The following is a 57671-nucleotide window of genomic DNA, read 5'->3' as shown; positions in this document are numbered from 1 at the left end:
ACCCGCCCTGGTCGATCGCGATGTCGACCAGCACCGAGCCCGGCTTCATCCGCGACACCAGCTCGTTGGTGATCAGCTTCGGCGCCTTCGCGCCCGGAATCAGCACCGCGCCGATGACCAGGTCCGCGTCCAGCACGGCCTTCTCGATCTCGTACGTGTTCGACGCGACCGTCTGCAGATGCCCCTGGTAGATCCGGTCCGCGTCGCGCAGCGCCTGGATGTTCCGGTCGAGCAGCAGCACCTCGGCCTGCATGCCGAGCGCGATCGCCGCGGCGTTCATCCCCGAGACACCGGCGCCGATCACGACGACCTTCGCAGCGTAGACGCCGGAGACGCCACCCATGAGGGTGCCGCGACCGCCGCCCTGCGCCATCAGGTGGTACGAGCCGACCTGCGGCGCGAGCCGACCGGCCACCTCGGACATCGGCGCGAGCAGCGGCAGCGCGCCGTTGGGCAGCTGCACCGTCTCGTAGGCGATGGACGTGGTCCCGGCGTTGAGCAGGGCCTCGGTGCACTCCTTGCCCGCGGCGAGGTGCAGGTAGGTGAACAGCGTCTGGTCCTTGCGGAGCCGGCCGAACTCGGAGGCGATCGGCTCCTTGACCTTCAGGATCAGCTCGCCGGTCGCCCAGACCTCGTCCGCCGTACCGAGGATGGTCGCCCCCGCGGCCACGTACTCCTCGTTGGGGATGGACGAGCCGACGCCGGCGTCGTGCTCGATGAAGACCTCGTGACCGTTGCGCACGAGCTCGTGCACGCCGGCGGGCGTGATCGCCACGCGGTACTCGTGGTTCTTGACCTCGCGGGGGATACCGACCTTCACGGCTATCAAGTCCTGTCGACAGAGGGTTGGGCACCAGCGAGCCCGAGCATGCGAAAGCACGCTGTACCTCGTGGTGTCCCTAGCTTAGTGCGGTTGGAACCCCCCGCCAACCTTACAAAGTGGCAGTGAGGACTGGACCGCTTGTCTATTTCGTAGGTTGCGCCCAAAACTTTGGACAGCAGCGAGTACCCACAAGGGGTCTACTCGTCACCCAGGAAGCGGCGAACCTCGTCGGCCTCGGGCGCGCCCGCGTCCACGAGCAGGGCCAATGCCTGCCGGCGGCGCGATCGAGCGTCCCGGGCATCGCCCGAGTCGAGCGCCAGTTCGGCGCTCTGCAACAGCGCCAGCGCCTCCAGCCGCTCGTCGCCGGCCGCACGGAACGCCTCCATCGCGTCGCGGTACACCGTCAGCGCCTCCGGCACCCGACCCGCCTCGCCCAGCACGGCGGCGATGTCGGCCAGCACCCGGCCGATGTCGGCGGGGTCGCCGATTCGCCGACGCACCCCGAGCGCCGCCCGGTGGTCGCGCACCGACTGTTCGAAGCGGCCCATCCGCGCGTGCAGCCGGCCCAGGTGGGAGAGCACCCGCGCCTGGCCGGCCGCGTCGCCGATGGTGCGGCGCAGCAGCAGCGACCGGTCGTACCAGTCGGCGGCCCGTTGCAGGTCGCCCAGGTCGGCGTAGGCATTGCCGAGGTTGACCATCGCCCGGCCCTCGCCGGCCGGGTCACCCAGTCCGCGGGAGACCTCCAGCGCCGCGCGGTAGCAGGACAGTGCCTCCTCCAGCTCCGCGCGCGCGACGTGCAGGTTGCCCAGGTTGAGCAGGGCCACCGCCTCCTGCCGGCCGGAGCCGGCCCGGCGCGCGGTGGTCAGCGCGAGTTCGTGCAGTTCGCGGACGTCGCTCCAGTGCGCGCGGCGGTCCAGGAGCCGGGTGAGCACCGAGACCAGCCGGCGCGTCGCCGCGTCCAGTCCGGCCGCGGCGGCCACCCGGGCGGCGGCCAGCAGTTCGGGCCGCTCGTCGCGCAACCACGCGCGGGCGTCGTCGGCGCTGTCGAAGCGCACGTCGGCGGCCGGGTCCGGACCGCCCGTGCCGATGATGATCCGCTCCGCCGAGCGGGCCAGGCGCACATACCGGTCGAGCAGCCGCACCCGGGCGTTGCGCCGCTCGCCGGGCCGCTCCTCCGCGTCCAGGCGCTCTTGTACATAGCCGCGCACCAGGTCGTGGAAGCGGAAGCGGCCCGGTACCGAGCCCTGCTCCAACAGGTGCAGCTCGCGCAGTTCGATCAACGACCGCGTCGCCGCGTCCGGCCCGCAGTCGGCCAGCGCCGCGGCGGCGTCCGCGCCGAACTCGCGCCCCGGCACCAGCGCGAGCAGCCGCAACAGCCGGGCGGCCGACGGCACCAGTTCACGATGGATCAGCGAGAAGCACGCCCGCACCGCCAGGTCGTCCCCGGCCTGCTCGTGCAGCCGCAACCGCTCGGCCCGCAACCGCCGCCCGACGTCGGCCATCGCGTAGCGCGGCCGGGCCCGCAACCACGCGCCCGCCATCCGCAGCGCCGCCGGGTGGTGGTCGCACAGCGCGGCCAACTCGTCCGCGGCCCGCGGATCGCACGCGACCCGGGTGTGCCCGGCCAGGTTCCCGAGCAGTTCGGCCGCGGCGCGCGGGTCGAGCATGTCCAGCGCACAACTGCGCACCGCCGCCGCCCGCCCCAGGCCGGTGAGCGGGGCCACCGAGGTGACGACGACGAGCGCGGTCGGGCTCTCCGGCAGCAGCGGCCGCAACTGCGGCGTCCCGGTCACGTCCTCAAGCAGGATCAGGAACCGTTTGCCGTCCAGGTGCTCGCGAAAGAGCCGGATGCGCTCCTCGTGCGCGGAGGGGATGTTCGCCGTGCCGAGCGCGTACAACATCGATTCCAGCACGTCGCCCGGCGGGATCAGTTCACCGCGCGGCCCGGTGAGCCGGGCGTAGAGCCGCCCGTCGGGGAAGTGCGGGGCCAGCCGATGGGCGAGCCGTACCGCGAACTCGGTCCGCCCCACGCCCACCGGTCCGGTGATCGCGACCACCCGGTCCCGGGGCAACCACACCGTGCGGGTGGTGCCGGGGTGTTCCGGGTCGGTCGGCGCGAGTTGCGCGGGGATTGCCGCGCCGGGTCCGGTCACCCAGGTATAGAGGGTGTCGAGTTCGTCGGTACGCCCGACGAAGTCGGGTCCGCCGGGCGGCAGTTGATCCACGATCGCGGGCAACGCCGGGACCGGCGCGCGCATTCCGGGAACCAGCCCCTCGGTCGACGCGCACGCCACCTCGGACTCCCCGGTCACACCCACCGCAGACGCCCCCTGTCTCACCCACACCCATCGCGCAGATTACGACCACGCACGGGCCCACAGGGCCCGACTCGCCAACCCCGGGTCACGAAATCCGCAGCCTTTCGCCCCCGAGGCGACGGGTGAGCGGGCGGGCACGAATATCCCGGGTCCCCGGGACCCGAGCGCGGTCGGTCAGAACGGCCGAGCAGGCCAGGGCGCGTCCGCGGGCCGCAGCGCGTCCAACCCGTCCCCCGCCCGCGCGGCCGCGAGCGCCAAGGCTCCCGAAACCAGCGTCGGATTGTGCAGCTCGCCCGCCAGGATCAGCTCGATCGCCTCGTCCACCGGCAGCCAGGCGAGCTCCATCCCGACCTCCTCGTGCTCCACCGCGAACCGCTCGGCGGTGGACTCGGACAACCCGCGCGCGAGGAACACCCGGATCGCCTCGTCCGAGGAGCCGGGTGTGGTGTAGGTGTCCACCAGCACGTTCCAGACGGCGGCCTCGTGATGCGCCTCCTCGAACAACTCCCGCCGGGCCGCCTGCAGCGGATGTTCGCCGGCCACGTCCAGCAACCCGGCCGGGATCTCCCACAACTTGTGCCGCACGGGATGCCGGTACTGCCGCAGCACCAGGATGCGCCCCTGCTCGTCCAGCGCCACCACGCCCACCGCGCCGGGGTGGTCCAGGTAGTCGCGCCGCGCGCTGCTGCCGTCCGGCATCTCGACCACGTCGCTGCGCATCGACCAGACCCGCCCCCGAAACGGCGTCTCACTCGCCGAAACCGGCCACGACTCGGGGGTGTCGCCGATCCTCGCCCGAATCCGCGGGTCGTTCACGATGCGCTCCCTCTCACCCGGCCGCCGGCCGAATACCGCCGCCCCGATCGGCCAGCCTAATGGTCTTCGGCCGTGCGCCGGCCACGAGCGGGCCCGTGATCGCACCGACGCCGCCGAGCGTCGATCGGGGCGGCCGGCGAAACGCGGGAAGCCACCCGCCCGCGTGTGCGGGCGGGTGGCTTCCCGGGTCGTCGAGCGCTCGGGCGGGTCGAGCGGTCGGGCGCGTCGAGCGATGCTACGGCGGGCGATCGGTCAGGAGGTCGTCTCCACGACCCGGTCCTCGCCCTTGATCCGACGGACCGCCGCCGCGACCAGGCCCGCGAACAGCGGGTGGGGGCGCGTCGGGCGCGACTTCAGCTCCGGGTGGGCCTGGGTCGCGATGAAGTACGGGTGCCGCTCGCGCGGCAGTTCGACGTACTCCACCAGTCGGCCGTCGGGGGAGAGCCCGGAGAAGACCAGGCCGGTCTCCTCCAGCCGGGTCCGGTAGGCGTTGTTGACCTCGTAGCGGTGCCGGTGGCGCTCCTCGGAGCGGGGCGCGCCGTACACCTCGCGCGCGATCGAACCCTCGGCCAGGTCCGCGGTGTACAGCCCGAGCCGCATCGTGCCGCCCAGGTCGCCCTGGCCCGCCACGATGTCGAGCTGGTCGGCCATGGTGGCTACCACCGGGTGCGCGGCCTCGGAGTCGAACTCCAGCGAGTTGGCCCCGTCGAGCCCGGCCAGGTTGCGCGCGGCCTCGATCACCATGCACTGCAGGCCCAGACAGATGCCCAGGGTCGGGATCCGGTGCTCGCGGGCGTACGCGATCGCCTGCACCTTGCCCTCGACGCCCCGGTCGCCGAAGCCGCCGGGGATCAGCACCGCGTCGCAGTCGCCGAGCTCGCGCGCGGCGCCCTCGGGCGTGGCGGTGTTGTCCGAGGTCACCCACTTGATCCGGGTGCGCACATTGTTCGCGAAGCCGCCCGCGCGGATCGCCTCGGTAACCGAGAGGTAGGCGTCGGGCAGGTCGATGTACTTGCCGACCAGCGCGACGGTGACCTCGCGCTCGGGCTGGTGCACCCGGCGCAGCAGGTCGTCCCACTCGGTCCAGTCCACGTCCCGGAAGTTCAGCCCGAGCCGGCGCACCACGTACGCGTCCAGGCCCTCCGAGTGCAGCACCTTGGGGATGTCGTAGATGGACGGGGCGTCGATGGCCGCGACCACGGCCTCCTCGTCCACGTCGCACATCAGCGAGATCTTGCGCTTGATGTCCTGCGGCACCGCGCGGTCGGCGCGCAGCACGATCGCGTCGGGCTGGATGCCGATGCTGCGCAGCGCGGCGACCGAGTGCTGGGTCGGCTTGGTCTTCAGTTCGCCCGAAGGGCCGATGTACGGGAGCAGCGAGACGTGCAGGAAGAAGACGTTGTCCCGGCCGACCTCGTGCCGGACCTGGCGGATCGACTCCAGGAAGGGCAGCGACTCGATGTCGCCGACGGTCCCGCCGACTTCGGTGATCACGATGTCGACGTCGGCGGCGGCCATCGCCCGGATCCGCGACTTGATCTCGTTCGTGATGTGCGGGATGACCTGGACGGTGTCGCCCAGGTATTCGCCGCGACGCTCCTTGGCGATCACCGTCGAGTAGACCTGACCGGTCGTCACATTGGCCGAACCGTGCAGGTCGACGTCGAGGAAGCGCTCGTAGTGGCCGACGTCCAGGTCGGTCTCGGCGCCGTCGTTGGTGACGAACACCTCGCCGTGTTGGAACGGGTTCATCGTGCCGGGGTCGACGTTGAGGTAGGGGTCGAGCTTCTGCATGGTGACCCGCAGGCCGCGCGCCTTGAGGAGCGCTCCGAGGCTCGACGCGGTGAGCCCCTTGCCAAGCGAGGAGGCGACGCCTCCGGTGACGAAGAGGTGCTTCGCCTGCCGGGTGCGACTGGGCGTCTGAGGCACTGCCAAGGAAGGGCTCCCGTGGTTGCGATGGGGGGGATGTCCTGGGGACATCCGAGGGGTATCGAAGGGGACGCTGCTGGGCCGACGCGGGCCCGGAACAGTCCCACCAAGTCCACGGGATACCAGCCTAACAGCGTCGGGGGTCGAGGTCCCGCACACGGGGCGGAACAACTGCGACACCACCCGGCGATTGCCCAGAGTGACGACGCACGGGAGAATCCGGACGCATGCCGACGGAACGGCCGAGTCGGATTCCACGCAGAGTCAACGAGCGCGTCGGCGAAAGCAGGCACGTTTCAGCGCCGACGGCGCACTATGCTACGCAGGCGGCGCGCGAGCCTCTCTCCGTTCGCCGACACCCGCGCGCAGCGGAACCCACGCGCGCGACGGGTGCACGTCCCCCGGATCCCGACGGGACGACATTTCGGGAGTACCGGTCGATCCGACCACCCTTGCGGCGGTCGATCACGCGTGCGTGGTGCACCCTGGAATGAATCGATCAAGGCAACCGAGGCAACGAATCGATCGATCGCCGATCAGAACACGACCACCGGCGCGCAGGGTACGTACCACCCTCAGCACGACCCACCGGTACCGGAACGCAACACGACCCACCGGCACCGAACACAGCAACCCGTACGAGCCGACCCCTCGTACGCGCCCAGCCCCCCGGCCGATTCCCGCCGCGCACGACGGGACCACCGGCCTCACCAGGACGACCAGGAACGGAAAGCGCTGCCCGTGACCAGCCGCATCGAGGACTACGCCCTCATCGGGGACATGCAGACCGCCGCTCTCGTGGGCCGCGACGGTTCCATGGATTGGCTCTGCCTCCCCCGCTTCGATTCGCCCGCCGTGTTCGCCGGCCTGCTCGGCAGCGAGGAACACGGCTCGTGGCGGGTCGCGCCGCTCTCCGGCGGCCCCGCGACACGCCGCCGGTATCGCGGCGACTCGCTGATCCTCGAATCGGAGTGGGAGACCCCCCGGGGCACCGTTCGGGTGATCGATTTCATGCCGCCGGCCGACGCCCTGGTCGGCGCGCCCGTGGTGGTGCGGATCGTGGAGGGCGTGTCCGGTCAGGTGCCGGTGCGCTCGGAGCTGCGCATGCGCTTCCACTACGGCAAGGTCGTGCCCTGGGTGCGCCGCGAGGCGGACGGCCGCACGGTCGCGGTCGCCGGGCCCGACGCGGTGTGGTTCGACAGCGACACCGAGACCTACGGACGCGGTCTGACCACCTATTCGGACGTCACCCTCGGGGAGGGCGACCGGGTCACGTTCACCCTCACGTGGCATCCCTCACACGTCGACGGCCCGCTGCGCACCGACGCGCTCGCCGCGCTCGCGGACACCGAGACGTTCTGGACCGACTGGATGACCCGCTGCACCTACCAGGGCCCGTGGCGCGAGCCGGTGGTGCGCTCGCTGATCACGCTCAAGGCGCTGACGTACGCCCCCACCGGCGGCATCGTCGCCGCACCGACCACCTCGCTGCCCGAGGACGTGGGCGGCGTGCGCAACTGGGACTACCGCTACACGTGGCTGCGGGATGCGGCGATGACACTGGGCGCGCTGCTCAAGACCGGCTTCGTGGACGAGGCCAAGGCGTGGCGCGAGTGGCTGCTGCGGGCGGTGGCGGGCGACCCGGAGAACCTGCAGATCATGTACGGCGTGGGCGGCGAGCGCCGGCTCACCGAGTACGAGGCGACCTGGCTGCCCGGCTACGAGGGCTCGCACCCGGTACGGATCGGCAACGCCGCCGCCGAGCAGTTCCAGCTCGACGTCTACGGCGAGGTCGTCGACGCGCTGCACCTGGGCCGCGTCGCCGGCATGGAGGGCCACGACCACGCGCACGCGCTCCAGCTCAAGCTGATGGACTACATGGAGCAGCACTGGCGCGACCCGGACGAGGGCATCTGGGAGGTGCGCGGGCCACGCCGGCACTTCGTGCACTCCAAGGTGATGGCGTGGGTCGCGGTGGACCGCACCATCAAGATGCTGGTCGACCAGCCCGAGGACTCCGACACCGGGAAGATGCTGGAGCACCTGAAGGGTGTGCGCGAGGAGATCCACCGCGAGGTGTGCGCGTACGGCTACGACGCCGAGCGCAACACCTTCACCCAGTACTACGGCTCCACCGAGCTGGACGCCTCGCTGCTGCTGATCCCGCAGGTGGGCTTCCTGCCGCCGGAGGACAAGCGGGTGATCGGCACGATCGAGGCGATCCAGCGCGAGCTGACCGAGGACGGCTTCGTGCGCCGCTACCCCACCAACGGCACCAGCGTCGGCCTGGACGGCCTGCCCGGCGACGAAGGCGCCTTCCTGGCCTGCTCGTTCTGGCTCGCCGACGACCTGGCCTTGATCGGCCGGGTCGAGGAGGCGCGCGAGCTGTTCGAACGCCTGCTGGCGCTGCGCAACGACCTGGGCCTGCTCGCCGAGGAGTGGGACCCGCGTCTCCAGCGCCAGGTGGGCAACTTCCCGCAGGCGTTCAGCCACGTGCCGCTGATCGACACGGCGCTGCGGCTGACCGCGACGATGCGCGCGGGGGCGGTCGTGGCGGCGGAATAGGGGCCGGGTCGCACGGGGTCGTGTCCGGCCCGACCGGGTGTGACGTTGGGGGCCGGTGGGCGCGCTGTGCAGGTGTGCGTACCGGTTCCGGGTGGTACCTCCGGACACCGTGACCCCCGCCCGACCCGCCGACGCGGGCGACGAGCCGACCGGTTCGTCGCCCGCGTCGGCGTTGCCGTTCCCGCCGGCGGCGCGGCGGCGCTGCTGCCGTGCCACGAACACCTGCGCGACTTCCTGCGGTTCGCGCCGCTGGTCGGGCCAGCGCCCGGGCGGGTGCCCGGCCACGCCGATGCCGGCCCTCGAGCGGTGGATCCCTGCTTCGGGTACAGAAGGATGAAGGCGGACCGACAGGGGATCGGCCGAGGGGGCGCGGCCGGGGCCGGCTACACCGGGCCGAGTTCCTCGTAGATGCTGAGGACCTGGGCGATGGTTTCGCGTTCGCCGGGCCACGTGGCGGCCTGGACCGGGCCCGCGGCCGCGAGTTCGCTGCGGCGGTCCGGGTCGGCGAGCAGCGCGGTGACGGAGGCTGCCAGGGCCTCGGCGTCGCCGTACGGAACCAGCACCGCCGCCTCGCCGACGAGTTCCGGCACGCCCCCGACCGCCGTCGCCACCAGCGGCACCCCGCTGCGCAGCGCCTCCTGGGCGACCAGCGCCCGCGCCTCCCACCGGCTGGGCAGCACCACCACGTCCGCCGCGCCCAACAGGTCGGCCACATCCGACCGATGCCCCAGCAACCGAACCGGCAACGACTCGGCGTCGATACGTTCCTGAAGCGTCTCGCGCAACGGCCCGTCCCCGGCGACCACCACCAACGGCGCCGGCCGGACCTCGCCCCACTCCCGCGCCGCGTCCAGCAACACCGGATACGCCTTCTGCGCCGCCAACCGGCCCACCGCGACCACCAACGGCCGATCCCCCGCCGCGAATTCGTCCCGCACCGCGCCCCGGTCCCGCGACGCCGGCGGCAACGGCGGCGCCGACACGGGGCCGAGCCGCGCGTCCCGCGCCCCCAACTGCCGCGCCCGGTCCACCAGATCGCCCGACGCGCCCAGGACCACGTCGGCGGCCCGTACCGCGCGCCCCTCCAGCACCCGGGTCAGCGCACCCTTCGCGCCGCCCGCCAACACCGCGTTGTGCAGCGTCAACACCAACGGCGTCCGCCGCACCCGATGCCGACCGAGCGCGTTGCCCGCCACCAACCCGGCGCGCAGCCCGTGCGCGTGCACCACGTGCGCGTGCGCGCACGCCGCCCGCAGCTCGCGCGCCGCGCCCCGGTCCGAGGGCCGCGGCGCGGCCGGGATCTCCACCGCCCGAAACCGCGCGCCGGTGCCCGCGAAGTCGAAGTGCTCCTCGGTCGAGGCCGGCCCGCAGACCGTCACCGCGACCCCGCGCCCGACCAGCCCGGCCGCCAGCGAGCGCACGTGCGCGCCGATCCCGCCGGTGGACGTGGCCAGCACCAGGACGGCCCGCAGCCGGGCCGGCTCGGTACGCTCCCGCGACTCAGTCGTCGTGTCCACGTCGCTGCTCCCCTTCCGTTTCGGCCGTCCGCCGCCCGGGCAACGCCGCCTTCACGGCCTCGCCGACGGTGGCGAGGACGACTCCCGCGAACACCAGGGTGCCCACGATGGCGGCAACCGTCGCGATGATCAACGTAAAGACGATGCCCCCGGTGCCCAATGCCCGCGACACCCCGAATCCGACCAGGCCACCGGCCGCCGCACCGACCACCGAGGCGATCGCCGCCCGGCCCAGCGCCCGAACCGGCAGCGCCCGGGGCCCGGCCGTCCTGGCGACGGGATACGCCAGCAGCACGCCCGCCACGGTCATCCCGATCGAGTTGCCGAGCCCGAGCGCTGCCACCGTCCAGCGCGCGGGCAACACGTACGCGAGGATCACGTCGGCGACCACCACCACACACCAGCCGACCACCACACACCCGGCGGCGGCCCGCCCGTGCCCGGACGCGTTCAGCACCCGGCTCAGGTGCGCGACCAGCGCGTACCCGATCAGCCCCGGGGCGAACGCGGCCAGCGCCCACGCCATCTGGTCCGCCTCGGTGGATCCGGCCATGAACAGCGCGAAGAACCGCCCCACCGGCGCCGCGGCGGCCAGGAGCAGCGTGGTGCCCGCCGCGCCGACCAGCAGCACGGTCCGGGTGGTCGCGGCCACGGCGTCGGCGAACGCGTCCCGGTCGCCGTCGTGCGCGTGCGCGCTCAGGCGCGGGAAGGCGGCGGTGGCGATCGGCACGGCCAGGACCGCGTACGGCAGCAGATACACCATCCAGGTCGTCTGGTACACCACGAGCGACCCGTGCGTCCCGCGCCCGTTGGCGAGCAGGATCACCGCGATCGTCGCGGCCTGCTGGGCGACCAGCGTGGCGACGCCCGCCAGCGCGAGGGTGCGTACCCGGCGGCCCACCCCGTCCGGAAAGCGCAACGTCGGACGCAGCCGCAGCCCGGTCGAGCGCAGCGGCACGACGGTGACGAGCGCCAGCGCCAGCACACCCGCCGTCGTCCCCAGGGACAGCGTCAACTCGGCGCCGCGGGGCAGGTGCGCGAGGTCGTCGAGGTCGACGTCGTACCGGTTCGCGAAGAGCAGATAGGTGCCGGCCACCACCAGGCTGGACACCAGCGGCGCGAGGGTGCCGGCCAGGAAGCGTCGATGCGCCTGGAGGATGCCGCCGGCGACCACGGCGACCCCGTACAGCAGCACCTGGGGGACGAACACGAGCAACATCCGCGAGGCCACGTCCACCACTCCGGGCCCGTCGGCCTTGCCGGCCAGCAGCACCTCGGCGATCGGCCGCGCCAGCAGCGCCCCGAGCAGCACGATCGGCGTCAGGACCAGCACGACCCAGGTCAGCAGCGCGGACGCGATCCGCCCGGCGTCCTCGCGGGCGCCCCGGGCCACGGGTCCGGCCAGCACCGGCACGACGACGCTCGCGAGCGCCCCGCCGGCGACGATCTCGAAGACGATGTTGGGAACGGAGTTGACGGTGCTGTAGGCGGTCCCGAGAGCGGTGTCGCCCACGGTCCCGGAAAACACCAACTGCCGCCCGAACCCGGCCAACCGCGCGAACACGGTGACCAGCCCCATCAACACGGCAGCCCCCGCCAACCCCCGAACGGCCCGAGTGGCACCGGAGCCGCCCACGACCGGAACGCCGTCGCGAGGGGCGCTCACCGGCGACCGACCGAGCCGGTCGGGGGGCGATGGTGGGGGCAGCCGATCGTCATGCCGACGCGACAGACCCCTCGACACTCGACCGCCCGGGCACGACGCGATCGTCGCCGGCCGCGCCGGCGTCCGTGGTGGACCCCGACCCTGCGCCCGCGCCCGATTCCGCGGCCAAACCCGGCTCCGCGCCGGCCTCCGTGTCCGCGCTCGGCTCCGCGCCCGCGCCGGCGTCCGTGGCCGGCACCGACCCTGCACCCGCAGCCGAACCCGAGGCCGACCCCGACCCCGCGTCCGGGTCCACCTCCGCGCCCGCGCCCGCGCCCATGGTGGACGCCGACCCGGTGCCCGCGACGGACCCGGGCACCGACGCCTGCGTGGCCGAACCCAACCCTGCGTCCGCATGCGCGTCCGCACCGGCCTCTGTGGCCGCGCCCGAACCGGCCTCCGTGACCGACCCCGCGCCTGCCTCCGTGGCCGACCCGGACCCGGCGCCCGCCTCTGTGGCCGAAGCCGATCCCGCGTCCGACCTCGATCCCGCGTCCGCGTACGCGTCCGCGCCTGCCCCCGTGGCCGACCCGGACCCGGCGCCCGCAGCCGACCCCAAGACCGTCTCCGTGGCCGAACCCGACCCCGTGTCGGCGCCCACGTCGGACCTCGACCCCGTGTCCGCGCCGGCTTCCGTGGGCGACCCCGCGCCGGCCTGCGCATGCGCGTCCGGCGCCGCGACCGAGCCGGCGTCCTTGGCCAACCCCAGCCCCGGCCCCGCGCTCGCGGCCGGGGCCGGGCGGCGGCCCAGCATGTCGAGCGTGTTGAGGGCACGGTTGGCCGCGATGACCTTCGTGAAGCTGACGCGCTCGCTCGCCGCCGTCAGGCCGACCAGCACAGCCGCCTTCGTGAGCAGACCCGTCCGGGACGCGCCCGCCGCCAGGGCCACCCCGAGCGCCGCGCCCAGCGCGTTCGCGCCCGCGTCGCCGAGCATCGCCTGCTCGCCCAGGTCCTCGGGCAGCAGCGCCGCCGCCGCGCCCACCGGCGCCGCCGCCAGAGCCGCCGCCGCGCCGCCCCGTACCAGCCCGGGCGCACCCGCGATCAGCACCGCCTTGGCCGCCCGTCCCGGACGCAGGTCGAACAGGTTGATCAGATTCGCCGTCCCGGCCACCACCACCGCGGCCAGCACCCGGTCCACCGGATGCCGCTGCACCAGCACGCCCGCCGCCAGCCCCGCCGCGCCCAGCCCCACGATCTTGACGCCCCCGCTGGTCATTTCGCCCTTGGCGAGCGCCCCGAGGTGGCCCTTGAAGCCGCGCCGATCGGTCGACCCGGCCAGGTCGTCGTACGTCCCGAACCCGGCCCCCGCCACCGCCGCCAGCGCACCCGCCGCCCGCCATCGCCCCGGCACGCCCGGAGCGCACGCGGCGGCCACGGTCGCGCCGATCGCCGCGGCCGGCCCCTCCAGCAGGGTCAGCGCCTCGCCCCGGTGGTTGCGCCGCTCCCAGAGGGCGGCGCCGCCCGGGGCGTGGCGGGTCAGCGCGGCATACGCGGTCCGGGCCGCGCCGGTCGCGGCCAGGCCGGTCGCCAGCCGACCGGCTCGACCCCGACGGGACACGGCGCCCCCCGTACCAGCGCCCGGCGTCACGGCGGCCTTCGTCACGGCGTCTCCTTCTTCGGCAGCTCCGGCAGCGGACCGTCGGTGGTGCCCGTCGTCCCGTACTGACCCGAAGTGCCCTGCTTGTCCTCGACCACCAGGGACCACACGACCGCGACCTGACCCACGGGCGTGTCGGCGGTGTCCACGGTGGAAACGGCCTTGGCGGTTTGATCGTTACGGCGCAGCGCCCAGATCACGCCGTTCTCCTGCGCGGCGGACGCGGTGCCGGCCATGACCGTACCGTTGTCGCCGCCGTCCAGCGCCCGGGCGAGCGCGAGGTAGGCGTTGTTCGTGCGCCCCGGGTCGTCGCCGGAGGTGGCACCCGAGGGCGCGATCACCACGACCATGTCGGCGCCGACGGCCGGATTGTCCTTGACGTCGATGAAGCCGGCTTCCTTGAGCCGAGTCAGCGCCTCGGTCGCGGCCTGCGCGTTGTGCGTGCCGGGCGTGGCGGTGCCCGTCCCGGGCGGCTGGCCCGCGTTCGCCCCGCCGGCGGGCGGCGCCGAGGTGGTCCCGGTCCCGGAGGGCGCGCCCGACCCGGGCGTCCCCGTCGCGGGCGTCCCGGAGGCCGGCGCCCCCGTGGCCGGCGCCCCGGACGCGGGCGGCGTGGTCGAGCCGCCCGGCGTACTCCCCCCGCTCTGTATCGGCGGCATCTTCTCGGTGATCGCCCCCGCCAACACCTTCGCGGCCCGCTCTGTCGCCGACCCGGTCGGGAACGTGAGCGCGTTCGCACCCAGCGCCGTGACCAGTTCGTTCTCCCGCTTGGGGTCGGTCCACTGCCCCTTCACCGACACCTGGCCGGTGACCGTCGCGGACGCCCCATCGAGCAGCTTGACCGTGCTGTCCGCCAGCTTGGTGTCCGCGCCCGGCAGCGCGACCACGACCGCCTTGTGCCCGGCGAGCCGGCCCTTGGTCAGCTCGGGGCCGACGGTGCCCATGATGCCGTTGAGGTAGCGCTGACCGGCGTTCGCCCGGTCGACTTCGCGACGCAGCCCTTCGTTGTTCCGGGCGAGGTCCTGAACCGACTGGTCGAGCCCGGAGACGGCGGCCTCCTTGAGGAAGGACGCGCCGAGGACGAGCCCGACCGACAGGGCCAGGAAGACCGCGATGATGGAGACGACGTGGTATCTGAAGTCGATCAACTGAACAGTCCCTGGAGCCAGTAGACGAAGGCGTCCCACTGTGCCCCGAACACGTGGAAGTACGCGCGCCCGAGCGGGGTCACCCGCACGGTCACCGCGATCGTGATCAGCGCGGCGAGGCACAACATGAGCAGCGAAGTCGTGGAGATGCGGCTGCGGTACAGACGGCTGACGCCCTTGGCGTCCACGAGCTTGCCGCCGACCCGCAACCGGGTGAGGAAGGTGCTCGCCATGCCGGCCCGGCCCTTGTCCAGGAACTCGACGAGCGTGAGGTGCGTACCGACCGCGACGATCAGGCTGGCGCCGCCGTCGTCGGCGAGCAACATCGCGATGTCCTCGCTGGTCCCGGTGGCGGGGAAGGCGATGCCCTCCACGCCCAGTTCGTCGAGGCGTTCCATCCCGGGGGCGCGGCCGTCCCGGTACGCGTGCACGATGATCTCCGCGCCGCAGCGCAGCGCCTGGTCGGAGACCGAGTCCATGTCGCCGACGATCATGTCCGGCTTGTAGCCGGCCTGGAGCAGCGCGTCGGCGCCGCCGTCGACGCCGATCATCACCGGGCGGTACTCGCGGATGTAGGGGCGCAGCGCGGCGATGTCCTCGCGGTAGTGGTAGCCGCGCACCACGATGAGCACCTGGCGGCCGTCGACCCGGGTGCGGATCTCGGGGACGCCGACGCCGTCGAGAAGGAGTTCGCGCTCCTCGCGGATGTACTTGAGGGTGTTCTCGGCGAACGCCTCGATCTGCTCGGACAGCCCGGCCCGGGCCTTCTCCATCGCGGCGGCCACGGAATCCGCGTCGAGCAGCGTGCCGACGGCGATCGGGTCGTCGCCGCGATAGAGGACGTTGTCCTCCACCCGGACCAGCTCGCCCTCGCGGATCCGGTCGAGCACACTGCCGCCGACCTCGTCCAGAAGCGGTACGCCGGCCTCCACGAGCAGTTGCGGCCCGATGTTGGGGTAGCGCCCGCTGATGCTGGCGGCGGCGTTGACCACGGCGGCCGGGCGGCACTTGACCAGCGCCTCGGCGGCGACCCGGTCGAGGTCGCCGTGGTTGATGATCGCGATGTCGCCGGGGCGGAGCCGCTTGGTGAGGTCCTTGGTACGCCGATCGACCCGGGCGAACGAGCCGGTGTCCTCGGTGTGCCGTCGACGACGAAGCGTGGGGATCCTCACCGGCGCAATCCTGCCATGGGCTGTATTTGAAGGCGGCCTCCGGCCGCTGTGGAAACGGCCCTGCGGGCCGGGGCGGCGGCCTCCGGCCGCTCTCCTCGCTGCGCTCGTCGATCCCCGGTCGACGATGACCTCGTGGGCGCTGACGCGCCGACGGGTGGCCGAATTCGCAGCGGCCCCGGGGTGGTGCGGGGGTGCCTGGTCGAAGGGGGAGGCTCGCGGCCCGGCACGATCCGGCGCTGTCCGACACCGTCCGGCGCGGGCCCGGGGCCGTGAAATCGGAGCGGGGCTGTTACAGAAGGCGTCGGCCGCTCCGGGAGGCCCGGATCGGCGGCGGGGAGGGCGAACCGGGCCAAAGCCGCAAGCGCCTCCTCGGCCCGGGGGTGAGGCGGCAGGCGGGCGGCGCCGGAGGGCCGCGCCGAGGGGGCGACGCCGAGGCCCCGCGCCGAGTGGGCGACGCCGGGGGGCGGCGCCGGGGGGCCGCGCCGAGGGCCGCGCCGGGTGGGCCGCGCCCGAGCCCGAGACGCGCCCGCGCCGGGCCAGCTCGCCGCGAGCCGCGAGCGCGTCGCGCAGGCACCTCCGGGCTACCGCCCCGTTGGCGTCCGGACGACCGCCCCGTCCCCCATCCGGGGGACCGGCTTCCACATTCGCGCCGACGCGCCACACGGGCCGCCGCCGCGAGGGTTGCGGTCATGGAAACCCCGGCGCTCACCGACCCGACCGCTCCACGATCCGCCTCGCCGACTCCCGGGTCGCCCAGGCAGCCCGCGACACGCGCACCGGCCGCACCCGCTCCTGGGAGCGCACAGCCCATACCGGCCCCACCCCCGCACAACCTCCGCAAACGACTCGCCTGGTTCGCGGTCGCCGCCTGCTCCCCCTACCTGACCCTCAAGCTGCTCTGGGTGCTGGGCATCGACGTGGGCGTCGTCCATCCCGACGACCTCGACCGAGGCCGGTGGGTGGCGGCCAACGCGTTCACCTTTCTCCTCGATGCCATCGCCGCGTCGATCGCCTACACCCTGGCCCGACCCCGCGAGGTCCGCGTTCGGGCCTGGCTGATCCTGCTGCCGCTGTGGGTCGCGTCGGGCCTGCTCGTGGTGATCATGCTGGTCGTGCCGGCCGACCTGCTGAGTGCGGCGGTCGGGCTCACCGGCAACCCGTTCGCGGGCGACGACTTCCTCCGCCCATGGGTGTACGGCGTGGTCTACGGCGGCTTCATCGTCGAGGGCGCGGTACTGCTCGCCGCCTTCACCCTGTACGCCCACGAGCGGTGGGGCGCCCTCCTGCGCACCCGCGTCCGCGCGCTCCCGGACCCGGCCGGCACGCGCGACGCGCAGCGCTTCCTCGGTACGGCCGCCGCCGCGCTGCTCGGCTTCGTCGGCGTCGCGCGACTGGCCTGGGGGCTGGGCGCCGACGTGGGGATGAGCGAAACCTGGATCGCGGACCGCGACGCGTCGGGCCGATGGATGGACGGCGTCCAGGGCGGCCTCGCCCTCGTGGGCGCGGTGGGCCTGCTCCTGCTGGTGTATCGGATCGGCGGGGCCCGGGTGCGCGGACCGCTGGCGATGGTCTGGTTCGGCGCGGGCAGCGCATTCGGGTGGGGCGGCTGGATGGGCCTGATCAGCGCCGGCGCGGCGCCCGGCAGCCGAATCGCCGAGCGCACATCCGCGCTTCTGCACCTTGTCTACACTGCCGAAATGATCACCGGTGTCCTGGTCCTGACCATCGGCTGGTTCTTCCTGAGCGAGTACGCCGGCCGCATCACGCTCCCCGAGCCGACCGCCCCCGAGCCTGCCACCGCGACCGCGACCGCGACCGCCCCCGACTTCGCTCCGCCGGCGACCTGATGGTCCGCCGCCTCACCCGCCGGCTGCTCGGTCGGCGGGCCCGGCTGCGCTGGGTACACCTGGTCCTGGGCGGCGCGCTGTTGACCCCGTTCCACCTCGCCGCGCTCACCGTGCTCACCGCGACCGGACTGCTGCGCGACACCCCGGCGGAGCCACTCACCTCGCAACTCCTGGCCTTGGCCCTGGCGTTGCCGTTCGTCGCGCTGGCCGGCCTGGTCCCGCTGGTACGCACGCTCGAAGGCAGCGCCGCGCGGGTGTTGTGCGCGCCGACCGGCGAGGTGCTGAGCCTGCCCGCGACGAGCGCCGCCGCCCGCCGACGGGCCGCCGCGTGGTTCACCCTGCACGCGCTCGCGGGCGGCGTGGTGGCCGGCGTGTCGCTGGCCGCGCCCCCCGGCGGGCTGGTCCTGCTCCTCCTGCCGCTCTTCGCGAACTTGGCCGACGTCTTCGGCTGGGCCGAACCGGCGACCCCGCTCCCCCTCGCGTGGGCCCCGCTCGGCGTCGCCCTGATCCTGCTCCCGCTGCCGGTATCCGCCGCCGCCGGCGCCTGGCTCGCCCGGATCGCCCCGATCCTGCTCGGCTCCACCCCCGCCGACCGCCTCGCCCTCGCCGAGCAGCGCGCCGAACGCCTCGCCGAACGGGCCCGTATCGCCCGCGACCTGCACGACTCGGTCGGCCACGCGCTCAGCGCGGTCGGCATCCAGGCAGCCGCCGCCGGCCGCCTGCTGGACCGCGATCCGGCCTTCGTCGCCCGCGCGTTGACCGCGATCGAGGACACCGCCCGCGACGCCGTCGCCGAACTCGACCACGTCCTCGGCCTCCTGCGCGAGGAGACCCCCGAACCCGCCACTCCCGTGCCCTCGTTGGCCAACCTCGCCGAACTGGTCGCCCGTACCCGCGCGGCCGGCGCCGACGTCGACCTCCACCTCGACCCGGCCGACGGCGTCGCGACGCTGCCCCGCCTGGTCTCGCGCGAGGCGTACCGGATCGTCCAGGAGGGCTTCGGCAACGTCCTGCGGCACGCGGGAGAAGTCCCGGTCAGTCTGCATCTCCGGGTCGCGCAGGGCGAGTTGGCGATCGACCTGAGCAACCCCACCACCGGCGCCCGACCCACCCGAAGCGGCGGCGGACGCGGCCTGCGCGGCACCGCCGAGCGCGTCGCCGTACTGCGCGGCACCTTCACCGCCGGTCCCCGCGACGGCCGTTGGCACCTCAGCGCCCGAATACCATTGGAAGGCCGCCCGTGAGCACCCACCCGATCCGTGTAGTGATCACCGACGACGAGAGCCTGGTCCGCGCGGGCCTGTACGCGATCGTCGACGCCGAACCCGACCTGACCGTGGTCGGCGAGGCGGCGACCGGCGCGGAGGCGGTGGAGCGGGTCCGCGAACTGCGGCCCGACGTGGTGCTGATGGACGTCCGGATGCCCGACCTGAACGGCATCGAGGCCACCGCACGCGTCCTGCGCGAGTCGCCGAACCCGCCGAAGGTGCTGGTGGTCACGACGTTCGAGAACGACGAATACGTCTACGACGCGCTCCGCGCCGGCGCCCACGGCTTCCTGCTGAAGCGGGCCCGCGCCGACGACATGGTGCACGCGATCCGTACCGTGGCCCGAGGCGACTCCCTGCTCTTCCCGGCCGCCATCCGCGACTTGGCCCTCGCCCGCACCCGGGAGCGCGCCCACAACGCGGAGTTGCGCACCCGCATCGCCCGGCTCACCCCGCGCGAGCAGGAGGTCCTACGCCTGATCACCGCCGGCCTGGCCAACACCGAGATCGCCGAACGCACCGGAGTGGGCCCGGAAACGGTCAAGACCCACGTGGCCCGCATCCTCACCAAGCTAGGCGTCCGCGACCGCACCCAGGCGGTGATCGCGGCGTACGAAGGCGGCTTCGCAACGACGGGCCGGGGCGGGCGGGGGTAGGGCGGCCCACCTGCACCCGTCCCGACCGCCGACTATGGCGCTGCCTACGGCGCCGCCGAAGCGCGCGGCCCGTCGTCGAACGTCGGCCCCTGGCTCCTCGGGTCGTCGACCAGGACACACGCCCCGACCGGCCCGTCGGCGAGCCGGTAGCTGTTGGTGCTGCCGGAGCTGTCCGAGGTGTACACCCGCCGCCCGTCGCGGTGGCCCGGGTCGGGAAGGTCCTTCGCCAGGGTCTTGGTGAGCGTCGCGGTGATCACCAACGTGGCGCCCTGCGGCATACGTTCCGGACGAATCTCGGTCCACATCCGGCGGTAGAAGGCGATCTCCTCGTCGTTCAACCGTCGATCGGGGGTGGGCAGCCAGTGATAGATGGCTTCCAGATCCTCACTGGAGATCGGATACGGGGCGAAGCGCCCCGGGGCACAAGTCTTTCCGTACGGCACATAGTCGACCACCGCCTGCACCCCAAGGTCGCGCAGCCGCTGTTCCAGCCCCTTCGGATTGCGGAACTCGTCCACCTTGAACAGGACTCCGCCGTCCGGTCGCCGCACCACCTCGAACGGCCGCGCCTCGGCCGAACCCCCACCGACCATCGGCGCACCGATCCCGATGGCCGCTGCGAGCACCGCCGAGGCGGCCAACCCGTACCCGATCCGCCGCCCCCGCGAGGTTGCCCGCCGCCCGGCAGGGGCCGCCTCGACCGCCGGCACACCGCCACGCGCGGCGAGCAACTTCAGCTCCTCCAGAGCACGTTCCTCGAACCCGATCACGCCTTCGCCTCCGCTTCCAAATGTCCTGCCATCCGGGTGCTTCGGGCCGACCCGGCCACCGGCGGCCCCAACTCCTTCGCGAGCCGCCGCCGAGCCCGGTGCAGGCGCACCCGCGCCGCGACCGGCCGAATGCCGAGCGCCGCCGCGGCCTCGGTCACGGACATCCCGTCCACGCTGACCAGTTCGAGCACGGCGCGGTCGTCCTCGGGCAACCGCTCGATCGCCCGATACGTGCGGCGCACGGCCGCCGCCGCGTCGAGCCGTTCCTCCAGGCGCTGGATGTCGTCCTCGTCCAACACCCGCCGCCCCGCCAACCGCCGCGACGCATCCGCCTCCCGCGCCGACCGCCGCCGATCGCTCGCGACGACGTTGCGGGCGACCCCGTACAGCCAGGCCACTTCGCCGCCGGGTCCACCCCGAAAGCCCACCGCCGACCCCATCGCGGCGATGAACACCTCGACGGTCAAATCGGCAGCCGACTGCGGATCATCGACACGTCGCGCCACGAACCGCCCCACCGCGTCGATGTGTCTGCGATAGAACGCCTCCAGGACCACCGGGTCACCGGCAATCCCCCTGACCGCTTCCACATCCACATCCGGTCCATCCAAGAGGGGCTCCCCACACCAACGCCATCACTTGTCGCTGTCCCTGTCCCCCACTTGTGGTCATCACCGCAGAGGGCGTTACAGCCGAATCCACGCGCCCGGAGACGCAAAGGGCGGGGGCAGAGTCCTCCGGCGAGCCTCCCCGACGGGCGTTGCGCCTTGGGTTGCGGGCGGCTGATACGGGGCCGGTCGGAGTCGGTGGTGGGCCGCCGCCGGCGTGCGGGGCTCCACGACCCGGGCCTCCCGACGAGACGCGCGCGTTGCTCGGCGAAACCCGGCCGGCAGCGGCGGGGCGGGCGGGCGCTTGGGTCGAGCCCTCCGGGCAGCCTTCCCGGGTGGGTCGGGGCGTTTCGGGGCGTTTGGAGGGGAGTTGGGGTCCGCAACCGGATCGCGATGGGTGGTTGTGGGCTTCGAGCTTCGGTGACCTGCGGTTTTGCGGGGCCGGGACGGAAAGTCGGGCGACGAGTGCCGGTTTCGTGCGCTCCGACCCCCTCAACGCCGCTGTAAAGACCAAAACCGCCCAATCGCCGCCGACTTCGGACTCTGCGACCCAACAGAGGCCGCCAAGGAGACCGAAAGTGCCCAGCGGGCGCCCAAACCGGATCCCGAGGCACCTCAGACACTCCCGCTTCGCGCTGACCTGCGGTTTTCTCTCACGTCGAGACCACAGCACCTCACGCCGTCCGGTTTCGTGAACTCTCGCCCCCACACGCCACAGCACCTCGAAAAGCCCTGCCCGACCCACCCGGAAAGCAGCCTGGAGGACTCGACCCAAGCACCCTCCCGCCCCCGCTGCCAGTCGGTTTTCGCCGAGCAAGGCCCCTGTCTCGTCGGGAGCCCCAGGTCTCGGAGCCCCGCACGCCGGCGGCGGCCCATCATCGACTCTGACCGGCCCCGGACCGGCCACCCACAACCCAAGGCGCGACGACCGCCGGAAACGCCCGGCCCACACGGACAGGCCCCCGGCGGACTCGACCCGAGCCTCCTCCCGCTCCCTCACTGCCGGCTGGTTTTCGCCAAGCAACACCCTCGCCTCGTCGGGAGGCCCGGGTCTTGGAGCCCCGCACGCCGGCGGCGGCCCATCGTCGACCCTGACCGGCCCGCATCAGCCAGCCGCAACCCAAGGCGCACCGACCGCCGGAAACGCTCGGCCCACTCGGCAAGGCCACCCGGAGGACCGACGCAACCGCCCTTCCTGGCCGCCGCTGCCGGCCCGGGTTTTCGCCGAGCAACGCGCCCGTCTCGTCGGGGCTCTTCGTCTCGGAGCCCCGCACGCCGGCGGCGGCCCACCACCGACTCCGACCGCCACGCACCAGCCACCCGCAACCCGAGACGCCACGCACGCCGGCAACGCGACCACCCGGAACAGCCCTCAGCGCACTCGACCCGAGCCCTCGTCGGCCCCAGGAGCCGACAGCGAGACCGGAACCGGAACCGGAACCGGCACCGGCACCGGCACCGGAACCCGCGCCTGCCGCCTCGGAGCGCGGGCCGGGCGGCGGCCCGTCGATGCCGCGCATCTAGCGGCAACGCAGCCCGTCGGATGTTCGGCCATCGGGGGAATAACCACCTCAGCCGGTTCGTTGGGCCCCGACATGACGGCTATGTGGGGGTGCGCGTGAAGGTCGGGGACATCGAGGTGATCCCCGTGCGAGACGGGGTCGGCGTGGAGGTGGCGGCGGAGATCCTGAGTCGGCCCGGTGTCGCCGGCGCGTGGGCGTGCCACGCCGAGCACTTGGGCCCGGGCGGGACGCTGGAGCTGCCGCTCGGCGGATTCTGCGTCCGGACCGGCGATCGGATCGTGCTGGTGGACGCGGGCGTGGGGGATGTGGACGACGGCAAGTACGCGGGCGGGAACCTGCTCGGCTCCCTGGCCGCACACGGCATCACCCCCGCCGATGTGACCGATGTGGTCTTCACCCACCTGCACTTCGACCACGTCGGATGGGCGAGCCACGACGGGCGGATCGTCTTCCCGAACGCGACCTACCGGCTGCATCGCGCCGACTGGGAACACTTCGTGACGGGCCCGACCGCGAACGCCGGCGCGATCGACAAGCTGACGCCGATCGAACCCCGACTGGAGCCGTTCGACGGTGACTTCACGGTCGCGCCGGGCCTTGACGCACGGTACGTCCCCGGCCACACCCCCGGCTCGACCGTCTATGTCGTCTCCTCCGGCGGGGAACGCGCCTTGTTGCTGGGGGATGTCGTGCACTCGGTGGTGCAACTGGGCGAGCCGGACTGGCAGGTGGTCTTCGATGTCGACCCCGTGGCGGCTACGGCCGTGCGCAACCGCATCGCCGACGAGGTGGCGGACACCGAAGACCTTGTGATCGGCGCCCACTTCCCGGACCTGCGCTTCGGCCGGGTCGTACGCGCGGGCGGGCCCCGCCGATTCGTGGCCGTCTGATTCGGAAGAGTGGGCGAGGTTTCGCGCGGTCCGGTCAGAAGGGACGGGTCGGGAAGACGACCGGGTCGGGGACGAGTTCGGATGCGGGGGCGTCGTAGAGGGCGCGGTCCGACCAGCGGCGGACGGTCAGGATCGATCCCTCCTCGGTGCCTCGCACGCCGATGACCTCACCGCTGTCGCGCCGGCGGTTCTCGGCACGACGTACGCGGGAGCCAACCTCGAACGTCGGCCCGGCCGGGGCCCCTTGCGGTGGGGCCGCATGTTCGACGGGCCCGTTCGCGGGCGCGATGAAGCGAATGGTGGAGTCTCCGGTCATGGCTGGATTCCTTTCCAGGCATGGCTCAACCGACCGAGCGGCAGAGGCAATTGGGCATAGGCGCCCCGGTGTCGAGGGAACGCGTGAACGAGCGTCGACACCGGGGCAGTTCATGGAAGGGACGGACGCCGGGCCACGGGCCATGGATGCGACCCGGCGCCCCTTCCCCCACCGCAACCGACACGGAAGGCACCGGTCGCGGAGGACTCCTCGCGAGGCAGGTCCGGCGGGACCACCTGAGCGCGAGGAGGGGTCTCAGGCGCTGCGTCTCTTCAACGGACAGTCCACGAGCGGGCATCCGCAGGGCGGTTCGCGCTGCCGCCACCATGGATCCGCGCCACACAGCTTGTGGCCGGTGTGCGGCACCAGGACACGTGCTCCTCTCGGCCCCACCCGATAGACGGCCAGAGTGATGTAGCTCCCCGGAGGTTCAGGGTGCGGGTCCGGACCGAAGTCGGCCGGGCGGAGGTACCAGAGCGGGTCGTTCGAGGGCGACATATGCGGGGTTGGAGACATCGCAGGTCCTTGGCTTCGATCCCATGGAGGCGGTCGCCCGCGAACAGTGCGCACACGGGCACGCGCTCGCCAACACGGATTGCTTGGAAGCGAATGCTGTGCGTGAGCAACTGCGATTAGCATGCCGGCATGAGCCCGACAAACAGTATGGGCAGGGCAGAATTCCGCCGTTCAAATTCCGCAGGAGCTTTCGCTGGTCACGAGGTTGAACCGCGCCTGCGCGAAGCCTCCTGCTGTGGCGCAGAACGTTCCTTGCTCCGGCGGAACGTTCGCCCACACACTGGATTCGCGCATGGAGAGGACCGCAGATGATCGGCGACAGCGAGTCGGCGTCACCAGCCCTGTGCCGCCTTCAACTCGGCGGCGAACTCCGTCGCCTACGGCTCCAGGCAGGCATGAAGTCCGCCCAGGTGGTGCGGCGCTTGATCTGGAGTCCGTCCAAACTCACCCGCCTGGAGGCCGGCGAGAACTACGTCGTCGAGCCGTCCGACGTCATGGCGCTCTGCGAGATCTACGGCGCGGACGCGGACACCCGAGCGCTCCTCAACGGGTTCGCCGCAGTGACCAAAACCAAACGCGACTGGTGGCAATCACCGCAGTATCGACCGATTATCCGTCCGGGCCTCAAGGCGTTCCTCGGCTTGGAGGCGACGGCCAGTGCCCTGCACAACTACGAGTCCGAGTTCGTGCCGGGGTTGCTCCAGACCGAGGCGTACGTACGCGCGATTCATCAGATCTCACACGCGGCACTCCCCCCGGACGATGTCGACCGACTCGTCTCGATCCGAATGACTCGTCAGGAGGTTCTGCTCCGGCCCCGGACGCCGCTCAAGTTGATCGCCATCGTCAACGAAGCGGTGCTGCGTCGTCAGGTAGGCGGAGCGGCACTCACCCGTGCGCAGTTGCAGCACATCGTCGACCTGGGCGAACTCCCGAACGTGAGGGTGCAGGTGGTTCCCTACCGGCTCGGCGTACATCCCGGGATGGCAGGGCCCTTCGTCATCCTCAAGTTCCCGAAGGAAGCGGCGCTGAAGCCGATCGTCTACCTGGAAAACCTGGCGGATGCCTGGGTCACCCGTCGGGAGACCGATGTCGAACAGTACGAAGAAGCCTTCACCGATCTCCAAGCCCTCGCCCCGGGCCCCCAGGAATCGCTGAGCCTGATCCATACGGCAATCAAGGAGCTTTGATTGATGACCGCCTCCCCCGCGACCGCCTGGTTCAAGTCGAGCTACAGCAACAACTCGGGCGGGCAATGCGTCGAGGGAACCTACGTCGGGCTTCGCGCGATGGCCATACGCGACTCGAAAGACCCCTCCCGAGGCGCCTTCCTCTTCCGTGCTCATCCGTGGAAAGCATTCCTCGACTCCGTAAAGCGTCAGAACTGACCCACGCGGGGGCCACACCCACCCACCTCCAACCGTGAGGTGGGCCACAGGCGTTCGCCGGTGCGCCCATGCAACTCGCCATGATCGCCACCGATAAGCTGCCCCCACTGTGCGGGCTCGGGGTTCGCCCGGGCACCAAAGGAGCACCAACCGCATGATGGGACCGGCCCATTCGCTGTCCGGAGCCTGCGCCTGGATGGCCGTCGGAGCCGCCGCCGACGCCTACGGCCAACCGATGCCCTGGCCCGTCCTCGTGGTCGGCGGCCTGATCTGCGCCGGCGCCGCCCTCGGGCCGGACCTGGACCACAAGGCCGCCACCGTCTCCCGCTCCTTCGGGCCGATATCCATGGTTCTCTGCGGCGTGGTCGACGCCCTCGCGAGCGCCACGTACAAGGCCACCCGCATGAAGGGCGACCCCCGCCGCAACGGTGGCCACCGCACCCTCACCCATACCTGGGTCTGGGCGGGGCTCGTCGGCGTCGCCGCCTCCGCCATCTGCGCCTACGGCGGCCGGTGGGGCGTCCTGGGCGTGCTGTTCGTGCACATGGTCCTGGCCATCGAGGGGCTCCTGTGGCGCGCCGCCCGCCTGCACAGCGACATCCTGGTCTGGCTGCTCGGCGGCACCAGCACCTGGATGCTGGTCGAAATCCTCAACCGCCCCGGCAACGGCTCCGATTGGTTCTTCACCGGGCCCGGCCAGGAGTACTGGTGGGTCGGCCTCCCGATCGCCCTGGGCGCCCTCACCCACTGCATCGGCGACGCGCTCACCGTCTCCGGGTGCCCGATCCTGTGGCCGATCCCCATAGGCCGCAAACGCTGGTATCCCCTCGGCCCTCCCAAGTCCATGCGCTTCCGCGCCGGCGCCAAGGTCGAAGTCAAGGTCCTGATGCCCCTGTTCATGGGCGCCGGCGGCCTCGGCGCGGTGGCCGCCCTCGGCTACCTGGGCTGACGACGCGCCGACGTCATGCCGCCGCCAGCGCTTCGGTGGGCGCCAAGTGGGCCGCCCGCAGCGCCGGATAGAGCCCGGCACAGACGCCGACGACCAGGGTCGCGGCGAGGCCGCCGGCCATGGCCCAGGGCGGTACCACGGCGGGCCAGTGCCGATACGTGCTGTATCCGACCGTCGCCGCGGAACCCAGGAGAATGCCACCGGCGCCGCCGAGGATCGACAACAGCAGGGCCTCGGCCAGGAATTGCGTGCCGATGTGGCCGCGGGTGGCACCAAGCGCGCGGCGCAGGCCGATCTCGGCGCGGCGTTCGAGGACGGAGATCACCATCGTGTTGGCCACACCGACGCCGCCGACGAGCAGCGCGACCGAACCCAGCCCGACCAGAAGGCCGTTGAGTGCGTCGTCGGCCGCCTCGCGGGCGGCCAGGGCGTCGGAGGGGCGGGACACCTCCACCTCGTTCGGGTTGGCCGGATTGGCGGTGGCGCCCAGGACTGCGGCCACATCGGCGATCGACGCGTTGTCGGCGCGGGTGTACACGGTGGTCGGATTGCCATCGAAGCCGAGGTCGCGCCGGGCCTCGGGCCAACCGACGAGCGCGGCCGTGTCGAGTTCGCCGGCCAGCGGTGTCGGGGCCAGGATGCCGATCACGGTGAACCACCGTCGGCCGAGCCACACTTGCACGTCGGGCCCGGGGGCCCGGACGCCGAGTCGCGCGGCGGCGACCGGCCCCAGCACGACCGCGGGGTAGCCCTCGTTCGCCGGGTTGAGCCATATCCCATGGGCGAGGGATGTGCCGACGGTCGCGGGCAGGTCGAGGCGGGCGGCGTATACGCCGATGCCGCCGGATTCCTGCGACGGGATGCGGTCATTGCGGTAGACCTTGGCATCAGTCTTGCCGATGGCGGAGACCGCCTCCACCGGGCCGATGCGCGCGACCATGGCGACGGCGTCGGGGGGCAGGCCGGCGGCGGCGCCGGTGGCGGTTTTGCCGGGCGCGGCGGTGAGCAGGTTGGTGCCGAGGGCGTCGAGGCGGCGGTCGAGGTTCTCGCGCCCCGACGCCGACACACCGACCACGGCGATCAGCGCCGCGACGCCGAGCGCGATGCCGAGCGCCGACAGCAGGACTCGGGTCGGACGGTTGCGCAGTCCGGCGCCCCCGACGCGCAGGACGTCGGCGGCTTTCATGCGAGTCGGCCGAGGCTGCGACTGCGGTTGCGGCTGCGACCGCACTGCCGGTTGGGGACCGGCAACGCGAGCAAGGCGTGTTCGGCTCATCGCAGGCTCTCCGCATCCACCGCATCCACAATGTCCACCGCATCCGCCACCCCGTCGTGCACGATCCTGCCGTCCTGGAGCGCGATCCGGCGGGGCACTGCGGCGGCGATGTCCTGGTTGTGGGTGATGATCACCACGGCCGTCCCGTCGCGGTGGAGTTCGCGGAGCAGTTCCATGACGACCCGGCCGGAATGGGAGTCCAGGGCGCCGGTCGGTTCGTCCGCGAGCAGCAGAGGAGGATCGCCGAGCACGGCGCGGGCGATGGCCACCCGCTGCTTCTGTCCTCCGGACAGCTGGTGGGTGTGGTGCCCGACCCGGTCGGCCAATCCGACCCGGTTCAGCGCCTTTTCGGCGAGTTCGCGGCGGCGTCGGCGGGCCACGCCCCGATACAGGAGGCCGTCGGCGACGGCATCCAGAACCGGACCCGGAGGCAGGTGGAACTGCTGGAAGACGAAGCCGATGGTGGTGGCGCGAAGGGCCGACAGTCGGCGATCGGTGAGGCTGTCCAGGTCGTGTCCGGCGATGCGCACCCGGCCGCGACTCGGCCGGCTCAGCGTGCCCATGATGGTCAGGAGCGTGGACTTGCCGGACCCCGAAGGGCCGACCACCGCCACCAGTTCCCCGGGCACGACGGTGAGGTGCGTGGCGTCCAGGGCGATGACAGAACCGTAGTCCTTACGGGCGGCGACGAGTTCGACCAGCGGAACGGGCGCGGTCATCGCGGCACCACCACGGCCAAGCCCTGGGCGATGTCGGGACCGGACACTTCGACCCGACCGTTGACGAACATGCCCAGCGTCACCGGGCGATAGTCGCCGGGGCTTCCGGGGGGTCCGGTGCCGACGACCTCGATCGCGTAGCCACCCTCACGCAGGGCCACCAGCGCATTGATGGGAACGGCGAGCACGTCGGACCGGGTTTCGGCAACGAGGGTGACCTCCACCGGCGCGGCCTGGAAACGACCCAGCCTGTCCTGCTCCGGGACGGCGAGGGCAACGGCGAGGGTGGCGTCCTGGGTCCGGGCCGAAGTCCCCTCGGCGGGGCGGCCATTGCCCGAACCGCCGGCTCCGGGCGGGGCCGAGGCCGCGGTGCCGATGTCGGTGACCCGGGCCTCCGCGGTGGTGCCGTCGGGCAGTTTGACGGTGGCCTTGGTACCGGTTTGCACGAGGTCCTCGTACTGGACGTTCAGGTCCACGGCGACGGTGCGCTCGGTGCCGGTCCAGGTCAATACGGGACCGGCCGCGGCGCGGCCGGGAGTTGCGGCGACCGTGGCGACGCGACGGGCGCCGGGGGCGACGACCGCCCGGCCGGGTCCGAGGATGCCGGTGTCGGGGATACCGAGATCCCGCTGCCACTTGCGCACGGCGTCCGCCGTCCCCGAGGTGTAGTGGTCGTCGACGGTGAAGCCGGTGTAGCCGAGGGCGGCGAGGTTGTCCTCGACGACTCGAACGTCCTGACCATCCATGCCCGCAGACAAATCCCGATACAACGGCGTCGAGCCGTACAGCAGCGGCACGGGCTGTTCGTCGACCGCGTACACGGGCTTGCCGCGCTCCACAACGGCCCCGGGGGCGGGCAACCAGGTCAGCCGTCCACCGCCTGTCTGCCCATCGACGATCTGCCGATCAACCCTCCGCCCACCGGCGGCCTGCCCACCACTCGCCTGTCCGCCGCCGGTCGACCCACCGACCGTATGCTCGTCACCGGCCGGGCCGCCCGCCGTCTGCCCACCACCTGTCGCCCCGCCGCCCGTCGCGGCACCGAGCGTCTGCCCGCCGCCGGTCGACCCACCGACCGTCGACCCACCGCCTGTCGACCCACCGACCGTCTGACCACCGACCGTCTGACCACCCGCCGTCGACCCACCACCAGTCGACCCGCCAACCGTCTGACCACCCGCCGTCGACCCACCACCAGTCGACCCGCCAACCGTCTGACCACCCGCCGTCGACCCACCACCAGTCGACCCACCAACCGTCTGACCACCCGCCGTCGACCCACCACCGGTCGACCCACCCACCGTCTGACCACCCGCCGCTTGTTTGCCGCCCGTCTGCCCCCCGACTGTTTGTCCGCCGGCCGTCGACCCGCCACCCGTCGAGCCGCCGCCCGTCTGACCACCCCCCGACTGGCCGCCCACCGAGGGGTGTTCGACCGACGTGGCAGCCCCATAGCCCAGCGTGCCCGGCACCGTCTGGGACCGGACGAGGGTCACCCGTTCGACGGTCGCCGTCGCGGGCCGCTCGGCGGCGGAAGGGTGGCGATCCGCCGGCGCCGCGCCGATGACGCCGGTCGCCACCGCACCCGCCGCGCCGACCCCGGCCACGATCGCCGCCGCCACCATGCCTCCCCGGAGCCGGCGGTTCACTTCGCACCGCCGGCAGGTGCGCCGGCCTGGCACTTCTGCATCGCGGCGGTGAACCCGGGCGCACCGGTCGGGAACGAGCTCTTGTCGAACCCGTCCGGCCCCGGGTCGTTGAACGCGATCCCGGCATCACGCATGCACCGGGCCAGTTGCCGCATCGCCTCCAACTGCTTCTCGGTCGGCTTCGAGCCGTTGGTGACGGACTGCGGGGCCCGGTCCCGGCACGCCTGCATGGCCTTGCGTACGGTCGGCGCGTCCGCGCCGCCGCGCAGGGGGCCGAGGTCGAGCTTGCCGGTGTTCGGATCAGGGTCCTGGACCGGGACGCCGTTGTCGCGCATGCACTTGGCGAAGTCCCGGGCGCGGGCCGTGTCGTCCCGCCCGTTCCCGGCCCCGGGCACATCGGCGGTGCGCTTCGTTCCGCCGTCGGCACTGGCGACCTTCCGGCCCTCCGAGCCCCCTCCGCACGCCGCCGTGGCCGGCAGGAGCACCACGACCACCGCAGCCGCCGCGACGGCCCGAAAGCGCCGAGCGCGCGGTGGGCGCCGCCCCGCCGGCGGTGTCGGGTCCGATACCGGGCGGGCGGGCTGTGCAGGCGTCAGGGATCGCATCGTCGGTGCTCCTCGTTCGGTGCCGCCGGCGGCTGTCGCCGGGCACGCAGGAGATCCTGGACGTCGCGCCTCGGGAGGACCTCGGCCCCGACTCAAAGCAAGCCGGCAGTCGAGGCAGGCTCGGCCGGCCGCTCCGCGAGGGGGAGCAGAAGACGGAACACCGCACCCGCCGCCGGCCCCGGGGCAGCCAGTTCGACCCGCCCACCGTGGGCGGCGGCCACGGCGGCGACGATGGCCAGGCCAAGGCCGGCGCCACTGCCACCACCAGGCCCGGACCGGCCGCGATACAGCCGATCGAAGACGTGGGGGGCGTGCTCGGCCGGAACTCCCGGCCCCGTATCGGCGACTTCGACGACCGCGACGGCCTCGTCCGGGGCGAGTTCGCACCCCGCGCCGGACACCGCCGCCTCCTGCGCGGCGGGAGTCGCGACGCCCACCCGGATCCGGATGTGCGTGCCGTCCGGGGTGTGCCGCACCGCGTTGGCCAGCAGGTTTCCGATCGCCCGACGCAGCCGCGACTCGTCGCCGGCGACGACGGCCGGCACCAGGATCCGGCTGTCCTCGTCCAACGCGGCGAGCGTGAGCGGACGGTCGGGAGCGCTCACCCGCACCTCCGGCAACAACTGCGCGGCCAGATCGAGCAGATCGACGGGACCGAGATCCATCCTCGGGTGTTCGTCGAGCCGGGCGAGGTTCAGCAGATCGTCGACAAACCTCCCCAGGCGGGCCGCCTCCGCCTCGATCCGGGCGAGGCCGTCGCCGGGATGTCCGGTATCCCCTCGCTGCCGCCGTTCCAACTCGGCGAACCCGCGAATGCTGGTCAGCGGAGTCCGCAACTCGTGCGAGACGTCGGAGAGAAACCGGCGCAGGCGCTGTTCGGATTCACGACGGGCGGCGATCTCGCTGTCCACACGATCCAGCATGGTGTTCATGGCCAGCCCGAGCCGCCCCGGCTCGGTACGCGCGTCCGCGTCGGGCACCCGTCGGGCGAAGTCGCCCCCGGCGATCTGCCCGGCGACCACCTCCATCCGGGTCAGCGGGCGTAGCCCGGCGCGTACCGTCGCCCACGCGGCGACGCCGAGCAGCGCAAGGGCTCCGAGCGTGACGACCAGGTCGATCCGCAACATGCGCCGATAGGTCGCCTCGACCGAATCCATCGACGTGGCCGCGACGATGAGCCGGGTACCGTCCCGGTCGGCCCGTACCCGGACACGCCACGAGTCGCCGCCGTCGCGGTCCGGCACGGTGAACGCGCCCTGGCCGGCGCGCCGTTCGAGTTGCGTCCGGCTCGGCAGACGGGGTGCGCCGACCGCCCCGTACGGGAGGTTTTGCCGGGTGTCGTCCGGTCCGATCAGGTAGATCCGCGTCTGGCTGCCGGACCAACCGCCGATGAACCCCTGAAAGCCGTTGTCGGCACGCCCGGCGCTCTCTTTCAACGCCTCGCCCAGGAGTTCGTCCTTGCCGGGCTTGTCGACGAACAACCCGCCGCCCACCGCCGACAACTGCCGGTCCACCCGTTCCACCAGGTATGCCCTGAGCAGCATCAATCCGGCGGTGTTCGCGGCCAGTAGGGCCACCGTGGTCAGCGCGCACGCGATCACCGCAAGGCGCACCCGCAGACTCCACCCGTGTACGGCGGTCGGCCGGGGCACGGCGCGGCGGATCGCTTCGCCGCGGCCCGCGCTCGTCATACGTCCTCCGGCGGGAGGCGCAACGAGTAGCCGACCCCGCGCAGCGTATGCAGCAGCGGCGGCCCGTCCCGATCGATCTTTCGGCGCAGGTAGTAGATGTAGCTTTCGACGATCCGCCCGTCACCGCCGAAGTCGTAGCGCCACACCCGGTCGAGGATCTGCGCCTTGGTGAGCACGCGGCCCGCGTTCTCCATGAGGTAGCGCAACAGCCGGAACTCGGTCGGCGACAGGTCGACCACCCGACCGGCGCGCCGCACGATGTGGGTGGCGTCGCTCAGTTCGAGGTCGGCGAAGCGCACCACCTCGTCCGCCGGCGCCTCGGAGCCGGCGCGGGTCCGCCGCAGGATGGCGCGGATCCGCAGCACCACCTCCTCCAGGCTGAAGGGTTTGGTGACGTAGTCGTCGCCCCCTGCGGCCAGACCGGCGATCCGATCCTCGACGGCATCGCGCGCCGTCAGGAACAGCACCGGGACGTCGTGCCCATCGGCGCGAAGCCGGCGCGCCACCGCCACACCGTCGAGATCACCGAGCGCGATGTCGAGCACCACCAGGTCCGGCGCGGCGGCGGACACGGCGGCCAGCGCCGCCCGCCCGTCACCGGCCACCCGGACGTCGAACCCGATCAGCCGCAGGGTTTGGGCCAGCAGGTCCCGAATATTCGGCTCGTCATCGACAACCAGAACAGACGCAGTCACGGCTCATGTGTAACGCGACAACCTCAAAGAAGCCTCAAAGCCCCCGCCCACTCCACCATCCACCGCGCCATCCCCGCCGACGCGTCGCTCGGGTATCGACCACCGGACCCAACCTCCCCCGCCGGCCCGTGCAATGCTGAACGCTGCCGGCAACTTTCGAGGGAGCCCCGATGATCGACCGACTTCACCGATGGACCTGCTACTGGATCGAACTCCTCCAGCGCCACGACACGGCTCCGGAGAACGTCGGATCCTGAAGCGACTCAATACCCCGCCGGCGCCGGCCACCGCCGCTCCACCCCGGCGGCGTCCAACTCGGCGGCGAACTCGCTGAACAGCGCGGGGTCTTCGCGGACCGCCCGCGGCTCGACGCCCCGCCGCAGGCAGTATGCGGCCAGGTGCCCGGCCACCTCGCCGACGTTCCACTCCACCGGGTGCAGCCGGTAGCACCCGTTCGAGATGTGCGTCGTGCCGATGTTCTTGCCCGCCGGCAGCAGATTCCGCATCCGGATCGGCAGCAGCGCGCCCAAAGGGATCTCGAACGGCACGCTGGCCACGTCGATGTAGTTGTCGCCGCCGGTCGACGGATGCAGGTCGATCCGGTACGCGCCCACCCCCACCGAGTCCGGGAAGTGGTGGATGGTGTCCCCGCCCAGGATGTCCCGGGACACGTGATGCTCCGTCACCGTGGTCACCGCGCGGATCCGGCGCGACTCGCGCACGTACGCCGACTTCGCCAACCCGTCGGCGGTGCCGACCACATCGTGCCGCAGCCGCAGTCCGGGATACCCCCGGCCGCCGTCCGGGCGCGGGGCCTCGGTCTGGAGCCAGTACAGCACCGACAACGACAACTGCTTCGCCTCGCGGTGCGCGGCGGCGGCCTCGTCGGCGCCGACCTCGATGATCGGCCGCAACCAGTAGTCGTTCAGCGGCCAGTTCACGAGCGTGATGTCCGAGTCGATCGCGCCCGGCTCGAACAGCCCCTTGGCCAGGATGCGTCGGAACAACCACAGGTCGTCGCCGCCCGCGTTGGCACTCTGGTCGGCGGTGATCGCCAGCGGATCGCCGGCCGGGTTGGGGTCGAACGTCCGGGCCTCGGGCTTCAACGTGCGCGGATCCGGCGCGAGGAAGCCCAGCAGCGGCCCCGGCCAGAAGTCCGGTCGGTACGAGCGCCAGAAGTCGTAGTCGGCGGGCCGGTCGATCACGTGGTTCTCGCCCTCGTGGTGCGAGATCGCGAAGCAGTAGGTGATGCCCTGCATGTTCAGCGGCCGGCACTCGGCGGGCGCGCTCGGTTCGCCGTACTCCTCCCGGGACTCGGCGCCGGTCACGTACTCCGCCTTCGCCAGCGGCAACAACTCGCCGGTCTCGGTGGCGTCCAGGACGTAGTCCGCCGTGACGGTGTGCGACTCCTCGGTCGGCAGACCCCACAGGGTCACCCCGGACACCCGGTCGCCCTCGGTGAACACCTCGGCCGGTACGTGCTCCAGGAGAACGCGCAACCGCCCGGACGCCAGATGCGGGGCCACCATCGCCTGCAACACGGCCAGCGCGACGCGCGGTTCGTGGCAGAGCTTGCTCACGTAGCCGGCCCCCGGGTTGAGGTCGCGCCGCCGCGCCGCCGCGCCGGTCAGCGGATACCAGATCCGGTAGTGGTCGCGGATCGCGGTGCGCAGTTCGCGATAGGTCGCGGTGGCGCCGTAGCTCTCGATCCAGGGATGCTCGTCCGGCGGCACGGCCTGCGCGGTGAGTTGGCCGCCGATCCAGTCGGTCTCCTCGGTGAGCACGACCCTGCGACCCGCACGGCACGCGGCCAACGCGGCGGCGACTCCCCCGAGTCCACCGCCGACGACGAGTATCTCGGTATTGATTTCGGACATGGTGCAGCCCTCCGTGAACGGAATCGAATAAGCACGTGCAACGCCGAACAGGGCGCACTGACATGGCCGTTCGGCCGACCGGCCGGCACGGATCGGCGACGAACTCAGCGCACCCGGGCGGCCGTCCGCCCGATCTCCAGCGCACAGCTCATCAACTGATGCCTGGGCAGCGCGTCGTTGTCCCCGTCCCCCGCGATCAACCCGGTGAGCAACCGCACCGCCGCCGCGCCCATCTCCCGGCGCGGCACCACGAATCCGGTCAGCGCCGGCGGTCCCTGCTCGGTGTATTCGGGGGCGCCGAGGGTGGCCAGGGACAGGTCGTCGGGGAAGCGGTATCCCGCCTCCGAGGCGGCGGCCAGCAGCGCCCGATGCGCCGCGTCGGTGTCGGTGGCCTCGGTGACGATCGCGGTCACGCCCCGCTCGTACCAGCCGCGCAGCCGATCGGTGGTCAGATCGGAGCCGTCCGTACGGACCACGGCGCCCTCGTCGAGCGCGAGTCCGCACTCGGCCATCCCTCGCCGAAAGCCCGCCTCGCGGTCCACGGCGCTGATCGCGTCGTCGAGTTCGCGCACGTACAGGATGTCCCGGTGACCCAGCTCGGCCAGGTGACGGACGACCTCCGCCGTCGCCGTCACGTAGTCCGCGCCGACGTACGGCAGCCGGTCGCCGAAGTCGTCGTGTCGGCCGAGGTAGACCACGGGCAGATCGGTTGCCAGGAGCCGGTCCATCTCCCGGATCGGCAGATGCCGACCCATGAACAGGCAGCCGTCGGCCAGCCGGACCCGGTTCAGCACCTCGGCGTGCGGCCGTTCGCCGGTCACGCTGGAGGCGATGAACATCAGCAGGTCGTAGCCCTGGATCGCGGACTCCTGCTCGATGCCGACCAGGAACGGGTGGTAGGCGTGCGACATTTCGGTGGGGAAGGTAGCGGTGAACGTGTACAGCCCGAGCAGGTTGTTCTGCCCGGCCGCCAGTCGCTTCGCTATCGGGTCGGGCACGTAGCCGAGTTCTTCGGCGGCGGCCATCACCTTGCGCCGGGTCTCGTCGGCGATGCCCACTGCCGCCGAGCCGCCGCTGAGGATCAGGGACACCGTCGGCTGCGAGACGCCGGCCAGGCGGGCGATGTCCGCCTGGCGGGGCCGGTTCGTCCGTGAACCGGCCGGCCGCCCGGGCCCGCCGCTCGGCTTCATGTCATCCTCCAAGTGCCCGGCGGCAACAGCCGCCTAATACGCATCAGATCAAGATGGAAATCGAGTATATCCAGTAACGGTGGGTGATTCACGGAGCTTCCAACCCACCGTCGGGGCGCCGCACGCGGGCCGCCCAACGCTCGTGCAGATGGGTCTGCGGCGGGTACTTCACCGCCTGGGCCTCGTCCAGATCCACGCCCCAGCCGGGCCGGTCCGACGGCACGAGATAGCCGTCCACCGTGCGCGGCGTGCCGGGGAAGACCTCGTGCACCCGTTCGGGGTAGACGTGTTGCTCCTGGATGCCGAACGCGGGACTGGTCACGTCCAGCGTCAGGTTGACCGTCGCGCCGACGGGCGACACGTCCGGCGGCCCGTGCCAGGCCGTGCGGACCCCGGTCAGCTCGCACAGCGTCGCCAGCTTGCGAGCCGGGGTCAGTCCGCCCACCGCCGAGACGTGCACCCGCAGATAGTCGACGCCGCCGGAGGTGACCAGGCGGGTGGCGTCGGTCATCGAGGTCACCAACTCGCCGGAGGCGATCGGCATCGGCGCCGCGGCGCGCACCTCCGGCAGCCGGTCGAAGTGCTCCGGCGCGAGCGGGTCCTCCAGGAAGAACAGCCGGTGGGGCTCCAGCGAACGTGCCAGCACCACGGCCTCTTTCGGGGTCAGCCGGCTGTGCGCGTCGTGCAACAGGCCGAGTTCGTCGCCCAATACCTCCCGGGCTCGCTCAAACAGGCGTGGCGTGGTGCGGAGATAGTGGCCGACGTCCCACCCGTCCGGGTACGGGCTGCCGGGATAGCCGCCCGGCGTGCCCTCGGCGCCGTACGTACCGAGTCCCGGGCCGCCGCACTGCAACCGCACATGTCGGTAACCCTGTTCGGCCAGTGCCGCGGCCCGCTCGATCGACTCCTCGACGCTGCCGCCCCGGGCACCGGTGTACACCGCCGCGCCGCCGCGCACCCGACCGCCGAGCAGTTCGTACACCGGCACGCCCGACCGTTTGCCGGCGATGTCCCACAACGCCTGGTCGATACCCGACAGCGCGTTGTTGTGGACGGGCCCGCCGCGCCAGTAGGACGAGAAGTGCAGAAGCCGAAAGATGTCCTCGATGTCGGCCGGATGCCGACCGACCACCATCGGCCCGAGGTGTTGCTCGACGGCCGCGGTCACCGCGTGGAAGCGCTGGGTGAAGGTGGCGCAGCCGAGACCGTACAGCCCGGGTTCGGAGGTATCGACCCGCACCACCACGAGCGGCACCCCACCGGGCGCGGTCACGATGGCCCGCACCGAGGTGATCCGCAGCGCGTCCCGCGCGGGCCACGGGGCCTGGGTCTCCGCCATGGGAGCCATCGGGGTCGGGGTCGGGACCGGTGCCGGGGCCGGCTTGTCCGCGTCGATCATGCGCGTCGCTCCTGTGCAAGGGGGTTCGAACGAGAATCGGCGCTCATTTCTCGCACCTCACCCGCCCTTCGACCGGATAGGGATACCGTGCCGTAAAGCCCAACACCGCCCGGGCCGGAGCCAGGTCGATCGGCACCACATGCCCCGCAAAGTCCACCCGGCACGGCACATCCGGCAGGTGGGCGGCCAACAACTCCCGTGTCGGCGTGGCCGACAGCGTGTCCGGCGCCGCGACGAACAACACCGGAGCGCCCGCCACTTCCCGCCCCGTCAGGCCCATTACGCAGGCCCGCGCGGCGTCGCGCAGATCGAGGTAGCTCCACACCTCCGCCGCCCCACTCGCCGGATCCCGCGCCAACCGCGCGGCGTGCGCGGCGAGTCGTTCACGGTCACCCAGGAACGGAAAGCGCAGCGCCGGCACGACCATCCCGTACCGCCGATGCATCATCGCGGCGGTGGCCTCGTCGACCTGCTTGGACAGCGCGTACGGGTCCTCGATCCGCGACGGCAACGCCGTATCGAGCGGCAGGTAGGCCGGTTGCGGCCGAGGCGTGGACCGGGCGAACGGCAGTCCGGTGATCGACAGACTGCTCGCCAGCACGACCCTCCCCACTCCCGCGCGCCCGGCCTCGTTCAGGACCACGAACGTGGCCTGCGTATTCGTCCCGAACACCACCTCCGGCGCCGCGACCTCGGGCGAGGCCAGCGCGGCGAGGTGAATCACCGCGTCGACCCCGTCGAGCGCATCGGCCACGGCCCCCGGATCCCGGGCGTCACCGACGACGACCCGATCGGCCGCCGACCCCGGTGCCTCCTCGACCACGAGCGCGGTAACCGCCACCCCACAGGCAGCCAACTCGCCGAGCACGGCGCCGCCGAGCCGCCCGGCCGCACCGGTGACCAGCACACGACGCAACGAATCCCCCACCGCCGTCCTCACTTCAGCCCCGTGAACGCGATCCCGCGCACGATCTGCCGCTGGAAGACCAGGAACACCACCACCGGCGGGATGATCGCGATCAGCATGCCCGCGATCAGCAGACTCTGGTTCGAGGTGTCGGCCAGCCTCGGCAACGCCACCGCCAGCGGCTGCTTTTCCGTGTCGGTGATGGCGATCATCGGCCACAGAAAGTCCTTCCACGCGTTCATCACCGCGAGCAGCGACACCACGGCCAGGATCGGCCGGGACATCGGCAGCACGATCCGGGTCAGGATCCGCCACGGGCCCGCGCCGTCCAGGCGGGCCGCCTCGAGGAGTTCCTTCGGAATGCCGTCGAAGAACTGCTTCATCAGCAGCACGTTGAACGCGTGTGCTCCCGCGGGTAGCCACACCGCCATCGGCGTGTTGGCGATCGAACCGCCCGTGAGCGGCAGGTCCTGGATGGTCAGGTAGAGCGAGACCATCGACACCGTGCCCGGCAGGAACAGCGTGGCCAGCACCGCCGCGTACACATACTTGCCGTAGAACGGCCGCAGCACGGACAGCGCATAGGCCCCGGTCACCGCCACGAACAGCTGCACGAACCACGAACCGCCGACCAGCACCAGGGTGTTGGTCAGATAGCGGCCCAGATCCAGACTCGTCCACGCGGTCGAGATGTTCGACCAGTGCGCCTCCTCGGGCCACAGCGCCAACGGATGCCGCAGCGAGTCCTGGGTCGAGGAGATCGAGCCCTTGAACACCCAATAGATCGGACCGGCGCCCTCGATGACCAGGGCCGCGATCAACAACAGTTGGGTGGTCCCGAGCCCGAACCGGGTGATCGGCCGTCGGCGTTCGGCCTCGGACATCACGCCCCTACCGGCACCGGTACTCATTTCGTCCCCCACGCGCGGGTGAGCCGCAGATAGATCGCCGACAGGACCGCGAGCACGGCGGCCAGACTCACGCTCAGCGCCGCCGCCGCGCCGTAGTCGCCGCTGACGAACGCGTAGCGATAGATGAGGAGAAGCACGGTGACCGTGGAGTCCTCGGGCCCGCCGTCCGTCAGCACGAACGGCTCGGTGAACACCTGGAAGGTGTTGATCACCTGGAGCAGCATCATGATCAGCAACACCGGGCGCATGTGCGGCAACGTGACGTGCCACAACCGGCGTCGCACCGAGGCGCCGTCGAGTTCGGCGGCCTCGTACAACTCGGTCGGAACACTCGCCAGCGCCGCGAGGTAGATCAACACCGCGCCGCCCGCGCCCGCCCAGGTCGCCTCCACCACCAGGCTCGCCATCGCCGTATCGGCGGACTGCAACCACGGGTACGGGCCCAGTCCGACCTTGCCCAACATCTCGTTGAACAGGCCCGAGTCCGGGTCGTAGAACCACTTCCACATCAGCACCGCCACCACCGGCGGCACCGCCACCGGCAGATACACCAGCACCCGCATCAACCCGGCGCCGCGCCGCAGTTCGGACATCAGCACGGCCAGGAACAGCGGCAGCGGGAAGCCGATCAGCAGCGCCAGGCCAGTGAACACCAGGGTGTTCACGACCGCCTTGCCCAACAGCGGGTCGTCCAGCAGGGTTTGGTAGTTGTCGAACCCGACCCAGGTGGCCGGTTCGACCAGGTTCGTCTGCTGGAAGCTGAGCAGCAGGCTACGGATGATCGGCCACCACGAGAACAGGCCGAACACCAACACCGTCGGCAACAGGAAGAGCACCGGCACCAGATGCCGGGCGCCGCCGCGCCAGCGCGCGATCCGGGACCCGGGCCCGCTCGGACGAACCGCCGCCGACGCCACGACCGGGACGCTCTCCCGGGAGATGGTCGGTGTACTCACGACGGCCCCTCGACCCCGCACCGCTCGCGCCCGCTCACGGTGCCTGCGCCTTCTCGACGACCGGCCCGAGTCGATCCGCCGCCTTGGCCAACTCGGCCCGCGGGTCGGCGTCCTTGCGGGTCAGCACGGCCTGTACCGCCGTATCCAACGCGCCGTACAACTCCTGCGCGGCGACCGGGGGTTCGACCTGATATTCGAGCCTGCCGACGCCGGCGACGTACGGTGCGAAGTTCCCGGTCGGGATGTTCGTGTGCCTGCCGATCGCGACGTTCACCGGATCGGACACCGCCGCCGAGTAGAACGGCAGCGTGGGCAGCCCGACCGCGAGCTTGTCCGCCGCCTGGGCGACCGCCTGTTCCTCGGCCGCGGCCGGGTCGTAGGCGGGCTTGAGGTAGAAGTAGTCGATCCACTTCACCGCCGCGCTCCGCTGCGCCGGGGTGGCCTTGGCGCTGACCACGGCCATCAGGCCGCCGAGCAGCGTGGACCGGCCGCCGTTCTGCTGTGGCAGCGCGGCCATGCCGAAGTCGGCGGGCCTGCCGGAGTATTGGGTGATGTAGCGGTTGTAGCTGTTGACCGTGCTGATCATCATGCCGATCTTGCCCGCGGCGAAGTCCCGTTCGGCATCCTGCTGGGTACGCAGGTGGTTGTTGCCCATCGAGTCGTCCTGCCAGCGCATCGCGGCCAGTTGGCCCAACGCCTTCTCCGCCGGGCCGTCGAGCAGGGCCGGCACATACGTGTCGCCGACCTTCTTCTCCATCGAACCGCCGAAGCCGTAGGTCATCGCGGTCAGGATCCAGCCGCCGGTGTTCTTGACGGTCATCTGCGTGTAGCCGGTGGCGCCCGTGTCGGAGATCTTCTTCGCGGCGGTGCGGACCTCGTCCCAGGTGGTCGGCGGCTTGTCCGGATCCAGGCCGGCCTTCGTGAACAGGTCGCGGTTGTACACGAGTCCGAGCGCGTACTCGGTGACCGGCAGCCCGAACACGCGGCCGTCGGCGGCGGTGGCCGGGGCCAGTGCGCGCGGGTCCAGGTCGCCCGCGTGCGGCAACGCCTCGAGTTCGGCCCCGAGATCGGCGATCTGCTTGCGGGCGATCAGGCCGGGCGGCTCGGTGAGCGGAACGGTCAACACGGTCTCGGCGTTGCCGCCGGCCAACCGGGCGGCGAACGTGCGCGCGTCCCACTGGGTGTCGGTGGGCTTGACCTTGATCTTCGGGTTGGCCTTCTCGAACGCTGCGACGGCGTCCAGGAATTGTTGCCGCGTCTTGGGCGACGTGGTCGCCGGCATGCCCGCGACGGTGATCGTGGTTTTGCCGGAGGAACCGGCGCCGGACGATCCGGACGAGCCGGACGAACAACCGGCGGTGCCGGCGACGAGGGCCAGCGCGAGCGCTCCGCCTCCCGCCACCACCCGCCGACGTCGACGCCGGAGCGTACTGACCGGAACTGACTCGGTCACGGGTACCTCCCTGGGTCCTGACAATGCCCGCTCCGGGAGTGCTCCGGAGCCGATGGGGTCGTATCTAATTCGCATTAGGAGGAGGTGTCAAGGGGGTTGCGAGCAGGTTGCCCGACCCGGCGAATCAGACATACGTCGGTCTTGACGCAGTCGATGGATCGGGGTACACATTCGCTCTAATCCGCATTAGGTCGGGGTCATCGCCTCCCGACCATCCCTACCAACGCCGCTGCCGTCGCGGCTGCCGCTGCGGCCGCCATCAACGCCGCCGTCGTCATGCCTCGACCGCGCCCGCCGGGGCCCGCCTCTTCCGCCGCTCCGGGTGCTTCCGCCGCCCGCCCTCGTCGCTCGGGAAAGGGATCCATGTCCGCCGACCACCACACCCCCGAATCACCCGACGCCACACCGGACCACCCCGCCGCCCCCGGCCCCGGCCTGCACCGACGCGGCTTCCTCACCGGCGCCGTGGCGACCGGCGTGGCGGGGGTGGCCGGAGCAGCCGGAATCGCCGGGGCGGCGACCCCCGCCTCCGCCGGCGCCACGACGACCGCCCCCGTCACCATCTCCGCCCCCGGCATCTCCCTGACCGCCGGCACCGACGGGCAAATCTCGGTCCGCGACGGCGCCGGCACCGAACGCGTCCGGCTGACCAGGTTCATGACCAAGGACACCGTCGCCGGCCTGCAACCCACGACCGGCGGCACCCCGTCCCAGATCACCCTCCCGGACGGCCGAGCGGCGATCCGAGTCGACTACACCCTGGCGCCCGCCGCGAACGGCATCACCGTCCGGGCCGTCCTCGACGTCACCCCGAACCGCGCGCATCTGCGCTGGGAGGTCGGCGGCTCGACCACGCTCGTCCCGGCCGGGTTCATGTTCGGCCGTACGGTGCTCGCCCCCGCCGCGCCGGAGGCCTTCGTCGCGCTCACCGCCTGGAACCGGGACGCGGGCGGCGGCATCCCGTACGAAACCAACACCGGCGTGGTCTACCAGGAGACCTGGGCCGACACCAACGCCTACTTCCGCCTCGCCGGCACCACCCCGGCCTGGACCAACGCCACCTGGATCCACGCCCCGGGCACCGTCACCGCCACCGGCGCGGTGACCGAGGCCGACCTCGTGCTCGGCGCGATGCGCCCGGCGGCGGCCGGCACCACCGGCTCGGGTCGGCCGCTCGGCGTCGAGGTGTGGACCGACCGCCCGTTCTCGATCTGGGACCAGGGCGGCGTACCGATGCCGCTGCACGCGGAGGTGGCCAACGGTGGCCCCACCGCCCGACCGGTACACCTCTCCTGGTGGGCAAGGGACTTCGACGGCGCGGTGCTGGGCAGCGGCACCGTCTCGGGCACGGTCGCCGCCGGCGCCACCTGGACGCGGACCTTCACCGTCACCGCACCGGCGCACGGCATCGTGTTCACCGAGGTGAGCGCGACCTCGGGCCCGGACGAGGCGTTCGCCCGCACCAACCTCACGGTGCTGCCGCCGTTCGACTACCAGGCGGGCGCGGACAGCATGTTCGGCATCGCCAACTACCCGTGGCTGCTCCAACCGTCCACGCCGGCCGTCCTGGACCTGATGCACCGCATCGGCATCAAGCGGGTACGCATCTCCTACGACGGCGGCCCCGGCCTGCCACCCGCCACGCTTGACGCGGCCGGCTTGGCCCGCAACATCGAACTGGCCGGCATCCCGCTCGGCGGCACCACCGCCCAGATCGCCGCATGGGCGGACACCAACACCGCCAAGGCGATCGGGGCGAACGCCGACTGGTTCGAGGTCGCCAACGAGATCAACAAACCCTGGATGAGCGGCCAGACGGCCGCCGCCTACGTCCGCGACGGACTACACCCGGTGCGCGACCGGCTGACCGCGGCGGGCGCGCCAACCAAGGTGCTCAACGCGGGACTTGCCGGGATGGACTACGTCTGGACGGAGAACTTCCGCAACGCCGGCGGCTGGGACCTGATCGACGGCTTCGCCTTCCACCCGGGCCGGGGCAACTTCACCCCCGACTACGCCCCGGCGCCGGCCGACTGGACGATGGGCGACAACGGCACGTATTGGAACTTCCTCGGCGGACTGCGCAAGGCGCGCGAGGTGATCGCCGCGTACGGCCCGAAGGAGCTGTGGCTGACCGAGGCGTACGCGTGCACCAAGCCGAACAGCTGGTGGCACGACACCTACCGGCACGCCGCCGAGAACGTACTGCTCACCCTCGCGCTGGCCAAGGCCGAGGGCGTGCGGTGCGTGAACTGGTACCAGCTGCACGACAGCGTCCTGGGCAAACCGCAGTGGGCCGACCCGGCGAACTCCGAGTACCACTACGGCCTGATGCACCGCGACCTCGGCGCCAAGCCGTCCATGCTGGCCTACGCCACCGCCGCCCGCGTGCTGGACCGGGCCACGTTCGTCCGGTGGTTGACCCCGGCCGACCCGGACCTCAAGGGCCTGCTGTTCGACTCTCCCGACGGCCCGATCTCGATCCTGTGGAGCCGCAAGGACGGCTACATCCTCAACGCGGCCCACCCCACCGACTCCGGCTGGTTCGCCGCGCCCGAACCGTGGGTGGACCCGTGGCCGACCAAGACGACCCTGTCGGTACAGGCGGCCGGCACGACGGTCCGCGAGGTCGACTGCATCGGCCGGGAACGCACCCTGACGGCGACGGGGGGCCGGGTGGCGGTACGCCTGGACGGCGCGCCACGGATCTACCACGGCCTCACGTCAACGCCGGAGGCGACCGCGTAGGGACGGGCGGGTAGGGACGGGCGGGTAGGGACGGGTGGGTAGGGACGGGTGGGACGGCGGCGCGTGGATGTACGCGCCGCCGCCCCGGTCGGCCGCTCGGCTCGGCTGCTTCGTTCAGCTGTACAGCAGCGTCGGGCTCAGCGGTGCGCGTGCGACGCAGTACCAACCGGGCCACCCCGGGAAGAGCACCCGCAGACTCCAGTTGGAGGGCGAGGGCGGCGGACCCGAGATCACGTCCGCCAGCGGTTGGCCCACCCCGATGGTGCCGCTGACCTTGGGAATGGCCCCCAGATTGAACACGGGCGCACCACCCGGATACGGCGGATTGATGGCACCGTCGTAGACAACGCCACCGCTGGGCCCATTGAAGATCGCGGTGGTGTTGATGGAGTTGGCCGGGAACCCGGCCGGAATCGGCGGAGCGGAGATGGTCACCTTCAATTGCCCACCGCCGGTGAAATAGGTCACCTTGGCGGGAAACGCACGACCCCTGGCATCCACACAGTCGTAAGGGGCCGTCGAGGGCCCGCCCGCAGAGGCGGACCCGACGAACGTGGTCACGGCAGCCAGTGCACCGGCACTGGCGAGCGCAGCGATCTTCATGTGCTTTGGCATGGCTGACTCCCGGGGTTTCTGGGCTGGACCCGAACCGTACGAAGGAGCAGAAGCACTGCGAACCAATTCCACACAGGGCGCGAACCAAGTAGAGCAACCCACACCCGTCCTGACAAGCACCCAAACCCATTGGCGTGATCCGTCAAGTCCCCTCAAAACACAGGCAGTTGCCCCAGGGTCACCGGGCCCGGTCAGGCTCGCCCGGTACCTCTGACGCAGGCTTCGGGGTCGGCAGCGCCGGGGGGCCGGGTGGGGGCACACTCGGCGCTCCGGCCCACGCCCCCGCAGCCTGCCGGGCGGGACCCGCTCGCCCATCAGGGCGATGCGGCCTCCCGCTTTGCCCCGGCTGCCGTGGCCAGCAGCTCCTCCGCGTGTGCGCGGCCCAGTTCCGAGTCCTCCAGGCCCGCCAGCATGCGGGACAGCTCCCGGACCCTTGCCGCGTCGTCGAGGGTGACCACGCCTGAGCGGGTGACCGTGCCGTCGCTGGACTTCTCGACCACCAGGTGGCGGTCGGCGAAGGCGGCCACCTGAGGCAGGTGCGTCACCACGATCACCTGCGCGACGCGCGCCAGACGAGCCAGCCGGCGGCCCACCTCGACCGCGGCCTTGCCGCCGACGCCCTGATCGACCTCGTCGAAGACGAACGTCGGCACCGGGTCGGCCCCCGCGAACACCACCTCGACCGCGAGCATCACGCGCGACAGTTCACCGCCGGACGCACCCTTGGCCAACGGCCGCGGCGGCGCGCCCGGGTGCGGGGACAGCTGCAGCTCGACCTCGTCCACGCCCGTCGGCCCATACGCCAGCACCCGATCCCCGACCGCCAGCCCCTCCGCGTCGTCGACCCCGTCGATCGCCACGCCGACGCGCGCGTACGGCATCGCCAGCGCCGTCAGCTCATCGGTCACCGCCGCCGCGAACTTCTCCGCCGCCGCGTGCCGAGCCGCCGAGACCTCGCCCGCGAGCACCGTCAACTCGCCCCGCAGCGCGTCGCGTTGGGCGGTCAGCTCCTCGGTGCGGTCGTCGTCGCCGTCCAACTCGGCCAACCGCGCGGCCGAACGCTCCGCCCAGGCCAGCACCTCGTCGATCGACTCGCCGTATTTGCGGGTCAGCCCCGCCAGCGCCGCCCGCCGCTCCTCCGCCGCCGCCAACCGCACCGGGTCCGCGTCCACCCCGGCCGCGTACGACGCCAGCTCGGTGGCCACGTCCGCCACCAGATACCCGACCTCGCCCAGCCGATCGGCGAGCGCCGCCAGCGCCGGATCGTGCGCCCGCACCGCCTCCACCGCCCGATGCGCCGCACCGAGCAGGGTCGAGGCGTCCACCGCGTCCGAACCGGTCTCCGGATCGCCCAGCAACGCCTCGTGCGCGGTGGTCGCGGCCGTACGCAGCGCGTCCGCGTGCCCCAGCCGCAGCGTCTCCGCGGCCAGTTCGGCGTCCTCACCCGGCTGCGGCACCACCTGTTCGATCTCGGTCAGGCCGAACCGCAGCAGGTCCGCCTCCTGCGCCCGCTCGCGCGCCCGCGTGGTGATCTCGTCGAGCTCCGCACTCACCTCGCGCAGCCGCCGGTAGACCGCGCCGTACGCCTTGAGCGGCACCGACACCGCCTCCCCGGCGTATCGGTCGAGCGCGGCGCGCTGCCGGGCGGGCCGCAACAGCCGCTGCTGGTCGGTCTGCCCGTGTACCGCGATCAGGTCGTCGGCCAGATCGGTGAGCAACCCGATCGGCGCGGACCGCCCGCCGACGTGTGCGCGCGAGCGCCCCTCGGCCGAGACCGTCCGGGCCAGCAGCAGCTCGCCGTCGTCGACCTCGGCACCTGCCTCGGCCGCCCGCCGCCCGGCGGGCGAATCCGCCGGCACCGCGAGCCGGCCCTCGACCAGAGCCTTCCCCGTCCCGTTGCGCACCAGCCCGGCATCGGCCCGCCCACCGAACAGCAAGCCGAGCCCGGTGACCACCATCGTCTTGCCGGCGCCGGTCTCGCCCGTGACCACGGTGAAGCCCGGCGCGAGCTCGACTACGGCGTCTTCGATGACACCCAGACCCTGTATCCGCATCTCTTCGAGCACGGGGACGACACTACGAGGTCGCGGGGACTCCACGCGAAGAAAGCAGTTCAACGGCGTGTGTCAGCCACCCCAACACACCCCCACAGCCGCAGCCGGCCGGCCCGCAAGCCCCACGGCCCGGCGGCGCCACAGCCCCGGCCGGCCGACGCGCAAGCGCAACCGACGACCTCGCCGACACAGCCCACCGCCCCCACGAGCGCGACCACCCGGCCCCCACAAGGGCAATCAACCGAGCCCCGCGAGCACAACCGGCCGATGCCGCAAGGACAGTCCCACGTCCCCTCAAGCACCAGCCGTCCCCGCAGACGCAACCCGGCCTCGCAGGCGCAGCCCCATGGCCCCCAGAGGTGTGAACAGTCTGCCCGCCTCGCAGGCGCAGCCACCCGCCCCACAAGCGCAGTCCCACAACCTGACAGGCGCAGCCACCCACCCCCGCGAGCACGACCATCAAGCCCCGCCGGCACAACCGGACCGCCCCACGAACGCAGTCCCACTACCCCGCAGACGCAACCATCCGCCCCGCGCAAGCACAACCACCAGGCCCCGCGACCACCAACCGGCCGCCCTCGCGCACGCGGTCCCGCGCCCCAGGCCCAACCACCGAGCACCGCAAGCGCGACCACCAAGCCTCGCGAGCCCGGTCACCCACCCGCGGACCAAGCCTCACCGCCCCGCGAGCCAAGCCCCCACCCGCCCAATCACCTCACCGCCGCCCGCGCCACCCCTTCACCGGCAACGCGAACTTCGCCACCAACCGGTCCGTGAACGGCGCCCGATGCAGCCGTGCCAACCGCACCGGCTGGGTCCCGCGCCGCACCTCCACACGCGCGCCCGCGGGCAGCTGCACCGTCCGCCGCCCGTCGCACCACAGCGCACCGGGCGGAGTCTCCGCCGCCAGCTCCAGCGCCAGCACCGAGTTCGGCGAGACCACCACCGGCCGCGCGAACAGCGCATGCGCGCTGATCGGCACCATGATCAGCGCCTCCACCTCCGGCCACACGATCGGTCCGCCACCGGAGAACGCGTACGCCGTCGACCCCGTCGGCGTCGCGCACACCACCCCGTCGCAGCCCCAGCGCGACAGCGGCCGGCCGTCCACCTCGGCGACCAGCTCCAGCATGCGCTCGCGGGAGGCCTTCTCGATCGCGGCCTCGTTCAACGCCCAGTTCGTATGCACGATCTCGCCGTTGACCCGCACCACCACGTCGAGCGTCATGCGCTCCTCGACGTCGTAGTCCCGCGCCACCACCCGCTCGACCACGTCGTTCAGGTCCTCGCGCTCGGCCTCCGCCAGGAACCCGACCCGGCCCAGGTTGACCCCGAGCATCGGCACCGCCGCCTCGCGCACCAACTCCGCGCCGCGCAGCAGCGTGCCGTCGCCGCCGAGCACGATGGCCAGCTCGCAGCCCTTGGCCGCGTCCGGCTCCACGGACACCACGACCGCGCCCGGCAGGGCCAGATCGTCCGCCTCCGGCTCCAGCACCCGTACACCCAGGCCCGCCGCGATCAGCCGCTCCACCACCAGCCGCGCGCTGCGCAACGCCGCAGGACGGCCGGTGTGCGTGACCACCAGTATCGTGCGATCGCTCATCCCCGTATCCCCTCGTCCGCATCGCGCCGACCGCAGCCATATCCGTACGCCATACCGGCGTCGGCGCAACCGCATCCGTACGCCGTACCACCCTCGGCGCAGCCCCCGGCGGACCCCGACCCGCAGGCCGAGCCCGAACCATCCGCCACGCCGCCGTCCACACCACGCCGGGCCGAGCCCGACCCGTACGCCGCGACGCTATCGCGCACGCCCTTCACCGCGGCCCCTCGGCGATCGCCCGATCGACGTCCGCCGGATCCAGCTCGGGCGCGCCGGCCCGCATCCACAGGAAGTACTCGACGTTGCCCGACGGCCCCGGCAGCGGCGACGCCGTCACCCCGAGCACCCCCAGGCCCGACTTCGCGGCCTGCTCCGCGACGATCCGCACCGCCTCGGCCCGCAACGCCGGATCGCGCACCACACCACCGGCGCCCAACCGCTCACGCCCCACCTCGAACTGCGGCTTGACCATCATCACCAGGTCCGCCTCCGGCGCCGAGCAGCGCACCAGCGCCGGCAACACCAGCCCGAGCGAGATGAACGAAAGGTCGCCCACCACCACCTCGGCCGCCGGCCCCACCTGATCCGGCGTCAACTCCCGCACATTGGTCCGGTCCCGCACGGTCACCCGGTCGTCGTTGCGCAGCGCCCACGCGAGCTGCCCGTACCCCACGTCCACCGCGACCACGTGCGCCGCCCCCGCACGCAACAGCACGTCGGTGAAGCCGCCGGTCGAGGCGCCCGCGTCGATACAGCGCCGCCCCTCCACGCTCAGCCCCAGCGGGGTGAACGCGGCGAGCGCGCCCGCGAGCTTGTGCCCGCCGCGCGATACGTAGTCCGGGTCGCCCGCGTCGGCGGCGACCACCACGGCCGCCCCCGCGTCGACCTGGGTGGCGGCTTTGGTCGCGGCCTGGCCGCCCACCGTCACCCGCCCGGCCGCGATCAGTTCGCTCGCGTGGTCCCGGGAGCGAGCGAGTCCCCTGCGCACCAGCTCGGCGTCGAGCCTGCGTCGTGCCACCGGTCGTGCCTGCCGTTCCTTGGTTGTGCCGAAGTCGTCGACGAGAACCGCCATTCTCGCGCCGGCGCGGGTGGGTCGCCCGCCGGCCGCCGCGAAGCCCGGTACCACGCCCCGGCGTACCGGCGAAGCACCCGTTCGGTGGTCCCGATCGCATGATTCGCCGGTACGGCCGGGCACGGTGCCGGACGTCGCGGAGCCCGACGGGAGAACACGGACCCGCCCTAACGATCCAGATCCGCGAGGGTGTCCCGCAATCCCCGGTGTACATCCTCGTACACCGGCCCGTGCGCCTCGGTGGGCAGGTCACCCACACGGCTCAAGGTGGCCAGTACCGCGTCCACGTGCGGGTCGCCCGTGGGGGGCGGCGGTTCGACGGCGCCCGACCCGGCCGCGCCGTCCGCCGCCGAGGCCTCGCTCACGACTGCCCGTCCGCGTCCGCCGCCGGCGCGGTCGGCTTGCGGATCGCCTTCTTGGCCGGCGCCGACTTCTTCGCGGCGGGCGTCCCGTTCGTCTTGCGCGCCGGCTTGCGCGGACCGGCCGGCGCCGCAGAACCACCGTCCACCGCGGGCTTGTCCGCGACGCTCTTCTTCGCCGCCGCCTTCTTCGCGACCGGCTTGCCGGACGGCGGCGTGGCGACCGGCGGCGTGGCAACGGACGGGCCGGCCGGCGGCGGAGTCGCGACCGGCGTCGCGGCCGAACGCCCCGCCCCGCCCGCTCCCGGCGCACCCGCCGGCCGCGCCGCCCGAGGCGTGGACGCCCGCGCCAAGCGGTGCTCCAGATCCGTCACCCGACTCTTCAACCGGGTGATCTCCTCCTCGGCCTTGGCCAGATCCTTGGTCCACGGCCGCGTACGGGTCAGCGCCTTGTCCACCTCGCCGCGCACGATGCCCACGAGCAGGTCCCGGTTCGCCTTGCCGGTCTCGTACAACTCCTCGGCGACCTGCTGCACGAACTGCGGCAGCGCCTGGGCCTGTTCCGGAACCTGCTCCAGGTCGAGGCCGCTGCGCTCGACGAGGACCTTGGCCACCTCGGTGACCCGCTGCCTGGTCATCTCGGTCAAGCCACTGGCAATCTGAAGGTAACTGCGCACGACGTCTCGCATGAACCGGCGCCCGCCTTCCTGCTCCGGCCGCCGTATCGGTGCCTGCGCGGCGATACGGACGGCGATGATCGGTCTGCCCCCGACGCTACCCTCTCGACCGGCGCGCGAACGGAAGCAACGACATGCCGCCGACACGAACGAGGCGAACCCGAACCCGAACCGCCCCACGCCGACGGCCGGCCGATCGACCGCCACGGACATCACCCGCCCCCGGGTGGGGTACGGTCGCCAACCGGATCCCACGGAAGGAACGTCCCCGCATGGCCACCGTCGAAGAGTGCCGCACGGCCCTCGAGGAACTGTCCGCCAAGATGGGCCGAGCGGAGGGCGACACCCGCAAGGCCACCCAACTCGACCGCAGCCTCAGCTGCCACGTCACCGACCTCGACGTCACCTTCTCCGGACGCCTGCGCGACGGCGCCCTGCACGACATCGACACCGAGCCGCGCACCGAGAAGGCGCAGATCCGACTGGCCATGACCGGCGACGACCTGGTCGCACTGGTGGCCGGCACCCTCAACTTCGCCTCCGCGTGGGCCAAGGGCCGGGTCAAGCTGGAGGCGTCCTTCAAGGACCTGCTGGTACTCCGCAAACTGATCTGACCCGGAAAACCCCGCACCACCCGGCCGCGCCCGGACCGACCCCCCTCCCGCTACCACCCCAGCCGCTCCACCACCCCGCCCGCATCGACCCGAGCCGCCGCCTCGGCGTCCTCGGCCCACACGGCCGCACACGCCGCCCGCAACCCGTCGATCCGCGCACCCTCGCCCTCGACCGCCAACGCGCCGTCCACCACCCGCGCCGACCACCCGCCGCACACCCACGCGTCACCGTCCCGCCGCGCCGTCACCGCCGGCTCCAAAAGCGCCCGCAGGTCCTCCGCGACGAACGTCGGCCGCTGCCCCGCACCGGCCGCCAACAACGCCTCGGGCGTGGTCACTCCGGTCAGCACCAGCAGGCTGTCCACGCCACCGTTGTGCGCGCCCTCGATGTCCGTGTCGAGCCGATCGCCCACCACCAGCGGCCGACGCGCCCCGGTACGCAGGATCGTCTCGCGATGCAGCGGCAACTCGGGCTTGCCCGCCACCACCGGCTCGACCCCCGTGGCCGCGCGCACCACCCCCACCAGGGCCCCGTTCCCCGGCGCGATCCCGCGCTCCGTCGGAATGGTCAGGTCCGCGTTCGAGGCCACCCAGAACACCCCACGCGCCACCGCATAGGACGCCTCCGCCAACGCCGCCCACCCCACATCCGCGGCAAACCCCTGCACAACCGCCGCAGGCCCGTCCCCACCGGAGCCCGAACCCGAACCCGAACCGGAGCCCGAATCCGCCGACCGCACCGGCCGCAACCCACGCTCCCGCAGCGCCACCTCCAGACCCTCACCGCCGACCACCAGCACCGGCGCCCCCTCGGGCACCCGCTCCGCGACCACCCGCGCCGCGGCCTGCGCCGACGTCACGACGTCCTCCGGCTGCGCCGGAACCCCCAGCTCGACCAGATGTTCCGCCACCGACTTGGGCGTACGCGACGCGTTGTTCGTGACGAACGCCAGCCCCATCCCCCGCTCACGCGCCTCGGCCAACACCTCCACCGCATGCGGCACCGCCCGCGCACCCGTGTACACGACCCCGTCCAGGTCGAGCAGCGCCACGTCGTAGGCCCGCGCCAATACACCCCCGTCCCGGCCCGAACCGTCCGTCGCCACCGCCGAGGTATGCCCGCTCACGCGTCGCCACTCCTGTCACTCGTCTCGTCACCGTTGCGACCGGACCCGCCGTCCCGGCCGTCCGCACCGATCGTCCCGTACGCCCCCGCGCGCGCCCGCAACGTGGCCCGCGCCTGCACCAGCGCCGTCCGGTAGTGCTTGGTCTCCGGCCGCATCGCCACCGCGAGCGCCAAGTGCTCCACGGCCGTCTCGAAGTCGCCGAGCCGCGAGGCGGACAGGCCCCAGCCGAACTGGGCGTAGTCGTCCGCCGGGTCCGACTCCGCCACCGCCCGAAAGTGCCGCAGCGCCTCGTCGTGTCTGCCCGAGTCGAACCAGGCCCGCGCCAGCGCCTCCCGCACACTGCGCGACTCCGGCGCCGCGTCCGCCGCCCGCGCCAGCAACAGCGCGGCGGCGGCCGGATTACCCGACGCGAGCAGCTGCACCCCGCGCCGATACCAGTCGTACACGTCTCCAGTGGGCGCACCGTTCACCCCGTCGGCTCCCTGAGCCATCGCCATGATGCCCTCCCGTACCTCGACCACCCGCCGTCCGCCGAACCGACGCCCCCGAACCCGGGACGTCCGACGATCCGGAGGCCGGCGACATCGGATGTCCTGATCTTGCCCGCCCTCGGGCCCGTAACATTCGGTCATGGATGACGCAGTGCCGAACGGGCTCGATCTGGCCCCCTTCCGCGGGCTCCGCTACGACCCGGACCGCGTGGGGGACGTCGCGTCGGTGACCTCGCCACCGTACGACGTGGTCGAGCCCGGCGGCGTACCCGCGCTGGAGGACGCCGACCCGCACAACATCGTGCGCCTGGTGCTGCCGCGCAGCGCGGTACACGCCGGCACCACGCTGCGCACGTGGCTCGCCGAGGGGGTGCTGCGTCCCGATCCGCTGCCCACGCTCTACGTCTACGAGCAGCGCGACCACAACTCGATCCAACGCGGTCTGATCGGCGCCCTCTCGCTCGACTCCGCGGTGCTGCCGCACGAGGACGTGATGCCCGGCCCCGTCGCCGACCGCGCCGCGATCATGACCGAGCTGTCGGCGAACCCCGAGCCGATCCTGCTCGTGTACACGGGCGGCGGACGTGCGTCGGACATCGTCGAACAGACCACCCACCAGCCGCCGCTCGTCGGCCTGCGCACACCCGACGGCATACGGCACCGGCTGTGGGGGGTGACCGATCGCCAGGCGCTCGCCGGGATCCGCGACGACCTGGCGGTCCGCAAGGCGCTGATCGCCGACGGCCACCACCGCTGGGCCGCCTACGCCCGGATGCGCGACCGCGCGCACGCGGACGGCCGCGGCGACGGCCCCTGGGACCGCGGCCTGGTGCTGCTCGTGGACACCGTCCGCCACCCGCTGCGGGTCGGCGCGATCCACCGCGTGCTGCCGAAGCTGCGCCCCGCACAGGCGCTGAACGAACTGGCCACCTACGGCGACGCGGGCGCCGGCGCGTTCCTGGCCCGCCCCCTCGACGGCACGCTGCCGGCCGCCCTGTGGGCCCTGGACCAGGCCACCGGCCCCGCCTTCCTGCTCGCCGGCGACCGCCGCTTCCACCTGCTCACCGGCCCCGACCCGGAGCTGCTCGACCTGGCCATCCGCGCCGACCGCCCGCGCACCTGGCGCAGCCTGGACGCCACGGTCCTGCACGCCGCCCTGCTCGAACAGGTGTGGCACGTGCCGGACAACTGGGACAACATCACCTACGTCCACGACGCCGCGGCCGCCGTCCGCCAGGCCAACCGCACCGGCGGCACCGCGATCCTGCTGCGCCCCACCGACGAACGAGTGGTCCGGGACCTGGCCGAACAGGACATCCGCATGCCCAGAAAATCCACCTCGTTCGGCCCAAAGCCGGCCACGGGCCTGGTCCTCAGAAGCCTCGACCTGACCGAATGACCACATAGCCCACAACCCCGAAACACAAAAAGGGCCCGGCACGAATGCCGGGCCCTTCCCTTCACACCTCTTCGACGCTCAGTCAGTCCTTGACGTCGCCGACGACCGAGTCGCCGTCATCGTCCGAGTCGATCTCGGCCGCAACCTCGGCCTCGGCCTCGGCGTCACCCTCGAACTCGACCGCCTCCGCAGCCGAGTCCTCGATGTCGACGTCGACCTCGTCGTCGTCCTCCGCGTCGGGGTCGAGCGCATCGGTGAAGTCGAGCCCGTCCAGCTCCGCGACCCGCTCGGCCGCACCGGTCTCGCCCGTCGTGTCCGCCTCGGCGGCCCGCCCGAACCAGTCCCGCGCCTCGTCGTCGCGACCCACGGCCGCCAACGCGTCGGCGTACGCGAACCGCAGTCGCGCCACCCACGGGTTCGTCGACGCCGAGTTCAGCTCCGGCACCTGAAGGGTGACCACGGCCGCGTCGAGCTGGTCCAGATCCCGTCGCGCACCGGCCGCGACGATCCGCAGCTCGATCTGCGCGGCCTTGTCCAGCTCCTTGACCTCGTCCGCCCCGGCCATCTGCAACGCCCGCTCCGGACGGCCCAGGCCACGCTCGCAGTCGGCCATCACGGCCCAGTGCTCGCTCGACCCGGTCATCCGCCGGGCCGCCCGCAGCTCGGACAGCGCCTCGGCGTAGGCCCCGGCCATGTACGCCGCGATCCCGGCCGCCTCACGCACGGCGGCGACACGCGACGCGAGCCGCAGCGCGACCTTCGCGTACTTGTACGCCAGCTCGGGGTCCTCGTCGACCGTACGGCCGATCATCACCAGGTTGCGCGCGACCTCGTCGGCGAGCGTCTTGGGCAGCCCGCGCAGCTCCTGACGCGCCTCCGCACCGAGTTCCTCGGCCTGGACGTCCTCCGGAATGAACATGCGCTCGACCGGCACGTAGCCCGGCTCGTCCCGACGGTCGTACGACGGACGCGAAGCGCCGCGGTCGTCCCGGTTCCCGTACGACGACCGACCGCCACGATCGCGGTCCCGGTCCCCGAAGGAGGGCCGGCCACCACGGTCGTCCCGACCGAACGAGGAACGCGAGCCCCCACGATCGTCCCGAGCGGGCCGATCCGCCCGGAACGGAGCACGCGCCCCACCACGGTCATCGCGGGCAGGCCGGTCCGAGCGCTCGGACCGGTCCGACCGGAACGGCGGACGACGGTCCCCGCCACGCTCATCACGATTGAACGGCGGACGCGACCCACCACGATCGTCCCGACCGCCACCGGTCGGACGCCCGGAACCCCGGTCGTCCCGCCGCGGCGCCGGACGACGCTCCTGGAACGGCTGCCGCGCACCGGGTCGACCGTTGTAGGTCGGCCGGCTGCTGGCGCCGTCACGGTGGTCGCGATCCCCGAACTCCCGCTCGTCCCGAGCAGGCCGCTCCGCCCGCTGCGGCGGACGCGACCCACCACGGTCGTCCCGATTGTCATACGACGGCCGGCCGGACCCACGGTCGTCACGGTTGAACGGCGCGCGCGACCCACCACGATCGTCCCGCGCGGGCCGGTCGCCACGGTCCGAACGGAACGGCAACCGCCCACCGGGCCCACCACGGTCGTCTCGACCGTAGGAAGGACGCGCCCCACCACGGTCATCGCGGGCAGGCCGGTCCGAGCGCTCGGGCCGGTCCGACCGGAACGGCGGACGACGGTCCCCGCCACGCTCATCACGATTGAACGGCGGTCGACGATCCCCGCCACGCTCCTCACGGAACCCGGGCCGATCATCGCGCCCAGCCGGGGGACGACGGTCCCCACCACGGTCGTCACGATTGAACGGGGGACGCGACCCACCACGGTCGTCCCGATTGCCATACGACGGCCGACCACCACGATCGTCACGGCCGTACGACGGCCGGTCCTCGCGGTTCGGGCGGGCGATCGCATGGTCGCCACGAGCCCCGTACGAAGTCCGCGACTGCCCACGATCCCGCTCCGGAGCATCCGACCGGAACGGCGGACGCGAGCCCCCACGATCATCCCGACCAGGCCGGTCGGAACGCTCGGGCCGGTCCGACCGGAACGGCGGACGACGATCCCCGCCACGCTCCTCACGGAACCCGGGCCGATCATCGCGCCCAGCCGGGGGACGACGGTCCCCACCACGGTCGTCACGGTTGAACGAGGGACGCGACCCACCACGATCGTCGCGGCCGTACGACGGCCGACCGGACCCACGGTCATCACGGTTGAACGGCGGACGCGACCCACCACCACGGTCGTCCCGAGCAGGCCGATCCGAACGCTCGGGCCGGTCCGACCGATACGGCGGACGCGCACCGCCACCGGAACGATCGTCCCGGTTGAACGAGGGACGCGAGAACCCACCGCGATCGTCCCGCCCACCGGACTGCGGACGCCCCGTACCCGCGCCGCGGTTGCCCCCACGATCGTCACGGTTGAACGAAGAACGCGAACCGCCCCGATCGTCACGACCGCCCTGGCCACGACCACCGGAAGCCGGACGGCCACCACGATCGTCACGGTTGAACGGCCGGCGATCACCGCCGCCACCGCCCCCCGAGTACTGCGATCCACCGGGACGGCGACTCGGCCGTCCTTCGGAGGGGGGATTGGACATGGGATTTGCTCCTCGTGATCGTCGTACGGGTACGCAGTCGCCTGTGGCGCGACCACCATTGTCCCGTATGACGAACGAAGTCGGCGCACCCGACAGTGGCCGTGAACCCCTGTACACAGGAGTCGCCACGATAAATAGAACAGGATAAAAAAATAAGGGGCCCCACCGGGGTGGGGCCCCTTATTCACGTAGATTCCGGCGGCGTCCTACTCTCCCACACCCCTTCGAGTGCAGTACCATCGGCGCTGGAGAGCTTAGCTTCCGGGTTCGGAATGAGACCGGGCGTTTCCTCTCCGCCAAGACCACCGGAAAACCATCGAACCCACAACCATGGGTCGCTCGGTGAACCAGAAATCACATGCGGTGATTCAATTATCAAACAGGTTCCCCGAAACCGATTGCGGTTCGGGAACCACACAGTGGACGCGTAGCAACTGAGGACAAGTCCTCGGCCTATTAGTACCGGTCAGCTCCACCCCTCACAGGGCTTCCACACCCGGCCTATCAACCCGATCGTCTCTCGGGGGCCTTACCCGGCCGAAACCGGTGGGAGTCCTCATCTCGAAGCAAGCTTCCCGCTTAGATGCTTTCAGCGGTTATCCCTCCCGAACGTAGCCAACCAGCCATGCCCTTGGCAGAA

Annotated in this window: 46 protein-coding genes and 2 rRNA genes (1 of these 48 running past the window's edge); 11 read left to right on the top strand and 37 right to left on the bottom strand. The window is 72.2% G+C overall.

Annotated elements, in window-relative coordinates:
- The 4 genes from ald to ACH4XV_RS00225 all read right to left on the bottom strand — a co-directional run.
- Window positions 1–820, bottom strand: partial view of an alanine dehydrogenase gene (gene ald / locus ACH4XV_RS00240; protein ID WP_078977799.1) — the 5' portion only. 299 nt of this gene lie to the left of the window's left edge; the window shows 820 of its 1119 coding nt (coding positions 1–820); it begins with the start codon at window positions 818–820; its stop codon lies beyond the left edge, outside the window.
- Between the two features lie 200 nt (window positions 821–1020).
- A complete protein-coding gene (locus ACH4XV_RS00235) occupies window positions 1021–3141 on the bottom strand; it encodes a tetratricopeptide repeat protein (RefSeq protein ID WP_395785612.1) in 2121 nt (706 codons plus the stop codon).
- A 174-nt stretch (window positions 3142–3315) separates the two neighbouring features.
- Window positions 3316–3957: an NUDIX domain-containing protein gene (locus ACH4XV_RS00230; protein WP_395785610.1), complete on the bottom strand. Its 642-nt coding sequence runs from the start codon at window positions 3955–3957 to the stop codon at window positions 3316–3318.
- 252 nt (window positions 3958–4209) lie between these two features.
- Window positions 4210–5886 (bottom strand): CTP synthase, encoded by a 1677-nt coding sequence (locus tag ACH4XV_RS00225; protein ID WP_395787026.1) that lies wholly within the window; start codon window positions 5884–5886, stop codon window positions 4210–4212.
- A gap of 741 nt (window positions 5887–6627) precedes the next feature.
- Between ACH4XV_RS00225 and ACH4XV_RS00220 the strand changes: the two genes are divergently transcribed.
- Complete coding sequence (locus tag ACH4XV_RS00220; protein ID WP_395785608.1) at window positions 6628–8451, top strand: glycoside hydrolase family 15 protein; 1824 nt, start codon at window positions 6628–6630, stop codon at window positions 8449–8451.
- A 383-nt stretch (window positions 8452–8834) separates the two neighbouring features.
- On the opposite strand, the gene ACH4XV_RS00215 is transcribed toward ACH4XV_RS00220, so the two are convergent.
- From ACH4XV_RS00215 to steA, 5 genes are all read right to left on the bottom strand, one after another.
- The gene (locus ACH4XV_RS00215) at window positions 8835–9968 is read right to left on the bottom strand and encodes a glycosyltransferase family 4 protein (protein ID WP_395785606.1); all 1134 of its coding nucleotides are present in this window, start codon (window positions 9966–9968) and stop codon (window positions 8835–8837) included.
- Window positions 9952–11547 carry a murein biosynthesis integral membrane protein MurJ gene (murJ, locus tag ACH4XV_RS00210; protein WP_395787025.1) on the bottom strand — a complete coding sequence of 532 codons (1596 nt, stop codon included), beginning with the start codon at window positions 11545–11547 and terminating at the stop codon, window positions 9952–9954. The genes ACH4XV_RS00215 and murJ overlap by 17 nt, the downstream gene beginning before the upstream one ends.
- 136 nt (window positions 11548–11683) lie before the next feature.
- Window positions 11684–13276: a hypothetical protein gene (locus tag ACH4XV_RS00205; protein WP_395785604.1), complete on the bottom strand. Its 1593-nt coding sequence runs from the start codon at window positions 13274–13276 to the stop codon at window positions 11684–11686.
- Window positions 13273–14415 (bottom strand): copper transporter, encoded by a 1143-nt coding sequence (locus tag ACH4XV_RS00200; RefSeq protein ID WP_395785602.1) that lies wholly within the window; start codon window positions 14413–14415, stop codon window positions 13273–13275. The genes ACH4XV_RS00205 and ACH4XV_RS00200 overlap by 4 nt, the downstream gene beginning before the upstream one ends.
- Entirely contained in the window at window positions 14412–15587 is a 1176-nt protein-coding gene (gene steA, locus ACH4XV_RS00195; protein ID WP_395785600.1) for a putative cytokinetic ring protein SteA, read from the bottom strand. The genes ACH4XV_RS00200 and steA overlap by 4 nt, the downstream gene beginning before the upstream one ends.
- A gap of 689 nt (window positions 15588–16276) precedes the next feature.
- Between steA and ACH4XV_RS00190 the strand changes: the two genes are divergently transcribed.
- The 3 genes from ACH4XV_RS00190 to ACH4XV_RS00180 are packed head-to-tail and all read left to right on the top strand — an operon-like array spanning window position 16277 to window position 19358.
- Window positions 16277–17434 carry a hypothetical protein gene (locus ACH4XV_RS00190; protein ID WP_395785598.1) on the top strand — a complete coding sequence of 386 codons (1158 nt, stop codon included), beginning with the start codon at window positions 16277–16279 and terminating at the stop codon, window positions 17432–17434.
- Complete coding sequence (locus ACH4XV_RS00185; protein WP_395785596.1) at window positions 17434–18678, top strand: sensor histidine kinase; 1245 nt, start codon at window positions 17434–17436, stop codon at window positions 18676–18678. The genes ACH4XV_RS00190 and ACH4XV_RS00185 overlap by 1 nt, the downstream gene beginning before the upstream one ends.
- Complete coding sequence (locus tag ACH4XV_RS00180; RefSeq protein ID WP_395785594.1) at window positions 18675–19358, top strand: response regulator; 684 nt, start codon at window positions 18675–18677, stop codon at window positions 19356–19358. Before ACH4XV_RS00185 ends, ACH4XV_RS00180 begins: the two co-directional genes overlap by 4 nt.
- A gap of 44 nt (window positions 19359–19402) precedes the next feature.
- On the opposite strand, the gene ACH4XV_RS00175 is transcribed toward ACH4XV_RS00180, so the two are convergent.
- A complete protein-coding gene (locus tag ACH4XV_RS00175) occupies window positions 19403–20128 on the bottom strand; it encodes a hypothetical protein (RefSeq protein WP_395785592.1) in 726 nt (241 codons plus the stop codon).
- Window positions 20125–20718, bottom strand: a complete 594-nt coding sequence (locus ACH4XV_RS00170) for an RNA polymerase sigma factor (RefSeq protein WP_395787024.1) — start codon at window positions 20716–20718, stop codon at window positions 20125–20127. Before ACH4XV_RS00170 ends, ACH4XV_RS00175 begins: the two co-directional genes overlap by 4 nt.
- Before the next feature lie 1636 nt (window positions 20719–22354).
- Between ACH4XV_RS00170 and ACH4XV_RS00165 the strand changes: the two genes are divergently transcribed.
- Window positions 22355–23149 (top strand): MBL fold metallo-hydrolase, encoded by a 795-nt coding sequence (locus tag ACH4XV_RS00165; protein ID WP_395785590.1) that lies wholly within the window; start codon window positions 22355–22357, stop codon window positions 23147–23149.
- 34 nt (window positions 23150–23183) lie between these two features.
- Here the strand turns inward: ACH4XV_RS00165 and ACH4XV_RS00160 are convergent, their stop codons facing one another.
- Window positions 23184–23306: a hypothetical protein gene (locus tag ACH4XV_RS00160; protein WP_395785588.1), complete on the bottom strand. Its 123-nt coding sequence runs from the start codon at window positions 23304–23306 to the stop codon at window positions 23184–23186.
- 983 nt (window positions 23307–24289) lie between these two features.
- On the opposite strand from ACH4XV_RS00160, the gene ACH4XV_RS00155 reads away from it, so the two are divergent.
- The 3 genes from ACH4XV_RS00155 (at window position 24290) to ACH4XV_RS00145 (ending at window position 26318) form a co-directional block, all read left to right on the top strand.
- Window positions 24290–25171 carry a helix-turn-helix domain-containing protein gene (locus ACH4XV_RS00155; protein ID WP_395785586.1) on the top strand — a complete coding sequence of 294 codons (882 nt, stop codon included), beginning with the start codon at window positions 24290–24292 and terminating at the stop codon, window positions 25169–25171.
- Between the two features lie 3 nt (window positions 25172–25174).
- Entirely contained in the window at window positions 25175–25369 is a 195-nt protein-coding gene (locus ACH4XV_RS00150) for a DUF397 domain-containing protein (RefSeq protein ID WP_395785584.1), read from the top strand.
- 154 nt (window positions 25370–25523) lie between these two features.
- Window positions 25524–26318, top strand: coding sequence for a metal-dependent hydrolase (locus ACH4XV_RS00145; RefSeq protein ID WP_380008546.1), 795 nt, complete (start codon window positions 25524–25526; stop codon window positions 26316–26318).
- 13 nt (window positions 26319–26331) lie between these two features.
- Here the strand turns inward: ACH4XV_RS00145 and ACH4XV_RS00140 are convergent, their stop codons facing one another.
- The 14 genes from ACH4XV_RS00140 to ACH4XV_RS00075 form a co-directional block, all read right to left on the bottom strand.
- Window positions 26332–27504, bottom strand: coding sequence for an ABC transporter permease (locus ACH4XV_RS00140; RefSeq protein ID WP_395785582.1), 1173 nt, complete (start codon window positions 27502–27504; stop codon window positions 26332–26334).
- A gap of 86 nt (window positions 27505–27590) precedes the next feature.
- Window positions 27591–28313, bottom strand: coding sequence for an ABC transporter ATP-binding protein (locus ACH4XV_RS00135; RefSeq protein ID WP_395785580.1), 723 nt, complete (start codon window positions 28311–28313; stop codon window positions 27591–27593).
- A complete protein-coding gene (locus tag ACH4XV_RS00130) occupies window positions 28310–29173 on the bottom strand; it encodes a peptidoglycan-binding protein (protein WP_395785578.1) in 864 nt (287 codons plus the stop codon). The genes ACH4XV_RS00135 and ACH4XV_RS00130 overlap by 4 nt, the downstream gene beginning before the upstream one ends.
- Before the next feature lie 5 nt (window positions 29174–29178).
- Window positions 29179–29766, bottom strand: a complete 588-nt coding sequence (locus ACH4XV_RS00125; RefSeq protein WP_395785576.1) for a histone H1-like repetitive region-containing protein — start codon at window positions 29764–29766, stop codon at window positions 29179–29181.
- A 192-nt stretch (window positions 29767–29958) separates the two neighbouring features.
- Window positions 29959–30567, bottom strand: coding sequence for a hypothetical protein (locus ACH4XV_RS00120; protein WP_395785574.1), 609 nt, complete (start codon window positions 30565–30567; stop codon window positions 29959–29961).
- 92 nt (window positions 30568–30659) lie between these two features.
- Window positions 30660–32258, bottom strand: a complete 1599-nt coding sequence (locus ACH4XV_RS00115) for an ATP-binding protein (RefSeq protein ID WP_395785572.1) — start codon at window positions 32256–32258, stop codon at window positions 30660–30662.
- Window positions 32255–32953, bottom strand: coding sequence for a response regulator transcription factor (locus ACH4XV_RS00110; RefSeq protein WP_395785570.1), 699 nt, complete (start codon window positions 32951–32953; stop codon window positions 32255–32257). The genes ACH4XV_RS00115 and ACH4XV_RS00110 overlap by 4 nt, the downstream gene beginning before the upstream one ends.
- 263 nt (window positions 32954–33216) lie before the next feature.
- A complete protein-coding gene (locus ACH4XV_RS00105; protein ID WP_395785568.1) occupies window positions 33217–34830 on the bottom strand; it encodes an FAD-dependent oxidoreductase in 1614 nt (537 codons plus the stop codon).
- A 104-nt stretch (window positions 34831–34934) separates the two neighbouring features.
- Complete coding sequence (locus ACH4XV_RS00100) at window positions 34935–36020, bottom strand: LacI family DNA-binding transcriptional regulator (RefSeq protein ID WP_395785566.1); 1086 nt, start codon at window positions 36018–36020, stop codon at window positions 34935–34937.
- 88 nt (window positions 36021–36108) lie between these two features.
- Window positions 36109–37419 carry an enolase C-terminal domain-like protein gene (locus tag ACH4XV_RS00095; RefSeq protein WP_395785564.1) on the bottom strand — a complete coding sequence of 437 codons (1311 nt, stop codon included), beginning with the start codon at window positions 37417–37419 and terminating at the stop codon, window positions 36109–36111.
- Window positions 37420–37462: 43 nt separating this feature from the next.
- Window positions 37463–38347, bottom strand: a complete 885-nt coding sequence (locus ACH4XV_RS00090; RefSeq protein ID WP_395785562.1) for an NAD-dependent epimerase/dehydratase family protein — start codon at window positions 38345–38347, stop codon at window positions 37463–37465.
- An 8-nt stretch (window positions 38348–38355) separates the two neighbouring features.
- Window positions 38356–39237 (bottom strand): carbohydrate ABC transporter permease, encoded by an 882-nt coding sequence (locus ACH4XV_RS00085; RefSeq protein WP_395785560.1) that lies wholly within the window; start codon window positions 39235–39237, stop codon window positions 38356–38358.
- Entirely contained in the window at window positions 39234–40193 is a 960-nt protein-coding gene (locus tag ACH4XV_RS00080) for a carbohydrate ABC transporter permease (RefSeq protein ID WP_395785558.1), read from the bottom strand. The genes ACH4XV_RS00085 and ACH4XV_RS00080 overlap by 4 nt, the downstream gene beginning before the upstream one ends.
- A 34-nt stretch (window positions 40194–40227) precedes the next feature.
- Entirely contained in the window at window positions 40228–41646 is a 1419-nt protein-coding gene (locus ACH4XV_RS00075) for an ABC transporter substrate-binding protein (RefSeq protein ID WP_395785556.1), read from the bottom strand.
- Window positions 41647–42009: 363 nt separating this feature from the next.
- Here ACH4XV_RS00075 and ACH4XV_RS00070 point away from each other — a divergent pair, with 363 nt between their 5' ends.
- Complete coding sequence (locus ACH4XV_RS00070; RefSeq protein WP_395785554.1) at window positions 42010–44394, top strand: hypothetical protein; 2385 nt, start codon at window positions 42010–42012, stop codon at window positions 44392–44394.
- Window positions 44395–44508: 114 nt separating this feature from the next.
- Here the strand turns inward: ACH4XV_RS00070 and ACH4XV_RS00065 are convergent, their stop codons facing one another.
- The 6 genes from ACH4XV_RS00065 to ACH4XV_RS00040 all read right to left on the bottom strand — a co-directional run bounded on the left by ACH4XV_RS00065 (window position 44509) and on the right by ACH4XV_RS00040 (window position 50735).
- The gene (locus tag ACH4XV_RS00065) at window positions 44509–45009 is read right to left on the bottom strand and encodes a hypothetical protein (protein ID WP_395785552.1); all 501 of its coding nucleotides are present in this window, start codon (window positions 45007–45009) and stop codon (window positions 44509–44511) included.
- Between the two features lie 314 nt (window positions 45010–45323).
- The gene (recN, locus tag ACH4XV_RS00060) at window positions 45324–47063 is read right to left on the bottom strand and encodes a DNA repair protein RecN (RefSeq protein WP_395787023.1); all 1740 of its coding nucleotides are present in this window, start codon (window positions 47061–47063) and stop codon (window positions 45324–45326) included.
- A 715-nt stretch (window positions 47064–47778) separates the two neighbouring features.
- Window positions 47779–48666 carry an NAD kinase gene (locus tag ACH4XV_RS00055; protein ID WP_126643989.1) on the bottom strand — a complete coding sequence of 296 codons (888 nt, stop codon included), beginning with the start codon at window positions 48664–48666 and terminating at the stop codon, window positions 47779–47781.
- Between the two features lie 214 nt (window positions 48667–48880).
- Complete coding sequence (locus ACH4XV_RS00050; RefSeq protein ID WP_395785550.1) at window positions 48881–49738, bottom strand: TlyA family RNA methyltransferase; 858 nt, start codon at window positions 49736–49738, stop codon at window positions 48881–48883.
- Between the two features lie 167 nt (window positions 49739–49905).
- Complete coding sequence (locus tag ACH4XV_RS00045) at window positions 49906–50103, bottom strand: hypothetical protein (RefSeq protein ID WP_395785548.1); 198 nt, start codon at window positions 50101–50103, stop codon at window positions 49906–49908.
- Window positions 50100–50735 (bottom strand): hypothetical protein, encoded by a 636-nt coding sequence (locus ACH4XV_RS00040; protein WP_395785546.1) that lies wholly within the window; start codon window positions 50733–50735, stop codon window positions 50100–50102. The genes ACH4XV_RS00045 and ACH4XV_RS00040 overlap by 4 nt, the downstream gene beginning before the upstream one ends.
- Before the next feature lie 311 nt (window positions 50736–51046).
- On the opposite strand from ACH4XV_RS00040, the gene ACH4XV_RS00035 reads away from it, so the two are divergent.
- Window positions 51047–51388, top strand: coding sequence for an alkyl sulfatase C-terminal domain-containing protein (locus ACH4XV_RS00035; RefSeq protein WP_380008605.1), 342 nt, complete (start codon window positions 51047–51049; stop codon window positions 51386–51388).
- 50 nt (window positions 51389–51438) lie between these two features.
- Here ACH4XV_RS00035 and ACH4XV_RS00030 read toward each other — a convergent pair whose 3' ends face one another.
- Window positions 51439–52515: an HAD-IIA family hydrolase gene (locus ACH4XV_RS00030; RefSeq protein WP_395785544.1), complete on the bottom strand. Its 1077-nt coding sequence runs from the start codon at window positions 52513–52515 to the stop codon at window positions 51439–51441.
- On the bottom strand, window positions 52512–53012 hold the full coding sequence (locus tag ACH4XV_RS00025) for a tetratricopeptide repeat protein (protein WP_380008611.1): 501 nt from the start codon (window positions 53010–53012) through the stop codon (window positions 52512–52514). The genes ACH4XV_RS00030 and ACH4XV_RS00025 overlap by 4 nt, the downstream gene beginning before the upstream one ends.
- A 133-nt stretch (window positions 53013–53145) precedes the next feature.
- On the opposite strand from ACH4XV_RS00025, the gene ACH4XV_RS00020 reads away from it, so the two are divergent.
- Window positions 53146–54405 carry a DUF1015 family protein gene (locus ACH4XV_RS00020; RefSeq protein WP_395785542.1) on the top strand — a complete coding sequence of 420 codons (1260 nt, stop codon included), beginning with the start codon at window positions 53146–53148 and terminating at the stop codon, window positions 54403–54405.
- Window positions 54406–54487: 82 nt separating this feature from the next.
- On the opposite strand, the gene ACH4XV_RS00015 is transcribed toward ACH4XV_RS00020, so the two are convergent.
- The 3 genes from ACH4XV_RS00015 to ACH4XV_RS00005 all read right to left on the bottom strand — a co-directional run.
- Window positions 54488–55324, bottom strand: coding sequence for a hypothetical protein (locus ACH4XV_RS00015; protein WP_395785540.1), 837 nt, complete (start codon window positions 55322–55324; stop codon window positions 54488–54490).
- Between the two features lie 1900 nt (window positions 55325–57224).
- A 5S ribosomal RNA gene (rrf, locus tag ACH4XV_RS00010) occupies window positions 57225–57341 on the bottom strand.
- 126 nt (window positions 57342–57467) lie between these two features.
- Window positions 57468–57671: ribosomal RNA gene (locus ACH4XV_RS00005) — 23S ribosomal RNA — on the bottom strand; the annotation flags it as partial.

Origin of the sequence: Embleya sp. NPDC020630 (genome assembly GCF_044334985.1) — a bacterium.
Taxonomy (GTDB): Bacteria; Actinomycetota; Actinomycetes; order Streptomycetales; family Streptomycetaceae; genus Embleya.
This window is presented reverse-complemented; position numbering and strand designations above follow the sequence as displayed.

Excerpts from the sequence above, each read along its gene's own strand:
- murJ (WP_395787025.1), bottom strand. The coding sequence starts at position 11,547 with ATGGGGCTGGTCACCGTGTTCGCGCGGTTGGCCGGGTTCGGGCGGCAG.
- ACH4XV_RS00190 (WP_395785598.1), top strand. The coding sequence starts at position 16,277 with ATGGAAACCCCGGCGCTCACCGACCCGACCGCTCCACGATCCGCCTCG.
- ACH4XV_RS00185 (WP_395785596.1), top strand. The coding sequence starts at position 17,434 with ATGGTCCGCCGCCTCACCCGCCGGCTGCTCGGTCGGCGGGCCCGGCTG.
- ACH4XV_RS00155 (WP_395785586.1), top strand. The coding sequence starts at position 24,290 with ATGATCGGCGACAGCGAGTCGGCGTCACCAGCCCTGTGCCGCCTTCAA.
- ACH4XV_RS00150 (WP_395785584.1), top strand. The coding sequence starts at position 25,175 with ATGACCGCCTCCCCCGCGACCGCCTGGTTCAAGTCGAGCTACAGCAAC.
- ACH4XV_RS00145 (WP_380008546.1), top strand. The coding sequence starts at position 25,524 with ATGATGGGACCGGCCCATTCGCTGTCCGGAGCCTGCGCCTGGATGGCC.
- ACH4XV_RS00140 (WP_395785582.1), bottom strand. The coding sequence starts at position 27,504 with ATGAAAGCCGCCGACGTCCTGCGCGTCGGGGGCGCCGGACTGCGCAAC.
- ACH4XV_RS00135 (WP_395785580.1), bottom strand. The coding sequence starts at position 28,313 with ATGACCGCGCCCGTTCCGCTGGTCGAACTCGTCGCCGCCCGTAAGGAC.
- ACH4XV_RS00125 (WP_395785576.1), bottom strand. The coding sequence starts at position 29,766 with ATGGGGCTGCCACGTCGGTCGAACACCCCTCGGTGGGCGGCCAGTCGG.
- ACH4XV_RS00120 (WP_395785574.1), bottom strand. The coding sequence starts at position 30,567 with ATGCGATCCCTGACGCCTGCACAGCCCGCCCGCCCGGTATCGGACCCG.
- ACH4XV_RS00115 (WP_395785572.1), bottom strand. The coding sequence starts at position 32,258 with ATGACGAGCGCGGGCCGCGGCGAAGCGATCCGCCGCGCCGTGCCCCGG.
- ACH4XV_RS00105 (WP_395785568.1), bottom strand. The coding sequence starts at position 34,830 with ATGTCCGAAATCAATACCGAGATACTCGTCGTCGGCGGTGGACTCGGG.
- ACH4XV_RS00100 (WP_395785566.1), bottom strand. The coding sequence starts at position 36,020 with ATGAAGCCGAGCGGCGGGCCCGGGCGGCCGGCCGGTTCACGGACGAAC.
- ACH4XV_RS00095 (WP_395785564.1), bottom strand. The coding sequence starts at position 37,419 with ATGATCGACGCGGACAAGCCGGCCCCGGCACCGGTCCCGACCCCGACC.
- ACH4XV_RS00085 (WP_395785560.1), bottom strand. The coding sequence starts at position 39,237 with ATGAGTACCGGTGCCGGTAGGGGCGTGATGTCCGAGGCCGAACGCCGA.
- ACH4XV_RS00070 (WP_395785554.1), top strand. The coding sequence starts at position 42,010 with ATGTCCGCCGACCACCACACCCCCGAATCACCCGACGCCACACCGGAC.
- ACH4XV_RS00065 (WP_395785552.1), bottom strand. The coding sequence starts at position 45,009 with ATGCCAAAGCACATGAAGATCGCTGCGCTCGCCAGTGCCGGTGCACTG.
- recN (WP_395787023.1), bottom strand. The coding sequence starts at position 47,063 with ATGCGGATACAGGGTCTGGGTGTCATCGAAGACGCCGTAGTCGAGCTC.
- ACH4XV_RS00055 (WP_126643989.1), bottom strand. The coding sequence starts at position 48,666 with ATGAGCGATCGCACGATACTGGTGGTCACGCACACCGGCCGTCCTGCG.
- ACH4XV_RS00050 (WP_395785550.1), bottom strand. The coding sequence starts at position 49,738 with ATGGCGGTTCTCGTCGACGACTTCGGCACAACCAAGGAACGGCAGGCA.
- ACH4XV_RS00040 (WP_395785546.1), bottom strand. The coding sequence starts at position 50,735 with ATGACCAGGCAGCGGGTCACCGAGGTGGCCAAGGTCCTCGTCGAGCGC.
- ACH4XV_RS00035 (WP_380008605.1), top strand. The coding sequence starts at position 51,047 with ATGGCCACCGTCGAAGAGTGCCGCACGGCCCTCGAGGAACTGTCCGCC.
- ACH4XV_RS00025 (WP_380008611.1), bottom strand. The coding sequence starts at position 53,012 with ATGGCGATGGCTCAGGGAGCCGACGGGGTGAACGGTGCGCCCACTGGA.
- ACH4XV_RS00020 (WP_395785542.1), top strand. The coding sequence starts at position 53,146 with ATGGATGACGCAGTGCCGAACGGGCTCGATCTGGCCCCCTTCCGCGGG.
- ACH4XV_RS00015 (WP_395785540.1), bottom strand. The coding sequence starts at position 55,324 with ATGTTCATTCCGGAGGACGTCCAGGCCGAGGAACTCGGTGCGGAGGCG.